Source organism: Mesobacterium hydrothermale (assembly GCF_035818635.1).
In the GTDB taxonomy this organism is placed as follows: Bacteria; Pseudomonadota; Alphaproteobacteria; order Rhodobacterales; family Rhodobacteraceae; genus Mesobacterium_A; species Mesobacterium_A hydrothermale.
On sequence record NZ_JAYLLH010000006.1, the window covers coordinates 1 to 57,671 of the forward strand.

The 57,671-nt window shown below is 62.3% G+C and carries 50 protein-coding genes (1 of these 50 running past the window's edge); 27 read left to right on the top strand and 23 right to left on the bottom strand.

Going from position 1 to position 57,671, the window contains the following annotated elements; translation table 11 throughout:
* The first annotated feature begins 395 nt into the window (after positions 1 to 395).
* The 7 genes from VK792_RS05845 to VK792_RS05875 all read left to right on the top strand — a co-directional run bounded on the left by VK792_RS05845 (position 396) and on the right by VK792_RS05875 (position 8,150).
* Complete coding sequence (locus VK792_RS05845; RefSeq protein ID WP_326296424.1) at positions 396 to 1,499, top strand: ABC transporter ATP-binding protein; 1,104 nt, start codon at positions 396 to 398, stop codon at positions 1,497 to 1,499.
* Between the two features lie 118 nt (positions 1,500 to 1,617).
* On the top strand, positions 1,618 to 2,724 hold the full coding sequence (locus VK792_RS05850; RefSeq protein ID WP_326296426.1) for an extracellular solute-binding protein: 1,107 nt from the start codon (positions 1,618 to 1,620) through the stop codon (positions 2,722 to 2,724).
* A gap of 100 nt (positions 2,725 to 2,824) precedes the next feature.
* The gene (locus VK792_RS05855; RefSeq protein ID WP_326296427.1) at positions 2,825 to 3,112 is read left to right on the top strand and encodes a DUF1330 domain-containing protein; all 288 of its coding nucleotides are present in this window, start codon (positions 2,825 to 2,827) and stop codon (positions 3,110 to 3,112) included.
* Positions 3,113 to 3,116: 4 nt separating this feature from the next.
* Positions 3,117 to 4,760: an ABC transporter permease gene (locus tag VK792_RS05860; RefSeq protein ID WP_326296428.1), complete on the top strand. Its 1,644-nt coding sequence runs from the start codon at positions 3,117 to 3,119 to the stop codon at positions 4,758 to 4,760.
* A 5-nt stretch (positions 4,761 to 4,765) separates the two neighbouring features.
* Positions 4,766 to 5,956, top strand: coding sequence for an ABC transporter permease (locus VK792_RS05865; protein WP_326296430.1), 1,191 nt, complete (start codon positions 4,766 to 4,768; stop codon positions 5,954 to 5,956).
* A gap of 99 nt (positions 5,957 to 6,055) precedes the next feature.
* Positions 6,056 to 6,967, top strand: a complete 912-nt coding sequence (locus tag VK792_RS05870) for a lipid A-modifier LpxR family protein (RefSeq protein ID WP_326296431.1) — start codon at positions 6,056 to 6,058, stop codon at positions 6,965 to 6,967.
* Between the two features lie 391 nt (positions 6,968 to 7,358).
* Complete coding sequence (locus VK792_RS05875; protein WP_326296433.1) at positions 7,359 to 8,150, top strand: Hint domain-containing protein; 792 nt, start codon at positions 7,359 to 7,361, stop codon at positions 8,148 to 8,150.
* Positions 8,151 to 8,166: 16 nt separating this feature from the next.
* Here the strand turns inward: VK792_RS05875 and VK792_RS05880 are convergent, their stop codons facing one another.
* Positions 8,167 to 8,628: an SH3 domain-containing protein gene (locus tag VK792_RS05880; protein ID WP_435404833.1), complete on the bottom strand. Its 462-nt coding sequence runs from the start codon at positions 8,626 to 8,628 to the stop codon at positions 8,167 to 8,169.
* Between the two features lie 260 nt (positions 8,629 to 8,888).
* Here VK792_RS05880 and VK792_RS05885 point away from each other — a divergent pair, with 260 nt between their 5' ends.
* The 3 genes from VK792_RS05885 (at position 8,889) to VK792_RS05895 (ending at position 11,124) form a co-directional block, all read left to right on the top strand.
* Positions 8,889 to 9,875 (top strand): 2-hydroxyacid dehydrogenase, encoded by a 987-nt coding sequence (locus VK792_RS05885; protein WP_326296435.1) that lies wholly within the window; start codon positions 8,889 to 8,891, stop codon positions 9,873 to 9,875.
* 93 nt (positions 9,876 to 9,968) lie between these two features.
* Positions 9,969 to 10,562, top strand: a complete 594-nt coding sequence (locus tag VK792_RS05890) for a rhodanese-like domain-containing protein (protein ID WP_326296436.1) — start codon at positions 9,969 to 9,971, stop codon at positions 10,560 to 10,562.
* Positions 10,563 to 10,674: 112 nt separating this feature from the next.
* The gene (locus VK792_RS05895) at positions 10,675 to 11,124 is read left to right on the top strand and encodes a hypothetical protein (protein WP_326296437.1); all 450 of its coding nucleotides are present in this window, start codon (positions 10,675 to 10,677) and stop codon (positions 11,122 to 11,124) included.
* 4 nt (positions 11,125 to 11,128) lie between these two features.
* Here VK792_RS05895 and uvrB read toward each other — a convergent pair whose 3' ends face one another.
* Positions 11,129 to 13,327 (bottom strand): excinuclease ABC subunit UvrB, encoded by a 2,199-nt coding sequence (uvrB, locus tag VK792_RS05900; RefSeq protein WP_326296438.1) that lies wholly within the window; start codon positions 13,325 to 13,327, stop codon positions 11,129 to 11,131.
* Positions 13,328 to 13,690: 363 nt separating this feature from the next.
* Between uvrB and VK792_RS05905 the strand changes: the two genes are divergently transcribed.
* Positions 13,691 to 14,002 carry an ETC complex I subunit gene (locus VK792_RS05905; protein ID WP_326296439.1) on the top strand — a complete coding sequence of 104 codons (312 nt, stop codon included), beginning with the start codon at positions 13,691 to 13,693 and terminating at the stop codon, positions 14,000 to 14,002.
* Between the two features lie 74 nt (positions 14,003 to 14,076).
* Positions 14,077 to 14,712 (top strand): alpha/beta family hydrolase, encoded by a 636-nt coding sequence (locus tag VK792_RS05910; RefSeq protein WP_326296440.1) that lies wholly within the window; start codon positions 14,077 to 14,079, stop codon positions 14,710 to 14,712.
* 46 nt (positions 14,713 to 14,758) lie between these two features.
* Here VK792_RS05910 and VK792_RS05915 read toward each other — a convergent pair whose 3' ends face one another.
* Genes VK792_RS05915 through VK792_RS05950 form a run of 8 tightly spaced genes read right to left on the bottom strand, consistent with a single transcriptional unit; the run spans position 14,759 to position 23,312 of the window.
* Entirely contained in the window at positions 14,759 to 16,111 is a 1,353-nt protein-coding gene (locus VK792_RS05915; protein WP_326296441.1) for an aspartate aminotransferase family protein, read from the bottom strand.
* Positions 16,112 to 16,121: 10 nt separating this feature from the next.
* A complete protein-coding gene (locus VK792_RS05920) occupies positions 16,122 to 16,922 on the bottom strand; it encodes an IclR family transcriptional regulator (protein WP_326296442.1) in 801 nt (266 codons plus the stop codon).
* A gap of 4 nt (positions 16,923 to 16,926) precedes the next feature.
* Entirely contained in the window at positions 16,927 to 17,652 is a 726-nt protein-coding gene (locus tag VK792_RS05925) for a type 1 glutamine amidotransferase (RefSeq protein ID WP_326296443.1), read from the bottom strand.
* Positions 17,652 to 18,944: a glutamine synthetase family protein gene (locus VK792_RS05930; RefSeq protein ID WP_326296444.1), complete on the bottom strand. Its 1,293-nt coding sequence runs from the start codon at positions 18,942 to 18,944 to the stop codon at positions 17,652 to 17,654. The genes VK792_RS05925 and VK792_RS05930 overlap by 1 nt, the downstream gene beginning before the upstream one ends.
* 8 nt (positions 18,945 to 18,952) lie before the next feature.
* Positions 18,953 to 20,209, bottom strand: a complete 1,257-nt coding sequence (locus tag VK792_RS05935) for a cytochrome P450 (RefSeq protein ID WP_326296445.1) — start codon at positions 20,207 to 20,209, stop codon at positions 18,953 to 18,955.
* Complete coding sequence (locus VK792_RS05940; RefSeq protein ID WP_326296446.1) at positions 20,190 to 21,794, bottom strand: tripartite tricarboxylate transporter permease; 1,605 nt, start codon at positions 21,792 to 21,794, stop codon at positions 20,190 to 20,192. The genes VK792_RS05935 and VK792_RS05940 overlap by 20 nt, the downstream gene beginning before the upstream one ends.
* Entirely contained in the window at positions 21,794 to 22,324 is a 531-nt protein-coding gene (locus VK792_RS05945) for a tripartite tricarboxylate transporter TctB family protein (RefSeq protein WP_326296447.1), read from the bottom strand. The genes VK792_RS05940 and VK792_RS05945 overlap by 1 nt, the downstream gene beginning before the upstream one ends.
* A gap of 55 nt (positions 22,325 to 22,379) precedes the next feature.
* A complete protein-coding gene (locus tag VK792_RS05950; protein ID WP_326296448.1) occupies positions 22,380 to 23,312 on the bottom strand; it encodes a tripartite tricarboxylate transporter substrate-binding protein in 933 nt (310 codons plus the stop codon).
* Positions 23,313 to 23,496: 184 nt separating this feature from the next.
* Between VK792_RS05950 and VK792_RS05955 the strand changes: the two genes are divergently transcribed.
* Together VK792_RS05955 and VK792_RS05960 are read left to right on the top strand one after the other, a co-directional pair.
* Positions 23,497 to 24,981, top strand: coding sequence for an aldehyde dehydrogenase (locus tag VK792_RS05955; protein ID WP_326296450.1), 1,485 nt, complete (start codon positions 23,497 to 23,499; stop codon positions 24,979 to 24,981).
* Positions 24,982 to 25,000: 19 nt separating this feature from the next.
* Positions 25,001 to 26,236: a Tm-1-like ATP-binding domain-containing protein gene (locus tag VK792_RS05960; RefSeq protein ID WP_326296452.1), complete on the top strand. Its 1,236-nt coding sequence runs from the start codon at positions 25,001 to 25,003 to the stop codon at positions 26,234 to 26,236.
* A 2-nt stretch (positions 26,237 to 26,238) separates the two neighbouring features.
* Here VK792_RS05960 and VK792_RS05965 read toward each other — a convergent pair whose 3' ends face one another.
* Positions 26,239 to 27,183, bottom strand: a complete 945-nt coding sequence (locus tag VK792_RS05965) for a heparin lyase I family protein (RefSeq protein ID WP_326296453.1) — start codon at positions 27,181 to 27,183, stop codon at positions 26,239 to 26,241.
* Positions 27,184 to 27,500: 317 nt separating this feature from the next.
* Between VK792_RS05965 and VK792_RS05970 the strand changes: the two genes are divergently transcribed.
* From VK792_RS05970 to choV, 12 genes are all read left to right on the top strand, one after another.
* On the top strand, positions 27,501 to 28,820 hold the full coding sequence (locus VK792_RS05970; protein ID WP_326296454.1) for a nucleotide sugar dehydrogenase: 1,320 nt from the start codon (positions 27,501 to 27,503) through the stop codon (positions 28,818 to 28,820).
* 9 nt (positions 28,821 to 28,829) lie between these two features.
* Positions 28,830 to 30,305, top strand: coding sequence for a glycosyltransferase (locus VK792_RS05975; protein WP_326296455.1), 1,476 nt, complete (start codon positions 28,830 to 28,832; stop codon positions 30,303 to 30,305).
* A gap of 30 nt (positions 30,306 to 30,335) precedes the next feature.
* Positions 30,336 to 31,412: a hypothetical protein gene (locus tag VK792_RS05980; protein WP_326296456.1), complete on the top strand. Its 1,077-nt coding sequence runs from the start codon at positions 30,336 to 30,338 to the stop codon at positions 31,410 to 31,412.
* Positions 31,409 to 32,812, top strand: a complete 1,404-nt coding sequence (locus VK792_RS05985; protein ID WP_326296457.1) for a mannose-1-phosphate guanylyltransferase — start codon at positions 31,409 to 31,411, stop codon at positions 32,810 to 32,812. Before VK792_RS05980 ends, VK792_RS05985 begins: the two co-directional genes overlap by 4 nt.
* A gap of 88 nt (positions 32,813 to 32,900) precedes the next feature.
* Positions 32,901 to 34,337, top strand: coding sequence for a right-handed parallel beta-helix repeat-containing protein (locus tag VK792_RS05990; RefSeq protein WP_326296458.1), 1,437 nt, complete (start codon positions 32,901 to 32,903; stop codon positions 34,335 to 34,337).
* Between the two features lie 9 nt (positions 34,338 to 34,346).
* Positions 34,347 to 35,129, top strand: a complete 783-nt coding sequence (locus VK792_RS05995) for a hypothetical protein (RefSeq protein WP_326296459.1) — start codon at positions 34,347 to 34,349, stop codon at positions 35,127 to 35,129.
* 17 nt (positions 35,130 to 35,146) lie between these two features.
* On the top strand, positions 35,147 to 36,454 hold the full coding sequence (locus VK792_RS06000) for an alginate O-acetyltransferase AlgX-related protein (RefSeq protein WP_326296460.1): 1,308 nt from the start codon (positions 35,147 to 35,149) through the stop codon (positions 36,452 to 36,454).
* 11 nt (positions 36,455 to 36,465) lie between these two features.
* Positions 36,466 to 39,210, top strand: coding sequence for a tetratricopeptide repeat protein (locus VK792_RS06005; protein WP_326296461.1), 2,745 nt, complete (start codon positions 36,466 to 36,468; stop codon positions 39,208 to 39,210).
* The gene (locus VK792_RS06010; RefSeq protein ID WP_326296463.1) at positions 39,207 to 40,256 is read left to right on the top strand and encodes an alginate lyase family protein; all 1,050 of its coding nucleotides are present in this window, start codon (positions 39,207 to 39,209) and stop codon (positions 40,254 to 40,256) included. The genes VK792_RS06005 and VK792_RS06010 overlap by 4 nt, the downstream gene beginning before the upstream one ends.
* 168 nt (positions 40,257 to 40,424) lie before the next feature.
* Positions 40,425 to 41,348 carry a choline ABC transporter substrate-binding protein gene (locus tag VK792_RS06015; protein ID WP_326296464.1) on the top strand — a complete coding sequence of 308 codons (924 nt, stop codon included), beginning with the start codon at positions 40,425 to 40,427 and terminating at the stop codon, positions 41,346 to 41,348.
* A 122-nt stretch (positions 41,349 to 41,470) separates the two neighbouring features.
* Positions 41,471 to 42,301, top strand: a complete 831-nt coding sequence (gene choW / locus VK792_RS06020; protein ID WP_326296598.1) for a choline ABC transporter permease subunit — start codon at positions 41,471 to 41,473, stop codon at positions 42,299 to 42,301.
* The gene (choV, locus tag VK792_RS06025) at positions 42,298 to 43,320 is read left to right on the top strand and encodes a choline ABC transporter ATP-binding protein (protein WP_326296465.1); all 1,023 of its coding nucleotides are present in this window, start codon (positions 42,298 to 42,300) and stop codon (positions 43,318 to 43,320) included. The genes choW and choV overlap by 4 nt, the downstream gene beginning before the upstream one ends.
* Here choV and VK792_RS06030 read toward each other — a convergent pair whose 3' ends face one another.
* From VK792_RS06030 to VK792_RS06050, 5 genes are all read right to left on the bottom strand, one after another.
* Positions 43,321 to 44,622 carry a cytochrome-c peroxidase gene (locus VK792_RS06030; protein WP_326296466.1) on the bottom strand — a complete coding sequence of 434 codons (1,302 nt, stop codon included), beginning with the start codon at positions 44,620 to 44,622 and terminating at the stop codon, positions 43,321 to 43,323.
* A 153-nt stretch (positions 44,623 to 44,775) separates the two neighbouring features.
* Positions 44,776 to 45,501, bottom strand: a complete 726-nt coding sequence (gene pssA / locus VK792_RS06035) for a CDP-diacylglycerol--serine O-phosphatidyltransferase (protein WP_326296467.1) — start codon at positions 45,499 to 45,501, stop codon at positions 44,776 to 44,778.
* Between the two features lie 3 nt (positions 45,502 to 45,504).
* Positions 45,505 to 46,167 carry a phosphatidylserine decarboxylase gene (locus tag VK792_RS06040; RefSeq protein ID WP_326296468.1) on the bottom strand — a complete coding sequence of 221 codons (663 nt, stop codon included), beginning with the start codon at positions 46,165 to 46,167 and terminating at the stop codon, positions 45,505 to 45,507.
* 126 nt (positions 46,168 to 46,293) lie between these two features.
* Positions 46,294 to 46,791 carry a flavin reductase family protein gene (locus tag VK792_RS06045; RefSeq protein WP_326296469.1) on the bottom strand — a complete coding sequence of 166 codons (498 nt, stop codon included), beginning with the start codon at positions 46,789 to 46,791 and terminating at the stop codon, positions 46,294 to 46,296.
* A gap of 221 nt (positions 46,792 to 47,012) precedes the next feature.
* Entirely contained in the window at positions 47,013 to 47,666 is a 654-nt protein-coding gene (locus VK792_RS06050) for a peroxiredoxin (RefSeq protein ID WP_326296470.1), read from the bottom strand.
* Between the two features lie 165 nt (positions 47,667 to 47,831).
* Between VK792_RS06050 and VK792_RS06055 the strand changes: the two genes are divergently transcribed.
* On the top strand, positions 47,832 to 49,277 hold the full coding sequence (locus VK792_RS06055; protein WP_326296471.1) for an aldehyde dehydrogenase family protein: 1,446 nt from the start codon (positions 47,832 to 47,834) through the stop codon (positions 49,275 to 49,277).
* Positions 49,278 to 49,409: 132 nt separating this feature from the next.
* Here VK792_RS06055 and VK792_RS06060 read toward each other — a convergent pair whose 3' ends face one another.
* From VK792_RS06060 to VK792_RS06090, 7 genes are all read right to left on the bottom strand, one after another.
* Entirely contained in the window at positions 49,410 to 49,889 is a 480-nt protein-coding gene (locus VK792_RS06060) for a PaaI family thioesterase (protein ID WP_326296472.1), read from the bottom strand.
* Between the two features lie 67 nt (positions 49,890 to 49,956).
* Positions 49,957 to 50,604: an RluA family pseudouridine synthase gene (locus VK792_RS06065; protein ID WP_326296473.1), complete on the bottom strand. Its 648-nt coding sequence runs from the start codon at positions 50,602 to 50,604 to the stop codon at positions 49,957 to 49,959.
* A 136-nt stretch (positions 50,605 to 50,740) separates the two neighbouring features.
* A complete protein-coding gene (locus VK792_RS06070; RefSeq protein WP_326296474.1) occupies positions 50,741 to 51,193 on the bottom strand; it encodes a GNAT family N-acetyltransferase in 453 nt (150 codons plus the stop codon).
* Positions 51,194 to 51,419: 226 nt separating this feature from the next.
* Positions 51,420 to 53,864, bottom strand: a complete 2,445-nt coding sequence (locus tag VK792_RS06075) for a GcvT family protein (RefSeq protein ID WP_326296475.1) — start codon at positions 53,862 to 53,864, stop codon at positions 51,420 to 51,422.
* Positions 53,865 to 53,982: 118 nt separating this feature from the next.
* Positions 53,983 to 54,870 carry a homocysteine S-methyltransferase family protein gene (locus VK792_RS06080; RefSeq protein ID WP_326296476.1) on the bottom strand — a complete coding sequence of 296 codons (888 nt, stop codon included), beginning with the start codon at positions 54,868 to 54,870 and terminating at the stop codon, positions 53,983 to 53,985.
* Between the two features lie 102 nt (positions 54,871 to 54,972).
* A complete protein-coding gene (locus VK792_RS06085) occupies positions 54,973 to 57,411 on the bottom strand; it encodes a GcvT family protein (protein ID WP_326296477.1) in 2,439 nt (812 codons plus the stop codon).
* Between the two features lie 3 nt (positions 57,412 to 57,414).
* Positions 57,415 to 57,671, bottom strand: partial view of a GFA family protein gene (locus tag VK792_RS06090; RefSeq protein WP_326296478.1) — the 3' portion only. It continues 118 nt past the right edge of the window; only the last 257 of its 375 coding nucleotides appear in the window; its start codon lies beyond the right edge, outside the window; its stop codon occupies positions 57,415 to 57,417.

Here is a 57,671-nt window from a genome sequence, read left to right on the forward strand (position 1 = left end):
CATCAGCATGACTCGCACGGCCAGCACCAAATGGGAATCCCAATTCGGACTCGTTTGTCGCGATCAATCCACTAGGGCGTCAGGTCGGAAAACGACGATTGGCAGACGTTTCGCAGCAACGGCCAGTGCAGGCGTCCCACAAACCGGCCTGGTCGCCGTGCAAATGGGCATTTGTACGAAAAACGGGCGAATCAAGACGATCCGAACCGGTCGCAGGATGACGAATTCTTCGAGATAACGCCGCTTTCGTGGGGTCTGCGCAAGAATCTCTTCATATTCCCGCAGGTTTCGGAGGAAATCTTGGCTATCCGGTTGCAAGCTGGAACGAGCCACGTTTTACAATGGTGTGACAAAAGCGGTGCGCAGATACCGATCAAAGTGACGGGGAGCCTGATTTGGCTGATCAAGACCTAAACGACGCGTTCGTCGAGTTCGAACGTGTGCAGAAAAGTTACGATGGCGAAACGCTGGTCGTGAAGGACCTGAACCTCAAGTTGCCGAAGGGCGAGTTCCTGACGATGCTTGGCCCGTCGGGGTCGGGCAAGACGACCTGCCTGATGATGCTTGCCGGGTTCGAAACAGCGACCCACGGCGAAATCCGTCTGGATGGGCGGCCGATCAACAACATCCCGCCGCACAAGCGTGGGATCGGCATGGTGTTCCAGAACTACGCGCTGTTTCCGCATATGACGGTTGCGGAAAACCTGTCCTTTCCGCTGGAAGTCCGCAAGATGGGCAAGTCCGAGCGCGAGGCAAAGGTCAAGCGCGCGCTGGAAATGGTTCAGATGGGCGCTTTCGGCGGCCGTCGTCCGGCACAGTTGTCGGGCGGTCAGCAACAGCGGATCGCCTTGGCGCGCGCGCTGGTGTTCGAGGCCGATCTGGTGCTGATGGACGAACCGCTGGGCGCGCTCGACAAGCAGTTGCGCGAACATATGCAGTTCGAGATCAAGCGCATCGCGGACAACCTTGGGATCACGGTGGTCTATGTCACCCACGACCAGACCGAAGCGCTGACCATGTCCGATCGGGTTGCCGTGTTCAACGATGGCCGCATTCAGCAGTTGGCGCCGCCGGATCAACTGTATGAAAGCCCGGAAAACAGTTTCGTTGCGCAGTTCATCGGAGAGAACAACACGCTGGAAGGCGTCGTGACCCGGATCAGTGGTGATCGCTGCGAGGTCCGGCTGGACGATGGAGAGATCATCGACGCCAAGCCGGTCAACGTTACCCGCGAAGGCGAACGCACCCGCGTGTCGATCCGCCCCGAGCGGGTCGAGGTCAACAAGGACCGATTGCAGGCAGGGGCGCACACGCTCAAGGCCGAGGTGATGGAATTCATCTACATGGGCGATATCTTCCGCACCCGGCTGAAGGTGGCAGGGAATGATGAATTCATCATCAAGACCCGGAACGCGCCCGACCAGGTGCGGCTGGAACCCGGCACGATGATCGACATCGGCTGGCTGCCGGATGATTGCCGCGCGCTGGATGCGACCTAAGATTTTAAGAATTGCGGTGGACCTCAAGGGGATTGAGGCACCGCGATGACCAACGGGGCCCATCGTTTAGCCCGTAGCGTGGCCTCCTTCCGAAAACGGGCAGTTTAGGGAGACTTTTATGAAACTCACCAAGACGCTTCTCGCAACTTCGGCACTGACCGTGGTAGCTGGTGCGGCAATGGCTGAAGACATGGCCAACAGCATGACCCTGGTCAGCTGGGGCGGCGCCTATCAGGCATCGCAGCAGAAAGCCTATGTCGAGCCGTATCAAGCAATGCATGACGGCGTGTCGGTCAGCTGGGACGAAAGCTCGGCCGAGGCCGTGGCAAAGCTGCGCGCCATGAACGAAGCCGGTAACGTGACCTGGGATCTGGTCGACGTTGTGGCTGCCGACGCCATCCGTCTGTGCGACGAAGGCCTGGCAATGGAAATCGACGCGGACGAAGTTCTGGCAGCGGCACCTGACGGCACCTCGGCCAGCGACGACTTCGGCGATCTGCTGGTGTCGGATTGCTTCATCCCCCAGATCGTATACTCGACCACCTTCGGCTATCGTACCGACCTGGTTGGCGATACGCCGCCGTCGGACATCTGCGCCGTATTCGACCTGGAAACCTATCCGGGCAAGCGTGCGCTGGAAAAGCGCCCGATCAACAACATGGAATGGGCGCTGCTGTGTGACGGCGTCGCCAAGGCCGACGTTTATGACGTTCTGGAAACCCCGGAAGGTCAGGACAAGGCGCTGGCCAAGCTCGATACCATCAAGGACAGCGTTGTCTGGTGGAACGCAGGCGCGGACACGCCGCAGCTGCTGGCCGATGGCGAAGTCGTGATGGGGTCGACCTACAACGGCCGTCTGTTCGCCGCGATCGAAGAGCAAGGCCAGCCGATCGGCATGCTCTGGGATGCGCAGGTGTTCGACCTTGATGGCTGGATCATCCCGGCCGGCTTGCCGGAAGACCGTCTGGCCCGTGTGATGGACTTCGTCAAGTTCGCCACCGACACCCAGCGTCTGGCAGATCAGGCCAAGTACATCTCGTACGGCCCGGCACGCGCATCGTCCGCTCCGCTTGTTGGCAAGCACGCCGACCTGGGCATCGATATGGCGCCGCACATGCCGACCGATCCGAACAACGCCAAGAACACGTTCCTGTATAACTACGAGTTCTGGGCCGACTATCGCGACGACATCGACGCCAAGTTCCAGGCGTGGCTAGCGCAATAAGTCAGGCGTAGTGCTGGGGTAAACCCCCAACCCTACGGACAAGACACAGGGCAAGGCGGGTTCACCGCCTTGCCCCGCAGGAAAGACGACGGAGGCGGCTGTGCCCAAAGGCTATATCATCGGCCATATCACCGTGAACGACCCAGAGGCGTACCAGGAATACATTGATCGGGACACGCCGATCCTTGATGCGCTCGGGGGCAAGTTCATCGTGCGCGGCGGTCAGTCAGAGGTGGTCGAAGGCAGCACCTACAAGCGCCACGTCGTGATCGAATTCCCAACCTATGAACAGGCGCTGGCCGCGTATCACGACCCAGAGTACCAAGAGGTCGCGAACATTCGCCGTGCCACCGCAGACAGCACCATCATCGTGGTCGAGGGGGCCTGAGCACATGAGCGATGCATCCACAAAAGAAAATTCTGGCCCCATGCTGGCGGCAGATGGCCGCCCGCTGAAAAGCAGTCTGGCGCGTGCCCTGCGGATGCAGAAACTGCGGGCACTGGCGCTGGTCGCGCCGTTGCTGCTGTTCGTGCTGGCGACGTTCATCATGCCGATCGCGGATATGTTGTTCCGTTCGGTCGAAAACCAGATCGTTTCCGAAACCATGCCGCGCACGGTTGTGTCCCTGAAAGATTGGGACCCCGAAAAAAGCGCGCTGCCGTCCGAGGCCGTGTTCGAAGACGCCTATTACGACCTTTTCATCGCATCAGAGCGCAAGACCGTCACCCGGTTGGGATCGCGTCTGAACTATGAAATGACCGGTGCATCGTCGCTCTTCCGCAAGTCGGGCCGCCGGCTCGATGATATTGGCGAAGTCTACCAGAAGCAGTTCAAGAAGATCGACAAGGATTGGGACAAGGCCGAACCCTGGGCCGCGATGATGGGCGACCCTGCCTGGATCAGCGCACAGGAAGCCTGGAGCAAAGGGGACGGCGCGCAACCGGTGTTCAAGCTGCGCGATGGTGTTGCAGCGGCGCTGCCACGTACGGCGGCAGCCTATCGCCAATTCGCGATCTATCAGCAGACCGAAGACAACAAGAGTCCGCTGAAGGAAGAGCCTTGGTCTCTGGTGCATACCGCGCTTTATCAGGACCTCAGTTCGCAAAACGTCGGCAGCTATACCGGCCCCGGCGCGGATCGGCTACAAGTTCTGGCCGATGCAGTGAAATCCCCCGATTTCAAGACGATCTCATTCGTCGATGGCTTTGCCGATGTCGACGAGGATTGGGTCAAGCCCGACATCTGGCAAACGATCAAGGCGTTCAGCCCGACCTATACTTCCGGGTATTTCCTGAACGCGGTTGATATGAAGATGACGCCCGAAGGCGCCGAATTGCGGGACGAGAAAGAGCGGCTGTATATCTTCTTGTTCAAGCGCACGATCTTCATGTCGATGGTGATCACGATCAGCTGTATCCTGCTGGCGTATCCGATTGCCTATCTGCTGTCGAACCTGCCTGCGCGCACCGCCAACCTGCTGATGATCCTAGTGCTTTTGCCGTTCTGGACATCGCTTCTGGTGCGGACCTCTGCGTGGAAGGTGATGCTGCAACAGCAAGGCGTCATCAATGATGTACTGGTTTGGCTGGGCCTTGTCGCGGATGACGGGCGACTTGTGATGATCAACAACCAGCTGGGGACGATCATCGCCATGACGCACATTCTGCTGCCGTTCATGATCCTGCCGATGTATTCGGTGATGTCGACGATCCCGCCCAGCTATGTCCGCGCGGCCAAGAGCCTGGGCGCCACCAACTGGACGACGTTCTGGAGGGTCTATTTCCCGCAATCGGTGCCCGGCATCGGTGCTGGCTCGATCCTCGTGTTCATCCTGTCCATCGGCTATTACATCACGCCGGAAATCGTGGGCGGCACGACAGGTACGTTCATTTCCAACCGGATCGCGTATCACATCTCGTCCAGCCTGAACTGGGGGCTGGCGGCTGCGCTGGGGACGATCCTGCTGGCGGTTGTTCTGCTCTTGTACTGGGCCTACGACCGGATCGTCGGCATTGACAACGTGAAGCTGGGGTAACCGATATGAGCGAAGCAATCCTCACCCCGAAAATGAAAATGCCGTTGTCCTTCACCGCGCCAGTTGTCGCGGCGGCCGGGGCCTTTGCGGGCATCTTCATTGGCACCGCCAACGGATCGACCCTTCTGGGGTTTGTCATCGGCGCGGCGCTGCTGGCGGGACTGGCATTCCTTGCCATGAACGTGCTGCCGATGACGGCGGAAAAAACCGTCCGCTGGGGCATTCTGATCGGGTTTGTCGTAGTCGGGTTCCTGCTGGGCCGGGTGGCTGGCATCGTGGTTGGCGCGTTGTTCGGCTGGTTCTTTGGATGGTTCATCTATTGGATCGGGGAACGCCGCTATCGCACCCATCTTGTCCCCTACCTGACCTCTGGGCAGGTTCTGTGGCACTACAGCTTCCGGGTGTTGTGCGGGGCGATCTTCGTTTTCCTGATCACGCCGATCCTTGTCGTCATGCCGCTGAGCTTCAATGCCGAGGACTTCTTCACCTTCACGCCGGAAATGCTTCGCTTCGATCCGGCGGGCTACAGCCTGAAGCACTATCGCGACTTCCTGACCAACCCGGAATGGACGGGCGCGGTATGGAATTCGCTGCGCATCGCGCCGGTTGCGACTTTCCTGTCGGTCAGCCTGGGCACGCTGGCAGCCATCGGCCTGAGCCAAAGTCACGTGCCGGGCAAACGTGCGATCATGGCGATCCTGATCTCGCCGATGATCGTGCCGCTGATCATCTCGGCCACCGGCATGTATTTCTTCTACTCGAAGGTCGGCCTGGTCGGCACTTACTGGGGCGTGGTCCTGGCCCATGCCGTGCTGGGCATTCCGTTTGTCATCATTACCGTGACGGCCACGCTGGTCGGTTTTGACCGGTCGCTGACGCGGGCGGCGGCCAACATGGGCGCGGGGCCGGTGACAACGTTCTTCCGCATCCAGATGCCGCTGATCCTGCCGGGGGTGATCTCTGGCGCGCTGTTCGCCTTCATCACGTCCTTCGACGAAGTCGTTGTGGTGTTGTTCATCGGCTCGGCCGAATTGCAAACCCTGCCGTGGCAGATGTTCACCGGTCTGCGCGAACAGATCTCGCCCACGATCCTTGCTGCGGCAACGATCCTTGTGGCGATCTCGATCCTGCTGCTGGCCTCGGTGGAAATGCTGCGCCGCCGGTCGGAACGGTTGCGGGGCATGTCGCCGGGCTGAGGGACGCGTTGCAACAGATCGACTTTATTCCGGCGCAGACCTGTCTGCGCCGGTTTTTTTGTGGCTAGCTGAGGCAAAAAACCCAAAGAGGTCGCGCAGATGTACCGCTGGATTGCCGTTGTCTTTGCCCTGGCTGTGTGGCTGGGCGCCCCCGTGCTGGCGGGCGAGCGTGTGAAGCTTGGCTATGGACGCCTGATCAGCAACGACTCGCTTCTCGCTTCTCGCGATCGCTGGCAGACCGGCAGCATGCAGTCCAGCCGGATCCGTGGTTTGAGCTGGTCTGGCGCGGTGCCGCAGGCACTGGGCGAACTGCTGGAATACCGGTTCGAGGCGGCGCTGGTTTCCCCGCAAAGCATCCGCTGGCAGCGCCCGACGGATCGACCCTTTGCCGGGGCACTGTCGATTGGGCTGCACACCCATTTTCAGCGTCGGGGCATCGAATATGCCTTGGGCGGTGACGTGGTGTTCACCGGCCCGCAGACCGGGTTGACGGATTTTCAAACCTTCTGGCACGACGCACTCGGGTTGGCGACGCCCAAGCCGTCGGTCACCGCGCAGCAGGTTGGCGACGGGATTTATCCGACGGCCGTGTTCGAAATCGGCCAGACCTACCGGACCGGAAAACTGGCGATGCGGCCTTTTGCCGAACTGCGCGCCGGCGCGGAAACACTGGTGCGGTCGGGGGTCGACGTGACGTTCGGCACCGTTGGCCAATCCGAATTGCTGGTGCGTGACCGGATCACCGGGCAGCGCTATCGCACGGTCTGGAACGACCTTCGGGGTGTCAGTCTGACCGCCGGTGCCGACCTGGCCCATGTCACTCACAGCGTTTTCCTGCCCGAATCACCCGGCTATGACATCGAGGAAACCCGCGGCCGCGTCCGGGCTGGGGTGCATTGGCAGGGTCGAAAACTGTCTGCCTTTTATGGCTGGACGTGGCTGAGCAAGGAATTTTCAACGCAACCAGAAGGCCAGTTGGTCAAGTCGATCCGGATCAAATACGACTTCTGATTGTTGAGAATTGGCGTCACTCAACGGGTGATGGATAGAAGCCTTTATTATTCAAGGATAAAACAACTAACCTCTTTTCTCAAAAATTTCGGTGTTGTATTGTTATTTGTAATAAAAACATAATGAGCAGACAAAACAGGATATGGCAACGGGCTACCGCGGCACGTTCGTTCTTCCTTGGTCGCAGACACTGATCGATGGTCTTGACGCAGCGCCGACGGCGATGCTCCGCGTCGGGGCCACTTGGGAATGGCAGGGGACGCCCCTGCGCGTTGACGGGCCCGACGGGATCCTGACGCTGTGCGGCGCGGAAGGCGAAACGGAACTGAGGCAAAGCGCATCTCGCGCTGTGTCTCGCTTGTTGCGGCTTGGCAAAACGAATTTGGATACGATGAACTCCGATGAGGTGGAGGTCCAGCGTCAGCTGACCCAAGGCGGGTTTATCGTGACCAACGGCGCGCAAGTTTTCAGGGTAATGCTCCTTGAGCACGTCAATGGTAGCGCGCCGTTGGTCGTTTTTCACGGCCCTCTGCCCCCCAAGGCGCAAGAGCTTTGGGTGGCAGAGGTCAGCCGGCCCCAGCCCCGCGAAACATCGCCGGGCGTCATCTGCTTTGCATCCGGTACGTCGATCACCACACCGCGTGGCCCCCGCCAGGTGCAAGACCTGCGCCCGGGCGATTGGGTTCAGACCCGCGACAACGGTCCGCAACAGGTGCTGTGGACAGGTCAGCGCCGGTTTTCCACCACCCGCCTGCGCAGTTTTCCAGGTCTTGCGCCGGTTCGGATCCGTGCAGCGGCTTTTGGTACCGGTGTGCCAGATCGCGATCTGCTGGTATCGCCGCGGCACCGCATCCTTGTACGCAGCCCGCAGGCGCAGTCGATCTATGGCCAGTCAGAGGTTCTGGTCGCCGCGCAGGATTTGATCGACGACAGCCGCATTTTCCGTGAAACCCCACGCTGCGACATAACTTATGTCCACATCCTGCTGAACCGTCATGAGGTGATCGTCGCCAATGGCGTGGAGTGCGAAAGCTTCCACCCCGATGACGCCGATCCGGCGATGCTGGACCAGTCGGACCGCGAGCGACTGGAGCAGACCCTGGGGCAGGCCCCCTATGGCGGCCATGCGCGGCGCGTCCTGACACGGCCAGAGGCCGCGATCCTGTTGCACCGGGCCGCCTGAGACAGCCCGCCCGGCGTCAGTTCCGAATCTCGTCCGCTTCGACGCCCCACAACCCGGCTTTCAGCGTCCAGCCATCATAGCCGCCAGCTTCAACCTCGCACCAAGCCAGGGTGCAGTCGCCCAGTCGTGCAATGACGCCGGTTTCCAGCCGTGCTGCGATCGGGGCGCGTTCGTCGGGGCGAGTCCGCAAATCGGCCATTTCGTCCTGCACGATGACGGTGCGCACCCCGGACAACAGCGAATAATGCACCCAGCCGCCGGCACCGTCGCGGTCTTGCACGCGCCGCCAATGGCCATATTCGGCCGTGATCATCAACGGCATGTCGCGGCGCTTGTAGACCCAGTCGATCCGGTGGGTCAGCGACGGACCCCGCCGCACGTTGCCCATGCTCGCCTTCATTGACACGAAACGGGGGATCGGCAGGTTGGTTTCGGGGCCGCGTTTTTTCTGCCGGTGCGGCAGGCCGGCAAGGTGCAGGTCCTTGCCTTCGGCGCGCGGCCCTTCGCCACCGCCGCTCTGGTGCGACTGGCCACCGCCGCCGCCGTTCCCCTGGCCCGCATTGACCGTTACAGATGACAAACCAAAAATCAGCGTGGCAACCACGCCAGCCTTGACCAGAGTCCAGCTCATTCTCTTGATCCTGCCCGATGTTTTTTCGGCGGGGTTCTTGTGCCCCGACCTGACTTCGGACACTCTGGCAGAGAGGCCGGATCGGGAAAAGAGCGGGGAGGCGTTACATGCCATCAAATCGTCTGAGTGTTGTCGTGACGCGACGCTTGCCAGAGGTGGTTGAAACGCGATTGACCGAACTTTTCGATGTCAAGTTGCGCGACGAAGACGTGCCGATGACGCGCGGAGAGCTGATCGACGCAATGCAAAGCGCCGATGTGCTTGTCTCTACCATCACCGATCGGATCGACGCGGGGCTGATCGGACAGGCGGGCGACCGGTTGAAGCTGATCGCGAACTATGGCGCCGGTTTTGACCACATTGACGTGAACACCGCCCGGCAACGCGGCATTCTGGTGTCGAACACGCCCGGCGTCGTGACCGACGACACCGCTGACATGGTCATGGCCCTGATGCTGGCTGTCACCCGCCGCCTGCAAGAAGGGCTGGCCGTCATGCAGAACGGCGACTGGCAGGGCTGGGCGCCCACGGCGTTCCTGGGCAGCCGGATCGGCGGCAAGCGGCTGGGGATCCTCGGCATGGGCCGGATCGGTCAGGCCGTCGCCAAGCGCGCGCAGGCCTTCGGGATGCAGATCCATTATCACAACCGCCGCCGGCTGCGCCCCGAGGTCGAACAGGGGCTGGAGGCGACCTGGTGGGAAAGCCTTGACCAGATGGTCGCGCGGATGGACGTAATCTCGGTCAACTGTCCGCACACGCCGTCCACCTTTCACCTGCTGAATGCCCGGCGGCTGAAGCTGCTGAAACCTTCGGCGGTGATCGTCAACACTTCGCGCGGCGAGGTAATCGACGAAAATGCCTTGACCCGAATGCTCAGGGCCGGGGAACTGGCGGGGGCCGGGCTGGATGTGTACCAACACGGATTCGGCGGCAATGCCGAATTGCGGAATATGCCCAACGTGGTGATGCTGCCGCATATGGGATCCGCGACTGCCGAAGGCCGGGTCGAGATGGGGGAAAAGGTCATTATCAACGTCAAGACCTTTGCCGATGGCCATCGGCCGCCCGATATGGTCGTTCCTGCAATGTTGTGATCGGGTGTGATACGGGCCTTCCTGCCTTCGATTGCGATCAGCGCGCGGACGTGCAACCTGAACTATAGCCAAAAACAGGAAGGGAGATCCGAAATGAAAGCGTTCGCAACCGCAATTCTGGGCTTGGCGCTGGCCACGCCTGTCGTCGCGCAAGAGGTCAACATTACCCGCGATGTGGCCTCGGTCACGGTTCAGACACCTGCTGGCCCTGTTGAAATCAAGCGAGAGCAGAATACCGATGCGGTGATCGAAGGGGATTTCGCTCGGATCGCCCGCCCCTGTCCAAGTTTCTGCATCCAGCCGATGACGCCGGCAGAAGGTGTGACTACGATTGGCGAACTGGAGCTTCTGGCCGCGTTGCAAGACCCCGAAACGGTCGTGATCGACAGCCGTGTCCGTCCCGACTGGGCGACCGGAACCATCCCCGGATCGGTCAGCATGCCTTATACCGAAATGGCCGACAGGCTGGACGAACTGGGCTGCGAGGTCGATTTCGACGGTTTCATCTGCGAACCAGAAACGACAAAGACGATCGTCCTGTTCTGTAACGGCCCATGGTGCGGCCAGTCCCCCGCTGCGATCCGCCGGATCATCGAGGCGGGCTATCCCGCCGACAAGATCAGCTATTACCGCTGGGGGATGCAGGGCTGGCGTATGCTGGGCCTGACCGTCGCGGGCGGCGAATAAACGCGGGCGGGGTGCGCCTGCGCACCCCGCTTTTCCCCTGTGACGTTTCAGCACCTTTTCGGGGCCGGATCGGGTTGTAATGAAATAACATAAGAAACTTGCAGGTTGTCCGATGAACGCCCCCCAACTGACCGACCGCCGCGCCCGCCATCAGCGGGATCAATCTGTATTCCACGAATTGTTGCGCCGTCACGCCGACATCCGGCGAGAGGTGACAGAGGTTCCCAACGGTATCCGCGCCCATACCTGGACCGATGCGCCGGATCTTGTACCGCTGCTGCACAACCACGCGCAGGAAATGCACCGTCGGGTGAAAGAGAAATTCGGCCTGCGGTTCTGGGATCCGGCTTTTGCCGAGTTGTTCGCGCAGGCCGACAAAGTTCAGATGACGGTGAACCTGACGGAAAACGGGGTCGAGGTGCTGGAAACCTCGGACGATCCAAACGTGGTAAAGCTGATCCGCGCCCATGGTGCCACGGTCAGTGCTTTCGTCCGCGAAGGCGGGCGCGCCGCTTCCCAGGAAAGTCCGTTGCCGGATGACTACCAACGCGTCCTGGGGTGACGGATCAACGCTTCCGTCGCTTCACGTTCCCGCCCCGCTGCCCCGGACGACCAGCGGTTGACCGGCCTTTGCGGGCGACGGCCTCTTCGGATGCGGCCTCGACCGCGGCCTGCCGGGCAAGCGGGTCGTCGGCGACGGCCAGTTCCACCGCTTCCAGGCGCTTGATTTCGTCCCGCAGGCGGGCGGCCTCTTCGAATTCCAGGTTCTCGGCGGCCTTGCGCATGTCGGTGCGCAGCCCGTCCAGGACGGCCTGCAGGTTGGCGCCTGCCATCGGCTTGTCGATCTTGGCGGTGACGCGGTTCATGTCCACATCGCCCTGATACAGCCCGGCCAGCACGTCATCGACATTCTTGCGCACGGTGGCCGGGGTGATCCCGTGTTCCTCGTTATAGGCGATCTGCTTGCCGCGGCGACGGTCGGTTTCGGCCAGCGCGCGTTCCATCGACCCGGTGATCCGGTCGGCGTACATGATAACCCGGCCATCGGCGTTTCGCGCCGCCCGCCCGATGGTCTGGATCAACGAAGTTTCGGACCGCAGGAACCCTTCCTTGTCGGCATCCAGAATGGCCACCAGCCCACATTCAGGGATGTCCAGACCTTCGCGTAGCAGGTTGATGCCGATCAGCACATCAAAGGCCCCCAGCCGCAGATCGCGCAGGATCTCGATCCGCTCGATCGTGTCGATGTCGGAATGCATGTAGCGCACGCGAATGCCCTGTTCGTGCAGATACTCGGTCAGGTCCTCGGCCATGCGTTTTGTCAGCGTCGTGACCAGCGTGCGATAGCCCGCCGCGCTGACCTTGCGCACCTCGTCCAGCAGGTCGTCCACCTGCATTTCCACGGGGCGGATTTCAACCTGCGGGTCCAACAGACCGGTGGGGCGGATGACCTGTTCGGTGAAAACACCGCCGGTCTGTTCCAGTTCCCAAGACGCCGGGGTGGCAGATACGAAAACGGATTGGGGCCGCATCGCGTCCCATTCCTCGAATTTCAGGGGGCGGTTGTCCATGCAGCTGGGCAGGCGAAACCCGTGTTCGGCCAGCGTGAACTTCCGGCGATAGTCGCCCCGGTACATGCCACCGATCTGCGGAACGGAGACGTGGCTTTCATCGGCAAAGACGATGGCGTTGTCGGGGATGAATTCGAACAGGGTGGGGGGCGGCTCACCCGGCGCACGCCCTGTCAGGTAGCGGGAATAGTTCTCGATCCCGTTGCAGACGCCCGTCGCCTCCAGCATTTCCAGATCGAAATTGGTGCGCTGCTCCAGCCGCTGTGCTTCCAGCAGCTTGCCGTCATTCACCAGTTGGTTCAGCCGTTGCCGCAGCTCTTTCTTGATGTTCACGATGGCCTGGTTCATCGTCGGCTTCGGCGTGACATAGTGCGAATTGGCGTAAATGCGGATGCGGTCGAAACTGCCGGTCTTGGTGCCGGTCAGCGGATCGAATTCGGTGATCGATTCCAGCTCCTCGCCGAAAAAGGACAGTTTCCAGGCCCGGTCCTCAAGGTGGGCGGGCCAGATTTCCAGGCTGTCACCCCGCACCCGGAACGACCCGCGCTGGAACGCCTGATCGTTGCGGCGGTATTGCTGGGCGACCAGATCGGCGATCACCTGACGTTGGTCATACAGTCCACCGGTCTGCAGATCCTGCGTCATCGCCCCGTAGGTTTCAACCGACCCGATACCATAGATGCACGACACCGACGCGACGATGATCACGTCATCGCGTTCCAGAAGCGCCCGGGTGGCCGAGTGGCGCATCCGGTCGATCTGTTCGTTGATCTGGCTTTCCTTCTCGATATAGGTATCGGACCGCGCAACATAGGCTTCGGGCTGGTAATAGTCATAGTAGCTGACGAAATATTCGACCGCGTTGTCGGGGAAAAACCCCTTGAATTCGCCGTAAAGCTGCGCTGCCAGCGTCTTGTTTGGGGCAAGGATGATGGCGGGGCGCTGGGTTGCCTCGATCACCTTGGCCATGGTGAAGGTCTTGCCGGTACCCGTCGCCCCCAACAGCACCTGGTTGCGCTCCCCGTCCATCACGCCTGCGGCCAGTTCCTTGATCGCCATGGGCTGATCGCCCGCCGGTTCGAATTCGGAATGCATGGTGAACCGAATGCCGCCTTCCAGCTTTTCACGGCTGCGCACGTCTTCGGCCGGTGCGTGCAGCGCAACGAGCGACTTGTCTGAATGGGCATAGGGCATGGACGGGCCTCCGGCGGATTCGTTGCTAGACTTGTGCGGCGCGGCCCGTCTTGCAAGGGCGGTTCCCCGGATTTTGCCAGTGGATCCTGCCAGAAACCGGCAGGACAGGCCGGTGCGGCGAAAAAATGTGAAGACGTGCTTCGAGGTGAAAAATTTTGTTTCCCAAAAATGAATTCTCGCATAATTTTAATTCTGCAAGCAGCAGGTTTGGCCGGCGACGAAGGCGCATTATATCCACCCCTCGCTCCCCGTGCTTTCATTGTCGGCCAAGCGCTGCTGTTTGGCGTTGCCCCCCAATGGTCTAGACGCTTGCCCCGCGTGCAAGAATCCCGCATAAAACCTGCGGATCAAAGGAGGGTGCCCATGGGTGCGCGTATCTATCAGCCTGCAAAAACTGCCATGTCGTCGGGAATGGCCAAGACCCATCAATGGGTTCTGGAATACCCGCAGGGCTCCGCCCGCGACATTGACCCGCTGATGGGTTGGACCTCGTCCAGCGACACGCAAAGCCAGGTGAAGCTGCGTTTCGAAAGCAAAGAGGCTGCTCTCGACTACGCCAAGGCACATGGGATCGACGCCGTTGTGGTCGAGCCAAAAAAGCGCAAGCCCAACATCCGCCCGCGCGGCTACGCCGAGAACTTCGCGGTTGATCGGCGCAGTGCCTGGACGCACTGACGTGCTGTCTCAGTCAGCGTTCAGCGCGGCGCAAGGAGCCCAGGCGGGTGCCTTTTCCATATCTGTTGGAAAACATGGTTGATCTTCTTCTGAACGGGGAGGAGCCCGGGCGCCCCACGGTTCTGCTGGCGCACGGGTCTGGCGCGCCGATGGACACCCCGTGGATGACCGCCGTGGCCGAAGGGCTGGCTTTGCGTGGGTTTCGTGTGGCGCGGTTTGAATTTGCCTATATGGCGGCGCGGCGCAATGGCGGTTCCAGGCGCCCGCCGGGCGCGGCCGAAACCATGGTGCCAGAGTATATGACCGCGATCAACGCGCTGGCCTGCGACGGCCCGTTGATCATCGGGGGCAAGTCCATGGGCGGACGTATCGCCAGCATGATCGCCGACGATCTTTATGCCAGCGGCCGAATCCTGGGCCTGATGTGCCTTGGCTTTCCGTTCCACCCACAGAACAAGCCCGATGCTCTGCGGCTGCAACACCTGCCTAGTATGAAATGTCCCACCCTGATCTGTCAGGGCACCCGCGACCCGCTTGGCACCCGCGCCGAGGTTGAAACACTGACCTTGTCGCCCGAGGTGCAGGTGCACTGGCTGGAAGACGGCGATCACGACCTGAAACCGCGCAAACGCGTGACCGGGTGCAGTCTTGAAGACCACCTTGATCAAGCATGCAGTCTTGTCGCGAACTGGGGCCGGGGGCTGATATGAAAAAGGGACGGAGATCCCGCCCCTTTTGAACGCCTTGGCAAGCGGGTCACGCCGCCGAAAGCCCGGTATCCAGTGCCGACAGGATCTTGTCGACATGCGCCGAGGTCAGAACCAGCGGCGGGGACAGGATCAGGTTGGGGCCAGAGACCCGCACCATCACGCCGTCCTCATAGGTGGCCCTGTGGATCCGCGCGATGGCCCCCTTGTCCAGCGGCGTCTTGGCCGTCCGGTCCGACACCAGCTCGATCGCCGACATCAGCCCGTGCCCGCCGCGCACGTCCCCTATGATGTCGTACTTGGCCTGAAGCGCCAGAAGCCCATCATAGACTTGCGTCCCGCGCGCAGCGGCGTTGTCCTTGACCTGCAAGCGTTCGGTTTCCTGAAGGCAGGCGATGGCCGCGGCCGCACCCACCGGATGCCCGGAATAGGTATATCCAGACCCGATCGCGCCCTTGCCGGTCTTGTCGTTCTCGAACACCTCGGCCACCTTTTCCGACACCATGACAGCGCCGAAAGGGAAATATCCGTTGGTGATTGCCTTGGCGGTGCACATCAAGTCGGGCTTCACGCCCCAATGGCGCGACCCGGACCAATCGCCGGTGCGGCCAAAGGCGGTGATCACCTCGTCCGCGATCAGCAGAATTCCGTGCCGGTCGCAGATTTCGCGCACCCCGGGCATGAAGCTTTCGTGTGGCGGAATCACCCCGCCTGCGCCCAGCACCGGTTCCATGATGAAAGCGGCAATGGTTTCCGCCCCCTGAAAGGCGATCTCGTCCTCAAGTGCGGCAAGGCACAGCTGGGCCAGCCGGGCCGGATCGGTTTCATTGAACGGGTTGCGATAGGGGTAGGGGGCCGGGATGTGGAAACACCCCGGCATTAGCGGTTCGTACTGGGTGCGGAAATTGGCATTGCCATTGACCGACGCCCCCAGCGTGTGGGTGCCGTGATAGCCCTTCTTCAGGCTCAGGTATTTCACCCGCCCGCCTTCGCCACGCACCTTGTGGTATTGCCGCGCCAGGCGCAGCGCGATTTCCACGCTGTCCGAACCGCCAGAGGTATAGAACGCCCGGGTCAGCCCGTCTTCGGCAAAGAACTGTTGCAGCATCCAGCCCAGCTCGATCACGTTGTCGTTCGACGTGCCGCGGAAGATCGAATAGTACGGCAGCTTTTCCAGCTGAGCGGAAATCGCCGCCTTCACCGGGGCGCAGGAATAGCCCAGGTTCACGTTCCACAGCCCTCCCACCGCGTCGATCATGCGGTGGCCGTCGACATCGGTGATTTCAACCCCTTCGCCTTCGGTGATGATGTCCGGCGGGTTGGCCTGGCTGTCGGCGGGGTGCGCCATCGGGTGCCAGATCTGGCGGGCGTTGTTTTCCTTGAGGAAGTTGATGTCTTTCATCGTGGGCCTCTTAGTCTGCTGGCAACTTGGAAACGGGGGCGTGGAACAGCGGTGGAAGGTCCTGCACCTCTGCCCCCAGCGAAAGTGATGCCTTGCGCGCCGCCTCGGCCAGGTGGCGGCCAAGAATCGCGTCGCGGTCCGGGCGGGCGCGGACGCGGGGCACCGCGATGGACATGGCGCCGATCACCCGGCCACCTTCTGCAAACAGCGGTGCGCCCTGTGACACGACCTCTTCGTCGAAGGCACCCGACAACTGGCTGATGCCGGTCTGGCGCACGTCGTCGATCATGCGGCGTAGGGTGGCGGCATCGGTGATCGTGTGCCCGGTGTGCATCGACAGGGGCCGCGACAACACCCGTTCGCGCAGCGCGTTATCGGCGAAGGCCAACAGCGCCAGCCCCGATGACGTTGCGTGCAGCGGCAGCACCTCGGCCGGGTCGAAATGAACCTGCGTGCCATGCAGGCGCGGATCGGCGTGAATGACGGGCGACAGCGCGTCGCCCTGCAACAGCGACGCGTGAGCCAGTTCACCCACCTGTTCCGACAGGCCCTCGACCACCGGCCGCAACAGCGCCCGTACGGGAAAACCGGCTTCTCGTACGGCGGCCAGCCGAAGCAGCGCCGGGCCAAGCCGGTAGGCGCGGCTTTCGGGGTGTTGTTCGAGGAACCCGTTCTGTTCCAGTTCGGTCAGATGTCGATGCACGGTCGCCTTGTCGCGACCTGACAGCTTGACGAATTGCGTCAGGCCGATCTGCGACTGGTTTGAGGAAAAAAAGGTCAGCAGTTCCAGCGCCTTTGTGATTGTGCCCATGGCCCTATCCCCCCTGTCCGTCTGCTGTCTGCGCACAGTCAAAGAACCGTGCGATTTCTTCGGCAAATGCGGTGCGATCGGCATGTTGGTGCAGCGAAACGCGGGCGCGGTCTGTCACCGCGGGGCCGACCACGTCGGCATATTCCTCGACAAGGTCAGTGATGAAGCCGTGGGTCATTTCCGGATGGTGCTGGATGGTGAAGACATGGGCGCCCACCGCGAACCCGGCGACAGGAACACCCGGCCCGGCAAACAGACCCGTCGCCCCGTCAGGCAAGCGCGCAACCTGTTCGATATGCGAGCCATACAGTGCAAAGCCTGGCTCATCGCCCGACCACGGCGCGGTGCCGCAGCGCGTCACCTGCAACAGCCCGTGGCCCCAGCCACCCGGGTTGCGGACGATCCGCGCGCCCAGCACCTTTGCAATCAGTTGGTGGCCGAAACAGGCCCCGAACAGTGGCTGCCTGCGGCCGATGACATCTGCCAAAACGGTCTCGAGCCTGGCAATCCAAGACGCATCGTCCGACACCGAAGCCGGGCTACCGGTTACCAGAACGCCGTCAAAACCGGACAGGTCGGCCGGAAAGTCCCCCCGGGACACCCAAAACGGCGTGGCGGTCCAATCCGGGCGCACCTCTGCCAGCAGGGTGGCGAATTTTTCGCCGTCGTCCGGTCGCGCGCGGGCAAAGGCGCTGTCATCGGTATTGGTGATAAGCACCGCAATCCGCATCAGACAAACCATACATAAAAATCAAGCAAGGCGTTTGGCTCCAGATCGCGTGTCTTGCGGAATTCGTGATCCTTCATGAACGCCTGATGTGCGCACAGTTCGGCACCCACCGCCTGTGTCAGTGCAGTGTCGGCTTGCAGGTCACGCATGGCCTTGCGCAGGTTCGGAGCGGTGCCCTGTTTCGCGTCGATCTTGTCGAAGCCGTCACCGGTTTCCATCGGCGGCAGCGCCATCCTGGCTTCGTACCCAAGGCGTGCCGCTTGCAGCACAGCGGCAGCGGCGGTGTAGGGATTGGCAGAGGCATCGGCCATCCGGTGTTCCAGCCGGGCCTTTGCCCCCCCTTCGGTCGACACCCGCGTTGTCACGCCGCGGTGATCGCCGCCCCAGTTCTGCCAATAGCCCGACATCGCGCCCGGTTGTAGCCGCAGGTAAGACCCGGCGGTCGGTGCCAGCAGTCCGGCCAGCCCCTGGTGGTGATGCACCAGTCCGGCCAGGCAGCCGCGCGACAGGTCGTTCAGGTGATCCGGCCCACCCTTGTCGCCGTTGGCCAGGGCATTCTTGCCGTCCTGATCGGTGAACGAGAAGTTGATGTGCATTCCCGACCCACCCAGTTCCGGTACCGGTTTCGGCAAGAAGGTCAGGATGATCCCATGGTTCAGCGCGATTTCCCGCGCCATCAGACGGAACAGAACGATATCGTCCACCGCTTTCAGCGCGTCGTCGAAGGTCAGCGTGTATTCGAACTGCGGGCTGTCGTATTCCGCTGTGATCATGTCGAGCTTGAAGCCAAGCTCTTCGGCCTTGCGCCAGATGATATCGTTCATGTGCATCGGGTCGGCAAACGGACCGGTGCCATAGACCACTCCGCCCGGCGCGTCATAGGGCTGAAGCTTGCCGTTCTCGTTGCCTTGAAGCGCGTAGGCTTCCAACTCGATCCCCAGCTTGGGCGTCAGCCCGTGCGCCTGCCAATCGGCAATCGCCCGTTTCAGCGCGCCGCGCGGGCACAGCGGCAGGGGGGCGCCGTCATTGTCGAAAAGGTCGCCCAACACCACTTTGGTATCGCGTTCCCATCCGGTGCGGATGTCGTCGCCCCGCCAGTGCAGTTCCATGTCGGGCATGCCCTGCCGGACCATCGCGTGCGGCGCATCCAGCAGCAGGTCGCGGTCATAGTGCACGCCAAAGGTGGCGCGGGCAAACCGCGATGACCCGTCGCCAATCTTGGACGGCGGCAGGTATTTGCCGCGGGGGATCGACAGGTGGTCGATGAACAAAGCGCGCAGTCGGTCGGCCATGATGGTCCTCAGTTCAGCGTGACGCGGACAGGCAGCCGCTTGATGCCATTGACAAAGTTGGAACGGACAAAGGCCTCTGGCCCGTCGGGTTCAATGGATTTCAGGCGCGGAACCAGTTCCTGGAACAGCACCCGCACCTCTAGCCTCGCCAGGTGCATACCAAGGCAGACATGCGGTCCGCCCTGCCCCCAGCCCAACTGCCGGTTCGGCTTGCGCGTCAGGTCAAGGCGATAGGGATCGGGGAACATGTCTTCGTCACGGTTGGCCGACAGGAACCAGTACAGCACCTTGTCGCCCTCGCGGATGGTTTTGCCGTGAATTTCCACATCGCGGGTGGCGGTGCGGCGGAAATAGCTCGCGGGGGATGCCCAGCGGACAATCTCATCCGCTGCGGTGCCCCAAACCTCACCCGACTGCATCTGTTCGAACAGACCTGGCTGACGTGCCAGTGCCTGAATACCGGCCGCGATGGAATAGCGAGTCGTGTCGTTGCCCGCCGCAACCAGAAGGCAAAAGAAATTGCGAAACTCGGTTTCGCTGATGGTCTCGCCGTTTTCGTCCGGTTGCAGGATCAGGTGCAGGATGCCTTGGGTATCTCCTGCCGCATTCTTCCGCTCCATCAGGTCGCGGGCGTATTCGTACAGCTCTGCCCCGGCGGGGGAATTGAACGGCATCAGCCGGTACGCATTGGTTTCCAGCTTGTCGGCCACGTGGTCGGTGAAGTCGGGGTCGGTGTTGGCCATCAACGCATCGCCCTTGTCGACCAGCCATGCCAGGTCTTGATCGGGGACCCCAAGGATCTGCCCAAGCATCCGCATCGGCAGTTCGCGAGCAATCGCGGTGGTGGCGTCAAAGCGTTCCTGTTCCAGTGCCCGGTCAAGGATCGGTCCGCACAGGTCGCGGATCTGATCCTCGAACCCCGCGACGACGCCGGGCGAAAAGGCCTTGGCCACTTTCATCCGCACCTTGCGGTGTTCGGCGCCGTCGGTTTCCTGGAAGGTCCGGCGCGCCATGTATTCCTCGTGGGTCTGGTCCTCCATCCGGATCCCTTGGGCGGATGTGAAGGTTTCCACGTCACGGATCATGTCGACCACGTCGGCATGGCGTGTGATCGACCAGTAGCCCTTGCCATGTTCGAAGTCAGACCAGTGGCAAGGGTCCTCGCGACGCAAGCGGGCAAAGGTGTTGTAGGGTGCGCCGTTGGCAAAGGCGTCATGGCTGCCAAGATCGGCAAAGCCGTCGTCATCAGGAACCCAGATGGTCATAGCGCCGTGTCCTTCTTTGAATTTTCAGACGATCGTCGAAATGGCGGGTGTGCCGTCCAGCCAGTCGCTTGGCGAACCGGGCCGAGGCTTTCTTGCCGGGCTTGCGGCGGTCCACCGGCGTCCATTCACGCCAGACCCGCCACAGGGTGCTGACGCAGATCACCACGATGATGCAGAACAGCAAAAAGGCGATAGGCCGGTCGATAAAGTCGATCGGTGTCTTCACCCGGTTCATCGCCGCGCGCAGCTTGACCTCCATGATGCCGCCCAGAACCATGCCCAGCACGATCGGCACGATCGGCAGGTTCAGCCGTTTCAGCACGTAGCCGATCAGGCCAAAAACCGCGGCAATGGCGCAATCCACGCCCGAATTGCGGATAGAATAGACTCCCACAAAGCTCAGCAACAGGATGCAGACACCCAGGAACCGGTTTGGGATCTTGGTCAGGTAGACCAGCCAACCGGTCGAGATCAGCAGGAACACCACGACCAGAACGTTCAGGATCAGCAGCGCCAGGTACAGCGCCACGATGAAATCCATCTGGAACGCAAACAGCCCCGGCCCCGGCACCACGTTGTGCACATAGAAGACCGACAGCATCATCGCGGTCAGCGCTTCGCCCGGAATCCCCAGCGCCAGAAGCGGGATCATCGCGGCACCCGGTACCGCATTGTTTGCGGTTTCCGACGCGATCAGCCCCTCGGAAGAGCCGTGGCCAAACGCCTCGGGCGTTTTCGACAGTTTGCGCGCCGAGGTATAGGACATGAACTGCGCGGTGAATTCACCGACACCGGGGATCATCCCCATCAACACCCCGAAAGAGGCAGAGATCGCCGCGACACGCGGGTGACGTGCCAGTTCGCGGAACCCCTGGAACAGCGACCCGCGCGACTTGGTGATGCGGATCTTTTCGTCATCCATGGTCAGCAGCAGAAACGCCTGACTCAGCGCGAACAGCCCCAGCACAACAACGATCAGGTCAATGCCCCCCGCCAGCCAGGACTGGTCGAAGGTGAAGCGCCGGGTGTATTTCACCGGCTCCAGCCCGACGGTTCCCAGCAGGATCCCGAACCCCGACAGCGCCCCCGCGATCAGCATCTGGCCCTTGTGCGCCACCACGACCAGCAGGATGCCCAGCAGCGCGGCCAGGAAGATTTCCCGCGATCCGAACATCGGCGCGACCTTGGCCAGCAGCGGTGCCAGCAGGATCAGGCACACAACCGAAAAGATGCCGCCGAAGAAGCTGGCGGAATAGGCCAGCGACAGCGCCCGCCGGCCTTCGCCGCGCAGGGTCATCGGGAACCCGTCATAGGTGGTCAGCGCGTTGACGGCCGTGCCCGGCGTATTGATCAGGATGGCGGGGATCGATCCGCCATACATCGAAGAACCATAGATCCCCAAAAGCACCGTCAGTCCGACGATGGGATCCAGCGAAAAGGTGGCGGGCAGCAGGATGGCAATGGCGACCGCTGGGCCAACCCCCGGGATCGCGCCGATGGCGACACCGCCGATGGACCCGACCAGAAGGGCGATCAGCACGTCCCAGCGTGCCAGCACCAAAAGAGCGTCTGCAAATACGTCCATCAGAGATACAGTATGAAGAAGCTGCGCAAAGCGCCGGGAAGGTATTCATAGATCGCCGCGCCGGGAATCTTGACCCCCAGCAGGCCCTTGAACACCACGACAACGGTCGCCGCGAACACCACCGCAAGGCCGGTCATGAGCCCGCTGCGATAGCCCACGCGCCAGGTCAGCGCGACGGAAAAGGCAATGCTCATCGGCAGAAAACCGACCAGCGGCACCAGCCAGACGAACCCCATGAACCAAAGCGCGTATTCCAGCGGTTCGGCCCATCGCCGCAGTTCGACCCAATCGGTCCGGTTCGGGCGGCGGCGTGTCATGCGCCAGGCGTGCATTCCAAAGCCCAGTACCATGGTGATCAACGCCACCGATGGCCAGAACCGGGGCTGCGCGGTCAGCTTTGTGCCATCGACCCACGCGGTCTGGCTGCGGATTTGCGACAGCAGCAGCAGCGACAGGATCAGGGCGGCAAGGACAAAGACAACTTGCCCCGCGCCGCGTGTCTTCGGCGAAAGATCAGCCTCTTGGCTCATGACAATGCTCCGGAAACGGAAGGGAAGGGGCGCAGGTCGCGCCCCTTCGACGGGCTTATTCCAGCAGGCCCGAGATGGTGCCGAGCGTGGCCTTGTCGGCTTCGATCACCTCGGCGCTTTCGGCGGCGTCCATCCAATAGACCAGCGCACCGGTTTCCGCGGCCACCGCTTGTGCGCGGTCGCTCATCACCGTTTTTTCGGCAACGGCGGCAATCTTGTCGCGCACGTCTTGCGGAGTGTCCTTCAGCACGAACAAGCCGTTCCAAAGCGCAATGTTCAATTCGGGGTCGACTTCGCCGATGGCGGGGGTGTCGGGCACCTTGGAAATGCGTTCGCCGGTGATCGACACCAGCACGTTGACCTGGTCAAGGCAGGGCAGGATCAGCTGCAACGTGGTGTTGATCACGTCCGCGTCACCCGACGCCAGCGTGTTGCAGTCCAGCGCGTCGAACGCCGCATCGGCAGACCATTCGAAGCCCATGTTCTTTGCCAGCGCCTTGGTCACCTGCGTCGGTGTCAGCACGTCACCGAAGTGACCCAGCACCACGTCGTTGTCCTTGGCATAGGCAGCCAGTTCCTGCATCGAGGAATAAGGTGCGTTGCCCATCGCAGCGATGACGAACGGGTAGGTGAGGAAGATACCGATCGGGTCGAACTTCTCGGGGGTCAGTTCGGGAATGTCGATTTCGTGCCCGATCAGCGGAACTGCCGGTACGAAAGACCCGATGGTATAGCCGTCCGCAGGGGCGGTGGCCACGTCAATGGCACCGGGGAACGGGCCACCACCACCACCGGGCTTGTTCACCACTGCTGCCGCGATGCCGTACTCTGCCTGGAAATCCTCGGCGATCATGCGGGTCAGCACGTCTTCCAAATCGCCCGGAGGCCACGGAACGATGAAGCTGACAGGCTTTTCCGGGTATTCGGCCAGCGCCGGACCAGCCAGCGCGATGGCGGCCGTGGCAACTGCCGTCCAAAAGGTTTTCATGGGAAGCTCCCTGTTAGGATGGTTCATTATTTGAACTTAGCGTATCAAATATCTTCAGGTAGATTCGGCCCACCTGTCAAGCATCCATGTTTGCCAGAGAACAAATAGATGCGTTGACAGGTTATGATTTGGGCTGAATATTAATTGATACTAATGGTTTGCATATTGAACCAAGGGAAGCCCGATGGATACAGACAAGATTGCCGCGCTTGCGTCAATGCCGGTTCCGCCCGCCCAACACCTGATCGACGGCGCAGCGCGGCCCGCGTCCGACGGTGGCCGGATGCCTACGTTGTCGCCCATCGACGGGACGACGCTGACAACGCTTGCCAAGGGCACCCGAGACGATGCCGCCGCGGCCGTGGCCGCTGCACGCAAGGCGTTCAACGACGGGCGCTGGTCTGCCATGGCACCCGCCGCGCGCAAGGCGGTGATGCTGAAATGGGCCGCGTTGATCGAAGAGAATGCCCTGTCGCTTGCGGTGCTTGGCGTACGCGACAACGGCACCGAAATCGGAATGGCGCTGAAGGCAGAACCGCTGTCCGCTGCGGCGTCCATCCGCTATTACGCCGAAGCGATCGACAAGCTGGCTGGGGAAATTGCCCCGACCGCACCAGATGTCCTGGGCCTTGTTCACCGCGAGCCGGCGGGCGTTGTGGCTGCCATCGTTCCCTGGAACTTCCCGCTGATGATCGGCGCGTGGAAACTGGCGCCGGCCTTGGCGGCGGGGTGTTCGGTGGTTCTGAAACCCGCCGAAACCGCTTCGCTGACCCTGCTCAGGCTGGCGGAGCTTGGACATGATGCGGGCTTGCCGCCCGGCGTGCTGAATGTCGTGACCGGTGAAGGGCCGGTTGTCGGGGCGGCGCTGGCGGAATCCATGGATGTGGACGTTCTGGTGTTCACCGGCTCCGGCGGGACGGGGCGCAAACTGCTCGAGGCAGCGGCGCGGTCGAACCTCAAGCGCGTCTACCTCGAACTTGGCGGCAAGTCCCCGAACATCGTTTTCGCCGATGCGCCCGACCTGGACATCGCGGCCAAAACCGCCGCCGCAGGTATTTTTCGCAATTCCGGCCAGGTCTGTATCGCCGGCTCGCGTCTTTTGGTGCAGCACGACATTCACGACGAGTTTGTCGAAAAACTGCGCCAACAGGCCGAGGCGATGACGGTTGGCAACCCGCTTGATCCGAAAACGCAAGCCGGGGCCGTCAATTCCCAGGGTCAATTGTCCCGCGTTCTGCGTTTCATAGAAGAAGCCCGCGCAGCCGGGCGGCCCATCGTCACCGGCGGGGGCCAGATCCTTCAGGAAACCGGCGGTTACTACATCGCCCCCACCATCGTGACAGAGGTGCGCCCCGATGACCGGCTGGCCACTGACGAAGTGTTCGGCCCGGTCCTTGCGGTGACCCCGTTCCAGACCGAGCAAGAGGCGATCCAGATCGCCAACGGCACCGACTATGGTCTGGCGGCTGCAGTCTGGACCAGTGACCTGTCGCGGGCGCACCGGATGGTGCGGGCGTTGCGCGCGGGTCTGGTGCATGTGAACACCTATGGCGGGTCCGATCTGACAGTGCCGCTTGGCGGGGTCAAGCAATCCGGCAACGGGCACGACAAATCGCTGCACGCCCTCGACAAGTATCTCGATCTGAAGTCCGCTTGGATCAAGCTCTGACAGACACAAGGATGCCGTCATGACAGACAGAACGATTCTGGTCGTCGGGACCTACGACACGAAAGACGACGAACTGAACTTTATCGCCGAGGTGCTGAAAGGGCAGGGGGGTGGCGTTCTGACGATGGATGTCAGCGTTCTGGGCGATCCAAGCGCCCCCACCGACTATTCCAAGCATGACGTTGCGGCCGAAGGCGGCCACAGCATTGCCGAAGCGATTGCCGGCGAGGATGAAAACCTTGCCATGCAGATCATGGCCAAAGGCGCCAGCGCGCTTGTCGCCCGCCTGCACCGCGAGGGCCGCTTTGACGGCGTCTTGGTGCTGGGCGGCACCATGGGCACCGATCTTGCGCTGGACGTCTGCGCCGCGCTGCCGCTGGGCGTGCCGAAATATATCGTGTCAACGGTATCGTTCTCGCCGCTGATCCCGCCGGAACGGCTGCCGGGAGACGTGCAGATGATCCTGTGGGCCGGGGGGCTCTATGGTCTGAACTCGGTTTGCAAGGCGTCGCTGTCGCAGGCGGCCGGGGCCGTGCTGGGCGCGGCCCGCGCGGTCGAACCACCGCGCCGCGACAGGCCGTTGATCGGCATGACCTCGTTTGGCAAGACCGTGTTGCGCTACATGGTGGCGCTGAAGCCAGCGCTCGAGGCGCGCGGTTTCGAAGTCGCAGTGTTTCACGCCACGGGAATGGGGGGGCGTGCCTTCGAAAGCCTGGCCCGCGAAGGGGCCTTTGCGGCGGTGATGGACTTCGCCCCGCAGGAGGTCGGAAACCACATGATGGGATCGTCGATCAGCGCCGGAAACGACCGGATGACCAACGCCGGGGCCGCCGGAGTGCCACAAATCATCGCCCCCGGGTGCTATGATCTGGTCGATTTTGTCGGCTGGCAGGCGGTTCCGCCCAAATTGGAAGGGCAAGATATTCACGCACACAACCGACTGTTGTCTTCGGTCCTTATGACGCCGGACCAGCGCAGGCAGATGGCCCGCGCCATGTGTGACAAGCTTTCGGGCGCCAGGGGGCCGGTGGTTTTCCTGCTGCCGCTTCTGGGCGGCAACGAATGGGATCGCCCCGGCGGGCCATTGCACGACGCGGAAGGGCTGGCGGCGTTCATTGACGAAATGCGCGCCTCTTGCCCGGCCAACGTCACGCTGCTGGAACTGGACGCGCATATCAACGACGCGGCCTTTGCAGAGGCAGTATTGTCGGTGTTCGACGGTTGGATCGACGCAGGGACGGTCGCGCGCGCCTAGGATCAGTCCTTGGCGCCAAATCCCATGGCCGCGCGCATCCGTGTATCGACCTCTTCACGGCTTTTGCCGGACAGGAATTCATCATAGTAGACGATCATCGTCGGCTTCGGCTTGGATTTCTGCACGTTGTCCCAGCGCGTGGTATAGCTGACGAAGATGCCGCGCCGGTGGTTTGGACGGGCACGGAATGCGCGGTCGGTGGTCGCCACGACCCGGCCCTTGTAATCGCAGGCCAGTTCGCCATTCACCCAGGCGCGCAGATACCCGTCAGACGTGTTCGAGAAATTTGTGTTAAGGACGATGTCGGTCCATTCTCCCTTGGAGGCATCCATGCTGAACAACCGGCAGATGTAGCCTTCGTTCTGTGCCGTGCCCCAGCCCATCGCCTGTTGCATGTCGTCCAGTTGCAGCACCACATCCTTCGATCCGTCTGACGCTGGGGTGCAGACCCGCGGGTCGCACTTGGCCCAATCGCCTTCATCGCGGCCGATCTGAACGATCCGGATTGCGGGCGGCACATCGCCATCCACTTTCCATTGCCCAAACACCGTCTTCAGCGCAACGTCACGCGGATAGGACGACACGTTTGCATTGTAGAAGCTCCAGCCATACCAGCTGTCCTGCCCCAGTCGGGCGCGGTTGGCGTCATTCTCCATCCGGATTTCGCTGCGATAGCGGGGATTGCCACAATCGCTGCCGCTGCATTCGTCGCTGCGCAACTCGAACCGTTCGCTGACAAGTCCGCGCCGGACCGGTTCGCCATCCACCGAATAGCGGAACCCATATGGCGTGGTATTCAGAAGCCGGGCATAGCCCGCTGGCGCGGTCGCATCGGCGGAAATCGCTGCGGGTGCGCGGGCCGGGCTGGCAAGGTTGCCCAGTGAAACCACCTGGCAGGCCGCCAAAACCACGGCGCTGCACGCCAAAACCAAGCTGAACTTAACCATCTGCTCTCCTTATGCGGGTGTTTTTGCCGTGCATTGCCTGTGAACGATAGGGGCGTTTTTCGCCCATTGTTTCGCCTTTTGTCCCGCTTTTGACATTTTTGGTCAAGCGAAGCCGGCTTTGCAAACACTAGATGTAACCGGCAACATCCTGCTTAGACGCTAGTTTTTGTGGTTTGGTGCAGAATTGTCACGAGTGAGCGTCAATCCAATGAAGCAAGGGTTTTCTTCTTTGTTAAGGACGATTTGAACCGTAATTTAGCCGCAAAACATAATGAAAAACGGGCTCACCATTGAAGTGAACCTGAGAGGCAGAGAAAATGGCAAAGATCAGTGTCTTCGGCATTGGCTACGTAGGTGTTGTGTCGGCAGCATGCTTGGCACGCGACGGTCATCAAGTGATCGCGGTCGACGTAGATCCGGGCAAAATCAAATCCATTAACGCGGGCCTGACCCCGATCGTCGAAAACGGTCTGGACGAGCTCATCGAAAATGCCGTCAAGGCTGGCAAACTGGAAGCCACCAGCGACGTGCAATACGCGATCGACAACACCGAAGTGTCGTTTATCGCCGTTGGTACCCCGTCGGCTCCCGATGGTTCGGTCGGTCTGGTCTATGTGACCGACGTTTGCGAAAACATCGGCAAGGCGCTGGCCAACAAGGATGCGTTCCATTCGGTCGTCATCCGCTCGACCATCGTGCCGGGATCGTGCGAAACCGCCTGTATCCCCACCCTTGAAGAATTCTCGGGCAAAAAGGCCGGCGTCGATTTCGGCATGGGCTACTATCCGGAATTCCTGCGTGAATCGACCGCGATCGAAGACTATTACGATCCGGGCCTGATCGTGTTCGGCGCCATGGACGAGGGCACCGCCCGCATCCTGACCGACATCAACAAGGACCTGCCCTGCGATATCAACGTGGTCGACCTGCGCACCGCGGAAATGGTCAAGTATTGCTCGAACACCTGGCGCGCGGTGAAAGTCACCTACGCCAACGAGATCGGCAACATCGCCAAGGCCTGCGGCCTGGACGGCCAGAAGGTCATGGAAATCCTGACCTCGGACACCAAGGCGATCGTTTCGAAATACTTCATGCGTCCCGGCTTTGCCTTCGGTGGCTCCTGCCTGCCGAAAGATGTCCGCGCTCTGCGTCACCTGGCGCGTGAGAAAGGCATCAAGGCCCACCTGCTGGAAGCGACCCTGGAAGCCAACGAGGCGCAGATTCAGCGTGCCGAGCAGATGGTCATGGAAAGCGGCGCCAACAAGGTTGGCTTCGTCGGCGTGGCCTTCAAGGCCGGCACCGACGACCTGCGCGAAAGCCCGCTGGCAACCCTGGCTGGCCGCCTGATCGAAAAGGGCATCGAGGTGTCGATCTACGACCCCTACGTGCAGGAAGCCTATGACAGCCACACCCCCGGCGCTGGCCGCGGCAACGACGTGATTCCCAACCTGCAAGGCCGCATCGTGGCTGACCTGGACGGTATGATCAACGACGCGGGCGCGCTGGTTGTCGGCAACGTTTATGAAAACACGGTCGAGCGTCTTTCCGAGGCCGCAAAGACCCGTAAGGTCGTCGATCTGACCCGGTTCTCCAAAGAGCTGACGTCGGACGGCACTTACGAAGGTATCTGCTGGTAAAGGTAGGCTATGCTCCGAGCCCTGTCGCATGTCGCTTATTTCGCGGTCATCATCCTCCTCGTGACATCCATCCCAGCTGAAACGCTGGGATCGCTGGAGAATGCGCGGAATACGATCTTCATCCTCGGGTTTCTCGGAGCATGGCGCTACTCTTGGGCCGCCATAAACTTCACCCGCGCCATCATTTTCCGCTGGATCGTGTATCCGGTCAGAAAGGCGCGGGCGTTCAAACGCTTCCGTGACAACGACGTCAAATCGCACGCGTTCTTCATGGTCACCTCCTACATGATGGAGGTGAAGGTGACGATCACGGTCTACAAATCCATCTTCAACGCGGCAGCAAACGCCAAGGACGGGGCCACCATCGTGGCCTCGGTTGTGCATGGCGCCGACGAACGCCTGATCCGCCAGGTTTTTGAAACCATGCCGCGCGACATGTCGGGCATCCGGCTGGTGATTGACCGCATCGAATCCAAAGGCAAACGCGACGCAATCGCCAAAGCGCTTCGGATTCTGGCCAAGTTCAGCCCGACCCACCGCGACATCTGCGTGTTTGTCGATGGCGACACCGTTGTGCCGCACGACATCGTCGCGCAGTCCGCACCGTTTTTCACCAATCCCAAGGTTGGCGCCCTGACCACCGACGAAGGCGCGCTGATCGAGAAAAAGAACCTCTACAAGGATTGGTTCAACCTGCGCTTCAACCAGCGGCAAGTGATGATGTGCTCGATGGGGCTGGCCAACCACGTTCTGACCCTGACGGGCCGGATGTCGGTGTTCCGCGCCGATCTGGCGACGCACCCGGAATTCATCGAAGGCGTCGATCACGACTATATCGACCACTGGCGACTGGGCCGCGTGGTCTTCCTGACTGGCGATGACAAGTCGACTTGGTACTGGCTGCTGAAGAATGGCTACGAAATGGCCTATCTTCCCGACGTGCGGTCCTGGTCCTTTGAAAGCCAACCCCGCGATACGTTCATTGAGAGTGCCCAGACCCTTATGGTCCGGTGGTTCGGTAACATGATGCGCACCAACGGGCGTGCGCTGAAGCTCAGACCCAGCCTCATCGGGTGGTTTACATGGTGGTCAATCATGGACCAACGCGTATCGGCCTGGACAACGCTGGTTGGGCCCATTTCGGTCGCGATGGCGGCCATTCTGCATACGATGACGGTTGTTCCGCTTTATATCGCCTGGGTTCTGGCGACGCGGTACATCTTCTGCATCATCATCAACCTGTTCCGGGGAACCTGGTTCCCGGTGACCCACCCGCCGATCCTGTATTTTGGTCAGGTCGTCGGCGCGGCGATCAAAACCTACGTGCTGTTCCGTCTGAACAAACAGCGGTGGACCCGCCAGACCGCAGCCGAGGCAAAAGCAGTGCCGCTCTCCGAGCGGCAGAAGGCTCAGGAATCCTTCATCCATCATGTGCTGGCCATCGTCTGGCTGACGCTTGGGGTTTTCTTCCTGTCGCAGGTATGAGTAGCGAAAGCCATTGAAAGAGATAAAAAAATGACCGAGCAGACCAACATCGCAGCCGAAGCCCACACGTCGATCCCCGTTGATTTCGTCTACGATACGGAACACCCGGTTCTGCCGGTTCCGTTCAAGGTGACGATCGGGGACCAGTCTTTCGACGGAACCGGGCTTTCGGTGACCGCCGCCTTCATCAAGGTGCCCGGCCCCTTCGATCCCAGCCTGATGGGCACGAAATTCGTGACCAAGCTGCAATTCGATTTCGAAGGGTTCACTGTCGCGCTCTATCCCGAAGCCATGGTCGCAGGCACCCGCGAAGACGGCGAGATCGCGCTTCAGTTCATGGACCCGACCGGGCCGCACCTGCCGCAGCTGCGTTATATCCTGAACAGCTTCATCGCTGGCGACTTCGTGTCGATGGGCGCGATGCTGTCCTACACCGGCCCGACCAAGCCCAAGGCCCCCAAGGACAAGATCTCCGACGACCCCAAGCGCCGGATGAAAAGTCTTGGCGCTGCGGCCCTGTCGGTGATTCTGATCCTGACGGCAGCCAACGTGCTGATCACCCGTTACACCCAGTCTTTCGAACCGCGCCCCGTCTTCGTCGAGCGGGCCGGCACCGAAATGCGCGCCACCGCCGCAGGCCAGATTTCGTATCTGAACCCCACCGCGGGCGAGGGTGAAGTGGTCTTTTCGATCAATTCGAACAGCGGCGATGTCCTCAACTTCCAGTTGCCCTGTGACTGTCAGATCACACTTGCCGAGGGTGTGGTCGAAGGCGCAACTGTCCTTCCTATCGACCCAATTTTGACGTTTTTCGACAATAGCGTAGGCATCAGAGTGAAGACTCAAATGAGTGTCGAAGGACTGGCAAAAGCGATGGATGGCGAGCGCGTTTACCTGGATATGGCCGATGGCCGTTCCATTCCGGTACAGGTGGTCGTTTCGTCCGCAACCAATGCGTCGGCCCTTCGTGGAGAGCTGTATGTACCAGTTGACCTAGTGGCTGAAGAGGGCAGCCTTGGTCCGGCAGATATTGGGCAATCGGCGCGTTTGCGGTTGGCCAAGCCAATTTTAGGTGGTGCACTCCTCGATCTGAAGGAAATGCTATGACCAAGATCTATCCGCTGATCATCTGCGGTGGAAATGGGACTCGCCTCTGGCCGATCTCGCGGACGCAAAGTCCGAAACAATTCCAGAAGGTCGGGGGGCCGGACTCCCTGACATTCTTCCAGACCGCGGTGGAACGCCATCACGAAGACGGTTTTGCCGACCCGGTCATCATCACCTCGGTGCGGCACCGCCGCACGATCCACGAACAGCTGGATGAAATCGGGGTGAAGGCGCAGGTTCTGCTGGAACCGATGGGCCGCAACACCGGTCCGGCCGTTCTGGCCGCGGCGATGATGCTGCAGGAACAGGACCCGGACGGGTTGCTGCTTGTGGTGCCGGCCGACCACGTGATTCGTGGCGACATCAACTCGACCATCAAGGCAATGGTGCCGGCGGCCGAAGACGGGTACGTCATCACCTTCGGCATCAAGCCGCGCTTTGCCGAAACCGGCTTTGGCTACATCGTCGATGATGGCCCGGTCGTGGGCCACAACGGGCTGCGCCAGGTCGAACGCTTCGTCGAAAAGCCCCCGGCGCGGAAGGCGCGCCAGCTGGTCGAAAGCGACATCGCCTATTGGGCGTCCGGCATCAGCATGTTCTCGATCAAGACGATCCTCGAAGAATACTCGCGGTTCGAACCCGAGACCGTCGATGCCGTGCGCAAGGCGTATGACAAGGCCGAAGAGCGCGAGGAAGGCCTTCTGCTGAACGCCATCGCCTTCAGCCAGGCCAAGGATCTGCCGACCGAAAGCGCGGTGTTCGAGCGCACCAGCCGGATCGCGTTGTCGCCGCTTGATGTCGATTGGTCCGACGTGGGCAGCTGGTCGGCAATGTATGGCATCGCCGAAACCGACCACCAGGGCAACGTGCTGCAAGGCGACGTGATCGCGGTTGAAACCCAGAACTCGATGGTGCGTTCCACCGGGCGTCTGGTGACCGTTGTCGGCATGAAGGACGTGATCGTCATCGACACGCCCGACGCGCTTCTGGTCACCCAGGTTGGCCACTGTCAGTCGGTCAAGAAGGTTGCCGAATTCCTGAAAGAGGAAAAGCGGCTCGAAGCCGAACGCCATGTCGGCAAGGAACAGGAAAACGGTCTGCTGCGCATGGTTGCCAGCGACAAGGTTGACCTGAGCCAGGCACGGATGCAACCGGGCCAGAAGCTGGAAATCGCTCCCGTTGCCGGGCGCGAGGTGATCGTGGTGCGGGGTGCCGTGACGCTTGGCGAAGACGACAATGCGCGCCTTCTGAAAGAAGGCGAACGGATCGCTCTGGACGACGCCACGCCCACCAAGCTGCGCAACAAGACCGGTCACCAGGCCGAGCTTCTGTTCCTCAACGTAACCACACCTGCCGTCGTCGAAGACGACAAGGTGCTGACATTGAAGAACTATGCCTAGCGTTTTCGCACATATCCTCGGGCGGGCCCATCGGGCCTGCCTCGCCATCTCGCTGGCCGTGGCAGTCCCTGCTGCGGCCGCACCCGATTTGATCGACAAGACCCTGCGCGAAAAGCTGCGGGCGTTCGACATGACGCTCAGCACGCTGCCGGAACCGGGTATTCAGGCGCGTACGCTGATCGATCAGGCGGGCCTGGGCGAGATCACGCGCCTGCAACAGGGCGCGATCCAGACCGTTGCTGCACAAACCTTTCCCACCGTCGACCGCGACATGGTGGATGCCAAGCCGATGGACGCGCGTCTTGCCCTTGGCCTGATTGCCCAGATCTATGGCGCCAAGGACAACCTTGACGTTCTCAATGCGCAGGCCGATCCTGAATTCAAGGCGCTGGTGATCAACAGCGGCGATGCGACGCTCTCGGACATCTTCCAACTGCTGGAACAGCACCGACTGCAAGTCGACCGTGGCGAAGGCCGCAATCTGCTGAAGGTGCCGGTGATTATCTGGGCCGACGGCGCCTTGCGCATCGGCCCCGGTGAATCGCTCACCTTCCTGCGCGATACCGGCGCGTTTCTGGCCAATTTCGGCCGGCTGGAAATCGACGGCGCCAGCTTTGGTGTTGAAGGTCAGCCCAACCCCAACGCGCCCGATTTCATTCCGTTCATCGTGAATGCCGGCGGCGCGTCGGTGAAGGCGCGCAATTCCAGCTTTACCGATCTTGGGTTCGGCAACGAACTGAAATTCGCCGGTTTTTCCGTTGCACGCAACCCGTTGCTGGTGCGCAAGGACGAAATCGTGATCGAGAACAACACGTTCTCGAACCTGTCCACGGTTGGCGCCTCGATGGCCGACAACGTGGTGCTGCGCAACAACCGCATCCATGGCAGCCGCGGCGCGTCGCTGGTGGTGACCCACTCACTGGATGCGCGGATCATTGGCAACCTGATCACCGGCGATGCACCCACCAACGGCATCCGGCTGTTGCAGGGCTCGTCCCGCGGGGTGATCGCAGGCAATGTGATCCTGCGTGGCAATCGAACCGGCATCGTCGTGCAGAATGACAGCCAGCGCGTGTCGGTCCGCAACAACGTGGTCTGGCAACGCGACGGCGGCGGTATCACCGTCAGCAAATCGTCCTGCGGCGTGATCGAACAGAACCTGATCATGGACAACGACCAGAAGGGGATCGAAATCCGCACCGGTCGCAACATGATCGTGCGTGACAACACCGTGATCGGAAACAACAGCATCGGCATCTGGGTCTCAGCCCAAGAACCGGGCGCGTTGACACTGGTCGATCACAACCTGCTTCTTGGCAATGACGCCGGGCTGGCCACGGCGACTGGCGAAACCGTGGTGATGACCGACAATGACTTCACCCGTCAGTTCCCGCGCTTCGTGTCTGGCGACCTGTCCAGCCAGGGTCGGGTGATTGCCACCAATCTCAAGGGGGAAACCCCGATGATCCTGACAGCTGGGGGGCTCCAGGATGGACCGCTGCCTGATGTGAGCTGTGTGGAATAAGAGGTAGCGATGCGTAAGACAGCACAAACCGGACTTGCAGTGATCCTGGCCCTCGGGCTGGGGCTGCCCTGCTTTGCGCAGTCGGAAACGCTGCCCCTGCCGTTCCCGATCGACCGCGCATCGCGCGAGATCAGCGTGGTGGTCGACAAGGGCCTGAAAAGCACCAACCGCCTGCCCACCCGGGCCCTGCGCGAAGCGCGGCTGGCGCTGCTGGACAAGCAGCCGGTCGAAGCAGACATGCTCAAGGCGCTGGCCGACCGTGGGGAAACCCTGGCCGCGCTGCGCTATGTCGACGTGCTGATGGCCCGCGGGATCGAGGAAAACGCCTCGGACGTGGCCTATTACGGCGCGATTGCCGTTGGCGGCGGCCGGGTCTGGGCGCTGCCGGAAATGGTTGAGGCGCTGCAATACCTGGATCCCGCAACCGAACCCAAGGCACGCATCAACAAGTATATCCAGGTGCTTTATGCACACGCCTGGGCGGGCAACGAACTCGCCCTCGACGCAGTGATCGACTACAACGGCGAAGGCCGCCTGTTCGGTCCGCTGTCAGCAGCGACCAAGGCCAAGATCGACGAACAGATCAACACGCTTGGCGGTGGCCGAAGCGACCTGAAAATGGCGATTTCGATCCTGCGCAAGGATACCCTGACAAACCAAGACCTCGCGGATGCCCGTTCCTATCTGGACCGGGCCCAGCAGGCGGAAAACCTTGCGGTCGCAACGACGGCCGCAAATCTGATCGAGCAGTTGGCCGCGGGCAAATACACGTCCGCAGCCGCAACCAATTGAGGACACGGGGCAAAGACATGAAGCGACTGGTCAAGGCGGTGGCAGCTTCGGCTGTCGCCCTGAGTATTGCGCATGGGGCGTCGGCCCAATCGACCTACGGTTGCGAGGACCTTGACGGGTTCCACAGCCTTCCCAGCGTCGAAGGCACCGAAGGTGTGTTCTACCGCGTCAATCCCGAACTGAGGAATTTCCACCCGTTCTCGGACGAAACCGTCGAAGACGTGGCCCGGCTGGCCAGCGAACTGCAACAGTTCGGCACCACGCTGGTCTATGTTCCGGTGCCGCCCAAGGCGATGGTGATGACGGAAAACCTGCCAAGGCGGGCCTATGACTACGGGTTCAACCCCGATCTGGCCGCAACGGTTTATGACGACATGATCAAGCGCCTGCGCGACGCGGGCGTGGTGGTGGCGGATGCGCGCAAGGCCCTGAACCAGGGCAGCCGCGGCGTCGGCGCGCCCTATTTCAAGGCGGACTATCGCATCAACGCGCTGGGGGCGCAGCTGATCGCGCAATCGGTGGCCGAAGCGCTGGCCGGCACCACCCAGATGGCGGCGCCGATGGCCCGCGCGCCGATGCCCGTCATGGGCGGGGGCGAGGTCGAGCTTGACTCGGACATGCGCAACGTGTTGCAGCGCCATTGCCTGATCGACCTGCCCAAGGACATGGTCGCCACCTTCCAGACCCCGCAGATGCAGACGGCCAATGCGCCCGCCAGCGGCTTTGGCGGCTCTCTGGGGCCGCGCATCGCGCTGGTCGGTACGGAATATTCCGCCACCCCCGGTGTGAATTTCGCGGGGGCCTTGCAACAGGCCACCGGGATGAACGTCAGCCAATTGTCGATCCCCGGCGGCGGGGCCTATGGCGCGTTTACCGCCTATGTGACCAGCACCGAATTCCAGCAAAGTCGCCCGACGGTGATCGTCTGGGAAAACCCGGTCTACAATAACCTTGCGCAGTTCGGCGATCAGCCGATGCGGGAAATCATCGCCGCCTCGGGCAGCGGGTGCCGCATCCCGTTGATGATTCAGGCCGGGCTCCAGGACAACACCGCCCGCGCCGAACTGGCCGGGCTTGATCCCAACGTGGCCTACACGCTTTACCTTGATACCGACGGCACCGCCGCGGGCGAAGCGCGCTTTACCTTCCATTCGGCGCAGGGATTCAAGCGGACCAAGACGGTAACCCGCGCCGACACGGCGGGGCGCACGGGTCGGTTCTTCATGCCGCTGTCGGGTCTCTGGGCCGATGGCGCGCGCTTCGTCGATATCGAACTTGACCAACCCTTCAACGGCACCCCGCGTCTTGCCGCGTGTTTCTACTGAGGAGTGGACAGATGAAACGGACCCTTGCTTCACTGATCGCCACCTCGCTGCTGGCAACGCTGGGCACTGTCACGACGGCCCCGGCAAAGACGCTGGACCTTGCGTTCATGCCACCTGCCATCGAGGCTCGGAACATCTGTTCCCCGACCCGCGACCCGAAAGAAGACGACCTGACCATCGGCCAAAGCACCGATGAACTGACCAACACACAGCGGATTCGCTTCCTGCGTCGCGACATCACCCGCCTGCAAGCGCAGGATCCGGTGAAATGGTTCGACTTCATCAACGCGCTGATCACCCGCCGCGCCCAGTTCGATGCCGAATTCGCCGGGATCGAGGAACTGATCGCCCGGATCACCCTGCACATCGACGCCCACAAGTTCGAAGAGCTGAAATCGACCGGCCTGATCCAGCGCCTGCGTCAGCGCGAGGTCGAGATGAGCTCGAACCAGCGCCTGATCCTTGCGCAGTACTACCTGAACGGCATCGGTACTGCGCCCGACATCGACTATGCCAAGCAACTGATCACCGACGCGGCCTATGCGGGCAATCCCAACGCACTGCTGTCGATTGCCCGGTTCGAACTGGACGGCAGCCCGGTCACTGGCTGGGATGCGCCGCTGGATCTGACCGTGACCATGGCCTTTGGCGGCCTGCTGGGCCGGATGAACGAAAATGTCTGCGGCCGCGCCGAACGCATCGCGCGGGAATACCTGAACGGCGACGTGGTCAGCCGCAACTATGACGTGGCCTATGCCTGGTACAAGTTCTCGGCCGATCTGGGCGGCGCCGAAGGTGCGTGGCGGCTGGTGGAATTCCACCTGAACGCCAACGCGGCGGTCAAGGACAACAAGGAAATGCTGCACTACCTGCAGTTGGCCGTCGAACGCGGGATCACCGTCGACGACACGCAGATGGCGCAGATCAAGACCGCCGGCAACGTGTCCGAGGAAGAACTGCGCAAGATCCTTGGCTACAACTATTCCGAAGACACAGGCCGCAATCGTCCGTCGATTTCGCCGCTGCTGGAACTGTCGGTCAACATCGACGGCGATCAGGCAACCGCCTTCAGCCCCTATATCGAATACCTCAAGGAACTGTCGCTGCTGCCCGAAGCGCCGGGCTGGATCTTCACCACCCTGGGCAAAGAGGTTCTGACCCGTCGCGGTCGCTGGGCCGGCGAGGCAGAGGCGATCCAATACCTTGAAATCGCGGCCGAGCGTCAGGACGCCGAGGGCATGCAGTTGCTTGCAAAGCTTCTGACCCGCTATCGCGACGATCCTGCACAGGTCGACCGCGTCATCGCTCTGCTGACCGAGGCGGTTGAACGCCACGGGCTGATGGACGCGATGAACGATCTCGACGGGCTCTATCGCTGCAAGGTGAACGATGCCCCGCGCCTGCGCGAAGCCAACGCCTGGCGCCGCGCCTATCGCGCGACAGAGGACGAGATCTTCGTGGTTTCGGCCACCGACCTGCTGGTTCTGGACGAATTCAAGGAGCCGCGCCATATCGCCAAGGTCCAAAGCCAGGCGCTGGAAAACCGCACCCAGTCGATTGCCGATTTCGCCGAACTGGTGCAGGTCGACCCGATGGCCCCCGACAGCATGAAACGGCTGTGGGCGTCCCGGCTCGACCGGTCTGACCAGGCGCTTGAATCCTTTGCCGAACTGGAATTCGAACTGGCCACCAACCCGACCGAACGCAAGCTGGCTGTGGAACTGTTCCGTCGCATTTACCTCAACAACGGGGTGACCACGGCGCTTGACCTGGCGATTGCTCTGGTGGAACACAATGCCCGCGACCAGCAGACCGCCGATGAGGTCATCGAGCTTCTGACCAAGGCGTCGAACCGGGGGGAAGGGGCCGCGATCCGCCTGCTCTCGCGCGTGCGCGCACAGGAAGGCCGCGACCCGATCGAAACCTTCCAGGAATTCGAACAGGAAATCGAAGAGCGTGGTGACTTCCTCGCCATGATGTTCGCGGTGCCCTACCTGACCCACGACCGGCTGGATGACTACATCGACCGCGCGGTGTCGGAAATGGTCTGCGGCACCAAGGACGTGGATGAAATCGGGGATGCCTACGCCATCTGGCAAGATGCCCAGATGAGCTATCATTGGCGCAACATCGGCCTGAACTTCCTGCATGGCCACGTGCTGTCCAAGCTGCGGATTTCCGATCCGCAGATGGAACAGTGGCGCAAGGACAAGGCGCCCGACGAACGCCAGGTGATGGAACGCGTGCTGGCCGAAGGCAAGACCGACGCCCACCGCCAGCTGTTCATGCTGACCGCCAACCCCGATCTGGAAACCTATGACCCCGACGCCGCCGCAGGCCACCTGTTTGCGCTGCTGGGCCGGGGCACCCCGGGTGACGAGATGTGGGCGCTGGCCAGCTATCGCACCGCCGATGACGATCTGAAGAAAGCCATCGAATCCCGGTTCGACGTCGGCAGCCTTTATGTCCGCGCCATCGAGAACGGCAGCGTCGAAGCAAAGTACGAGTACGGCATGGTTCTGCGGGATGCCGCGCGTGAACCCCGTGATCTGGCGAATTCGGCCCGCTGGCTGAAAGAGGCGGCCGAAAACGGCTACGTCAAGGCGATGACCGAATACGGCTATGCCCTGGCCTACGGGATCGGCGTGCCCCGCAACATTCGCGAAGCAACGTCCTGGCTCGACCAGGCGTCGCGCGGCGGCGATGACCGGGCGGCGAACCTGGCCAACCTGATCCGGATTGGAGCTGGTCAATGACCCTGAAAACCCTGCGCAGCGCCGCCCTTGCGGCGTTCGTATCCATAACCCCTTTCGTTCTGCCGACCACGGCCGCAGCCTTTGGCGCGGCCGCCTGCGATGCCGCGCCGCCGCCGGTGATGACTCTGGCCTATGGCAGCCGCTATGCCACCGACAGCGCCAACCGCTCGCAGATCGACAAGCAAAGCAACGAAGAGGTCAACGCCGCACTTCAGCCGGTGGATGATTTTCTGCGCGACCTGACATCACTGGCAAACGAAGTCGCCAAGCCCGGCGTCGATGCCGCGGCGATTTCCGAATGCGCCCTGTCGCAGATCGCGGTCTGGGCCGATGCCAACGCGCTGGCCAATCTTGAATCGCGCAACGCGCGGCTGACGATCGGCTCGCGTCTTGCGGGCTTTGGCTTCGTGCTGCTGCAAACCACCCCGCACGTCAAGGACGCCCGCTACATGCAGCGGATCGCGCCCTGGCTGGAAGGGCTGATGCTGGACCAGATGGTTTTCTGGGAAGAAGAGGCCCCAGACGGTGCGCGCCGTGGCAACCTGCGCGCCTGGGCGGCGCTGGCCGGGGCCACCATCGGCACCGTGATCGACGATCCCGTGGTGCGCGGCTGGTCGGCGTGGTCGTCGTCCTATGTGATCTGTACCGCAAACCCCGATGGGTCCCTGCCGCAGGAAATGACCCGCGGGAAATACGCGCTGCACTACCAGTTGCACGCGATTGCGCCGCTGACCGTGTCCGCCGCGCTGCTGTCGCGGCGCGGGATCGACCTGACCGCGCGTTGCGATCACGCGCTCAGCCGGATCGTGAATTTCGCGGTGAACGACCTCAAGGACGGCATGGCCACCCAGGCCATCACCGGCCAGCGTCAAAGCCTGTTCGACGGCACCGACCAACTGGAAAGCTTCCAACTGGCCTGGCTCGAAGCCTATCTTTCGATCCATTACGACCCGTCGCTGATCGGCCTTGCCGACAGCTATCGCCCGCTGAACTATTCCAAGCTGGGCGGCGACCAGACCGCGATCTGGCAGCAGATGCAGTGGTGACTCCGCTTGAAACCCGGTCCCGGGGCTGACCCGGACGCCCGCCATCAAAGACCCCGGACCACCCGTCCGGGGTCTTTTTAGGTTTTTCATCCGGTCATCCCCGTGTTTAACTGCGCCATCCGACGAGGGCGGCGGTACGACCGCCCGTCGAAAACAGGGAGCCACCCAATGAACCTCAAGCAAACCCTATCCGTTCTGGCCCTGACCGCTGTTGCGGCCCCGGCCTTCGCGAATTGCGACAGTGTCACCTTCTCTGATGTCGGCTGGACCGACATCACCGCCACCACCGCGGCCACGACCACCGTTCTGAACGCGCTCGGCTATGAAACCGACGTCAAGGTGCTGTCGGTGCCGGTCACCTATGTCTCGCTCGCCAAGGGCGATGTGGACGTGTTCCTGGGCAACTGGATGCCGACGATGGAAGGCGACATCGCCCCCTACCGCGAGGCTGGCACCGTCGACACCGTCCGCGCCAACCTTTACGGTGCGAAATACACGCTGGCCACCAACGCCGCGGGCGCCGCGCTGGGCATCACCGATTTTGCCAACATCGCCGCGCAGTCCGATGCGCTGGATGGCAAGATCTACGGGATCGAGCCCGGCAACGACGGCAACCGCCTGATCCAGGACATGATCGACAGCGACGCCTTCGACCTGAAGGGCTTCGAAGTGGTCGAAAGCTCCGAACAGGGGATGCTGGCCCAGGTCGACCGCGCCAGCCGTCGCGACGAACCCGTCGTGTTCCTGGGCTGGGAACCGCACCCGATGAACGCCAATTTCGACCTGACCTACCTGACCGGCGGCGACGATTACTTTGGCCCCGATCTGGGTGGCGCCACGGTCTATACCAACACCAGCGCCGGCTATGTCGAGGCCTGCCCGAACGTGGGCAAGCTGCTGACCAATCTTGAATTCACGCTGGCCATGGAAAACGAGATCATGGGCGCCATCCTGAACGACGGCGAAGACCCGAACGATGCCGCCGCCGCCTGGCTCAAGGCCAACATGTCGGTGCTGGACGGCTGGCTGGACGGTGTGACCACCAAGGACGGTGGCGATGCGATGGCCGCCGTCAAGGCTGCCCTGAACTAAGCGAACCAAGGCCCCGGGCGTGTCCCGGGGCCGTTTCCTGTCCGCATCGCGTATGCATGGAATGTGCATAGGATGTGCATGGACTGTGCCCCGGCGTTTTCGCCGGGAAAAGGGGCATGACGATGGACTGGCTGACCGACAGCAAGATCCCCGTGGGCAAGACCGCGCGGCTGGTTTTCGACTGGCTGCAAGACCACGGGCGGTGGTTTTTCGACGGGCTTGCCGTCTTCATGGAAAACCTGATCGACGCGATCCTCTGGGTTCTGGAATATCCGCATCCCCTTGTGATGACAGCAATTTTTGTTGCAATCGCCTGGGTTTTGCAGCGCAGCTGGAAAACCGCCGCGCTGACCGCGGCCGGGTTTTTGTTCATCATCAACCAAGGCTATTGGGAAGAAACGCTGGAAAGCCTGACGCTGGTGCTGGCGTCTTGCGTGGTCTGTATGGGCGTGGGTGTCCCCATCGGGATCGCCGCCGCCCACCGCCCCCGGCTCTTCTCGGCCATGCGTCCGGTTCTGGACCTGATGCAGACGCTGCCTGCCTTCGTCTATCTTATTCCCGCTATTGTGTTTTTTGGCATTGGCATGGTGCCCGGCCTGCTTGCCACCGTGATCTTCGTGATCCCCGCGCCGATCCGCCTGACCCATCTTGGGGTCAGCTCTACCCCCCTGCCATTGCTGGAAGCGGCGCGGGCCTTTGGCGCCACGCCACAGCAGACCTTGTGGAAGGTTGAACTGCCCTACGCCATGCCGCAGATCATGGCCGGGCTGAACCAGACGATCATGCTGTCGCTGTCGATGGTGGTGATTGCCGCGCTGGTCGGGGCCGATGGCCTTGGCGTACCGGTCGTTCGGGCCCTTAACCAGGTGAACACCGCTTTGGGGTTTGAATCCGGTTTCGTGATCGTTGTCCTTGCGATCATCCTGGACCGCATGTTGAGGGTCGGCAAATGAGCATCGCGGTCGAGATCGACAACGTCAGCATCGTCTTCGGCGATCACCCTGATAAAGCCTTGCCGCTGATGGATGCCGGGCAGGACCGGGCGGACATCCAGCGCGAAACCGATCAGGTTCTGGGCGTGCACGATTGTTCGCTGACCGTGGAAACCGGTGAAATCGTCGTGCTGATGGGCTTGTCCGGGTCCGGCAAATCGACCCTGTTGCGGGCCGTCAACGGGCTTAATCCGGTGACGCGCGGCGCGGTGCGGGTCAACGACGGGGCTGCAATGGTCGATATCAGCAAGGCCAGAGGGGCCGAGCTGCGCCGTATGCGGCAAAGCCGCGTGTCCATGGTGTTCCAGCAATTCGGCCTGCTGCCTTGGCGCACGGTGCGTGACAACGTTGGCCTTGGGCTGGAACTGGGCGGACTGTCGGCCAAGGCGCGTCGCGAACAGGTGGATCGCCAGCTGGCGCTTGTGGGTCTGTCTGATTGGGCCGAGCGCAAGGTGGGTGAACTGTCGGGCGGTATGCAACAGCGCGTCGGCCTTGCCCGCGCCTTTGCGACAGAGGCGCCGCTGCTGCTGATGGATGAACCGTTCTCGGCGCTTGATCCGCTGATCCGCACCCGGTTGCAGGACGAACTTCTGCACCTTCAGGAAACCTTGAAACGGACGATCCTGTTTGTCAGCCACGATCTGGACGAGGCATTCAAGATCGGTCAGCGCATCGCCATCATGGAAGGCGGCCGGATCGTGCAATGCGGCACGCCGAGAGAGATCTTCAAGGCGCCTGCAAACGACTATGTATCTGATTTTGTTGCAAATATGAACCCTTTGGGCGTCTTGCGTGCGCATGACGTCATGGACCCCGCCGGGGGCGAAACCCCGATCCGCGTCGGGGCAGAAGACGATATTCGCAGCGTCATGGCCCGACTGGACGAAACCCCCGTCGTGGGTGTTGTGCGCGATGGCGCCGTGGTTGGCCAGATCACTCGCGACGCCGTTCTGCGCCGGTTGCTGGACCCGCGCGGCTGATCAGTCGACCGGCAACCCGCTGGGCACCCGATCGGGGCGTCCCATCGGCCGCTGCAACGCGGTTTTGCCCGTCAGGCTGCGCAGGAACGCCTCTAGGTCCGCCACGTCGGTATCGGTCAGCATCACTGGCTCGATCTCGACGTACATTTCCTGCCGCGCCATTTCCAACTGGTCGTCCAGCACGGTGAAATCCTCTTGGTTCAACCAGGCGACGATGGGCAGGTGCGCCATGTCGGGCCGCCATGCGGCGCGCATCGCCAGCGGGTTCGCCATGTGCCGGATCATCGCCGACAGCGTCGGATAGGCGCCGTTGTGGCCATAGGGCCCGGTCAGTTCGACGTTGCGCAGGCTGGGCGTCCGGAACTTGTAGGCATCCGCGATATCGTCGGTTTCCGCCATCCGCCCCACATCGCGCTGGATCGGATCGAACGGCCGGGTCCGGCCCGGGCCAAAGGACGGCAGGCCCGTGGCGTGGAACTGCTGGTCGCTGAACAGCGGCCCGTTGTGACACGATGCACAGCCCGCCTCGCCAAAAAACAACTGCCGACCGCGTTCGGCATCTTCGGGCAGGGGGGTGCCATTGCGCATCAGGTCGTCATAGGGGCTGTCGTAGCTTTGCCATTCGCTGCCGATAAAGGCGCCGATGGCATTCGCGATCTCGACGATCGTCACGTCCTCGGGCGTATCCACGCTGTCGAACGCGGCGCGGAACATCTGGGTGTATTCCGGGACTTCCTGCACCCGCGCCGCGATGACCGGCCAGCCATGTTCCAGCCCGCTGGCCACCGCCTTGGCAACGTCGTTTTCGCCGGGGTTGCCGGCCATTTCCGCGAAGGATGTCATCGGGAACAGCGCTTGCGCCGCGATAATGTTTTCGATTCCCTTGGGAAACCGGTCATCGACCGGCGTGTCAAAGCCGTTGCCATAGGCGTCGCTGATCGACACCCGCCCATCGTGGAACACGTTCTTCACTGAGTTGTGGCCAAGGTTCCAAAGCGCAGGCGCGTTGCGGGGGATGCGTTCCTTGATCGCCGCCAGCCCGGTGCCCGGGGTGCGGTCCGGGCCAAGGCCCGACCCGCCTTCGCCGATCCCAAGGCTTAGCCCGTCGGCCCCGGCCAGCGAATGGTGATGACAGGTGGCGCAGGCGATGTTGCGATTGCCGCTCAGCACCTTGTCATAGAACAGCAGCTGCCCGATCCGTGCCTTGGCCGGGTCAAGCTGAATGTAGTCCTCAGGGTCGATCGGTTCGGCCCGGGCAAGGCCGCCGACCACGATCAAAGGCAGTACCAGACGGTGAAGCATGTGTCCCCCCGGATGCAGCATCATCGGATTTTGCCCCACACAGGGCAGGGCGAAAAAGCGTCTTGAAAACTCTGTCCCGATCATCGCGCAAAGTTGCGCGGCAACCTAGGAAACATTTCGTTTCTCTGACTGAAACAGCGGGAGTCTTGGGGGCTATTCCGCTGCCTTGCGCACCCAGGCGACGATCACCACACCAATATACGTCACGCAAATCAGCACCAGGGATATCCACGCATAGGTCAGCACCGCCGCGCCGACAAAGGCGAATCCCACAAGGAAATACTTGACGTTGACCTTTGGTATCCGGGTCTTCTTGAACGACCATGTCGGGATCCGGCTGATCATCAACAACCCGACCCCCCCCATGTAGATCGCCAACAGCAGGTCCGGCAGGATCGGTTCGGCATCGAAAGCAAAGCTGATGAACATCGGCAACAGCACCAGCATCGCGCCGGCCGGCGATGGGACCCCGGTGAAATAGGCGGATTCGGCGGTGTCGTCTTCAGCTTTGCGGGTCACGTTGAACCGCGCCAGTCGCAGCACGCAACAGGTGGCGAAGAACAACACCGCAATCCAGCCCGCGCTGCGCGTGTCCTGCAAGGCCCAGAAGTACAGCAGCAGGCCGGGTGCGACCCCGAAGTTCAGGAAATCGGCGAGGCTGTCCAGCTCTGCGCCCATCTTGCTGTCAGACCGCAACAGCCTTGCGATCCGCCCGTCCAGCCCGTCCAGCACGGCGGCGATCAGGATCATCCGCACCGCCCATTCATAACTGTCCTGTACGCCAAACCGGATTGCCGTCAGCCCGGCGCAGATCGCCGCGATGGTCATCATGTTCGGGATGAGCTGGACCAGCGTGACTTTCTCGGGCTTTTCGATCATGGCTTACCCGTTCAGATCGGCGATCACCGATTCCCCCGCGATCATGGTTTGACCAATGGCCACCTGCGGCTCCACTCCTTCGGGCAAATAAACGTCAAGCCGTGAGCCGAACCGGATCAGGCCGAACCGTTCGCCGCGGCCCAGTACCTTGCCCGGCTGCACCCAGCAGACGATCCGCCGCGCCACCAGCCCGGCAATCTGCACCACCGCGATCTGACGGCCATCCTCCATCCGGATGGCAAGCGAATTGCGTTCGTTGTCGACGCTGGCCTTGTCAAGCGAGGCGTTCAGGAACTTGCCCGGACGATAGGCGACGGCGGTGATCTCACCCGACACCGGGACTCGGTTCACATGACAGTTGAACACCGACATGAAGACCGACACGCGCGTCAAAGGCACGTCGGGCAGGCCCAGTTCACTGGGCGGAATGGCCGGTTCGATCAGCGATACAACGCCATCGGCGGGGCTGATGACCAGCCCGGGGCGTTGCGGCGTGACGCGTTCGGGATCGCGGAAGAAGTAATAGCACCAGACCGTCAGCCCGACGCCAATCCAGCCCAGCGGCTCCCAGATCAGGAACAGCACAAGGGTGATCGCGGCAAAGATCGCCACGAATTTCCGCCCTTCGGGGTGCATCGGCTTGATGAAAGTGTCGGTCATCCGCATCGGGGATCCTTTCGGGTCTCTGGACTGAAAAGTGCCTACTGCGCGGATGGGGGGCTTGCAAGGGATTCAACCGGCCTTGGGGGCGGTGACGCCGCGGGATGGGCCCGGTGCGCGGGCGGTTCGCGGTCAGCTGAATCCGCCGTAGCACCCGGCATAGAACATCAGCGGCTCGCCCGGATGGGTGGTGACGTGGTGCACCCGCGCGACGAGGATCGCATGATCGCCGCCGTCATGTTCGGCGACTTTTTCACATTCGAACCGCGACAGGCAGCCGTTGATCAGCGGCACGTCGTGCGCGCCGGCTTCCCAGTCGATATGGTCAAAATAATCCCCGCTGCGGGCAAAGCCGCGGCAGATGTCATGCTGGTGTTTGCCCAGCACATGAATGGCGAAATGTTGGGCGGCGGCATAGAACGGATACCGCCCCGAGCGCTTTGCGGGCGACCACAGCACAAGCGGCGGGTCCAGCGATACGCTGGCGAAGCTGTTGGCGGTTATGCCCAGAGGGCCGTCAGCCGTTGCACAGGTGACAACCGTGACCCCGGTTGCGAATTGCCCAAGCGCATCGCGGAACGCGCGATCATCGGACGTGGCTGGGTCGAAACTGAACGTTTGCACGGTCATCGTGTATCCTTGCCCCGGTCCCGGCTCAGCGGCGCAGACCCCGGTTTACCTGTTTGCCTTGGGTGCAGCGTGGCCGATCAATGCGGCAAGGCCATGGCGCTGACAAGGAAGATAGGTAAGTCCGCACTGTCCCCTGCCAAGGGCGGTTCGGTGCCAAATTCCGACCAAAGAAAACCCCCGCCGGTCGGGGCGGGGGTTGGCAATCCGTCCGTTCGGGAAGGTCAGCCCGGGAACTTGGTGGTCCGCAGGTAGGGCAGGACGATGTCGACCTCGCCGAAGGTTTCCTTGGCTTGCTCGTCGTTCAGCGACAGCGCCACGATCACGTCCTGGCCGTATTCCCAGTTCGCACCGGTTGCGATCGGGGTGCCAAAGGTTGCTTGCAGGGCGTCCAGCGCGCGCAGCACTTCGGCAAAGTTGCGGCCGACCGACATCGGATAGGTCATGATCAGCTGGACCTTCTTGTCCGGCGAAATGATGAAGACCGAACGCACCGAGGCGCTGTTGGCGGCGGTACGGCCATCGGGCAGATAGGCTTCGGCCGGCAGCATGTCGAAGGCTTTCGACACGGTCAGGTCCAGGTCGGCGATGATCGGGAAGTTCGCTGGCGCGCCGGCGGTCTTCTCGATGTCGGCTTTCCATTCCTTGTGTTCTTCCACGGCGTCGACCGACAGGCCGATGACCTTGGTGTTGCGCTTTTCCCATTCGGCCGCCAGCTTGGCCACGGCGCCGAATTCGGTGGTGCAGACCGGGGTGAAATCCTTCGGGTGCGAGAACAGGATCGCCCAGCTGTCGCCCTGCCAGTCATGCAGTGCAAAGGTGCCTTGGTCGGTTTCGACGGTCAGGTTCGGAAGAAGGTCATTGATACGCAGGCCCATGGGAGAGATCCTTTCCTGTGCGTTTTGGTCGGAATTTGGGTTGGCTGTTTAGATACATTCTAAATACTGGATGTAAACCCCTCTCTTGCCGCGCTCAACCCAAAGTGACAGAGTGTCGCAAAATCTGCCGGTCAACCTGGCAGAACCCAACGAAGGAGAGGCCAAATGATTGAGAAAAAGCAGTTTTATATCAACGGAGCTTGGGTTGACCCGATTGATGGCCGCGACTGCGAGGTCATCGACCCCTCGACCGAAGAGCCCTGCGCGGTGATCTCGCTCGGGGGCGATGCCGATGCCGATTCCGCCGTCGCCGCAGCCAAGGCGGCGCTGCCCGGTTGGATGGCGACGCCCGTTGCAGACCGCATCGCGCTGGTCGAAAAGCTGCTCGACGTCTATGCCGCCAAGGGCGAGGACATGGCTCAGGCGATGACGCTGGAAATGGGCGCGCCGATCGATATGTCGCGCACGTCGCAGGTGGGTGCCGGGTCCTATCACCTCAAGAATTTCATCCGCGCCGCCAAGGCGTTCGACTTCGAAGCGCCGTTTGGCGACAAATTTCCCAATGACCGCATCCTCTATGAGGCGGTGGGCGTCGCGGCCCTGATCACCCCGTGGAACTGGCCGATGAACCAGGTCACGCTCAAGGTCGGCGCGGCGGCCATCGCGGGTTGCACCATGGTGCTGAAACCGTCCGAGGAATCGCCACTGAACGCGGTCCTCTTTGCCGAGATGATGCACGAGGCCGGGTTCCCGCCGGGCGTCTTCAACCTTGTGAACGGGGACGGCGCCGGCGTCGGCACCCGGCTGTCCAGCCACCCCGACGTCGACATGGTCAGCTTCACCGGCTCGACCCGCGCGGGCAAGCTGATCTCGAAGGCCGCCGCCGACACGCTGAAACGCGTGCACCTGGAACTGGGCGGCAAGGGCGCGAACCTGATCTTTGCAGATGCCGACGAAAAGGCGGTCAAACGCGGCGTGCTGCACATGATGCAGAACTCCGGCCAGTCCTGTAACGCCCCCAGCCGGATGATCGTCGAAGCGTCGGTCTATGACCACGTCGTCGAACAGGCGGCAGAAGTCGCAGCCAAGGTCACCGTCGGACCCGCCTCGCAGGAAGGCCGCCACATCGGCCCGGTGGTCAACGCCGTGCAATGGGGCAAGATCCAGGACCTGATCCAGAAAGGCATCGACGAAGGCGCCCGCCTTGTCGCCGGCGGCCTGGGCCGGCCCGAGGGGCTGAACAAGGGCTTCTACGTCCGCCCGACGGTCTTTGCCGACGTGACCCCCGACATGACCATCGCGCGCGAAGAAATCTTTGGCCCCGTCCTTTCGATCATGAAATTCGAAGACGAGGCTCAGGCCATCGCCATGGCCAATGATACGCCTTACGGCCTGACCAACTACGCCCAGACGGCGGATGGTGCCCGCCGCAACCGGCTGGCGCGGCAGCTGCGCTCGGGCATGGTCGAAATGAACGGCCTGTCCCGCGCGCCGGGCTCACCCTTCGGCGGCATGAAACAGTCCGGCAACGGCCGCGAGGGCGGGATCTTCGGCATCCATGATTTCCTTGAAATCAAGGCGGTGGCAGGCTGGGATCCGGACGCCGAATAACCCGCAAGTCGCCGGGCGCGGTCTTTCGCGCCCGGCCCCCTGACAGGCCAGCCTGCATTTCTTCTGGCCCGATACATCCCGGAGAGTATGAGAGGCAGCGCCTCTCATATGCGCCGCAGGCGTATTGCCCCCTCAGATGTCGAACACCAGGCAGGTCGATGTGCCAAAGGCCAGAACCCGGCCCCGCGCATCGGTCAGCTTCGCCTCCGATGTCGCCACCCGGCCCCCCAGCGTTACCAGCCAGCCCTCGGCCCGCAGCACTGTTCCATCCATCGGGATCGGCCGGGTCATGTTCACCTTGGCCTCGATTGTCGTATACCCGCGCCCGGCGGGCAACGCGGAATGCACCGCGCACCCCAGCGCGGAATCCAGCACCGTCATGGCATAGCCGCCATGCACCTGCCCCATCGGGTTGACAAACCGCTCCGGCGGCCGCGTGGCCCAGGCCATGCGTCCCTCGTCAACCTCGATGACCTGCATCGGGATCAGGGATGTCAGCGGCGGATGCGGCAGGCGCCCGTCACGCACCGCTTCGAAAAACGCGACACCCGACAACGCCGCCAGGTCGGCTTGCGCGATCACCCCGGTGTGGGTCTGTTCGGTGACTGTCATGGCGGGCCCTCCCTTTGTTCCCCCGGTGATAGCGGGGCGCGTGGGCCTTGCACAAGGAAACGTCCCGTCAGAACGGCGCAGGGGCCCGGAATTTCAGCCCCTCACCGCTCTCGGGATGACCCAGTCGCAACTCTTCGGAATGCAGCATCAGGCGCGGAAATTCCCGCGCTGCCCCGGTGGCGTAGAGCGGATCGCCCAGGATCGGGTGCCCCAGCGCCAGCATATGCACCCGCAACTGGTGGCTGCGCCCGGTCTTCGGCAGCAGCCGCACCCGGGTCTCGTCGTCCGACGCCTTCAGCACATGCCAGTCGGTCACCGCCGGCTTGCCGTGCGCGTGGTCCACCATCTGCCGGGGCCGGTTTGGCCAGTCGACGATCAACGGCAGATCCACGGTTCCCGATTTCGGTGTCAAACGCCCGGCGACGCGGGCGATATAGACCTTCTTGGTCGCGCGTTTTTCGAACTGCATCGAAATTTCGCGCTGGGCATGCGGCGTCAGGGCAAAGACCATCACCCCCGATGTGTCACGATCCAGCCGATGCACCAGCAGAACCTGCGGAAAGGCCAGCGCCAGCCGCGAGATCAGGCAATCGGCCAAGTGCGCCCCTCGGCCCGGCACCGACAAAAGGCCCGCGGGCTTTTCCACCGCGATCAGCGCAGGGTCTTCGTAAAGAACCCGGATCGGGTCCGTCGGGGGGGCATAGGGGGTCTCCATGCGCCCCTCTGTGACAAAGCCCGCACCAACAGGCAAGCGCGATTCAAGCCCCTTCTTCTGGCTGAAAATATCCCGGGGGTGAATGCCCCGGCCTGCCGGGGCAGAGGGGGCAGCGCCCCCCCTGCTTCCCCGGACGTCAGGACAGACGCTTGCGGAACCGTGGTCCCGGTGCCGGTCGCGGCTCGAACCCGCGCCGGGCGTAAAACGTCTGTGCAGCGGCGTTGCCGACATGGGTGCCAACACTCAGATATGCCGCTCCAAGCCCTCGGGCGTGGGACAGGGCGGCGTCCATCAGGGCGCTGCCAACGCCTGTTCCGCGTGCCGTATCGGTGGTGAAAAGGTGATGGATCTCCATCCCGCGCAGGCCAAACTGCAACTGGGCCACCGGGGTCAGCGCGACATACCCCGCCGCCTGCCGATCCAAACGTGCAATCAGCACGTGCAGCCAGGGTGGGTCGCAAAACACGTCGCGGTCCAGCACGCGCCGGTCCGCAAGGCTGATGTCGTCGTGAAAGGCGGCGAGACCCGCGATCATGGTCAACAGGTCGTCGGCATCCGCAACCTGCGCGGGGGAAATGGTAAGGGTCATGTCAGTCTCCGGTCTTGGCCCCGTAGGGCAGACCGGACACGCGTTTCGGGCCACCCTTGGGCGGCCATCTGCAAAAGGGATCAGTGCCGCGCCGATATCGGGCGGACGGAATAGGCGATCAAGGCAACTGCGCGTGTCATGGCAGGGGGATGCGCCAGAACCGGGGGGTTGGTCAAGGGCCACAAACGGCGGGCCAACGCCCCGGTCTTTTCGGTGTCGTTCGCTGCTACAGGCGGGCGCGCGCGCCGGTCGGGTCGTACATCGGTTTCAGCGACACCTCTGCTGCGACCCGCGTGCCGGCAACGTCGATTTCATAGCGCGAGGCCAGAATCTGTTCGGCGCTTTCCCCGGCACAGGGCACATAGCCCATGCCAATCGCCCCGCCCAGGTGGTGGCCATAGGCCCCCGAACTGAGGTATCCCACGATCTGCCCGTCGCGCAGGATCGGTTCGTTGTGATAGACCAAAGGTTCGGGATCGGTCAGGCGGAATTGCAGCAGGCGGGTCTTCAGACCCTCGTCGCGTTTCCTCAGCACCGCGTCGCGGCCGATGAAATCTGCCTTCGCGGTCTTGACGGCAAAGCCCAGCCCGGCCTCCAGCACATGGTCTTCGCAGGTGATGTCATGGCCGAAATGGCGGAACGCCTTTTCGATCCGGCAGCAATCCATCACATGCATCCCGCACAGTTTCAGCCCGTGGTCCTGACCTGCCTGCCAAAGGGTGTCGAAGACATGGGTTGCCTGATCAGCCCCGATATAGATCTCCCACCCAAGTTCACCGACATAGGACACCCGGTGCACCCGCGCTGTCCCCAGTCCGATTTCGATCTCTTGCGCGGTGCCGAAGGGGTTGGCGTCATTGCCGAAATCGTCGGGTGACACCGCCTGCATCAGCGCGCGCGCCCTGGGGCCCATCACCGCCAGAACGCCTTCGCCGGCTGTTACATCCGTGACCACCGCGTCGAAATCGCCCAAGTGCCGCGTCAGCCAGGTTTGATCGGCAACGCGCGTGGCGGCGGGGGTGACAACAAGATAGGCGGTTTCCGACAGGCGGGTGACGGTCACGTCGGCCTCGATCCCGCCACGGGAATTGAGGAACTGGGTATAGACGATCCGGCCCACGGGAACGTCCACGTCATTGCCGCAGACATGGTTGAGGAAGGTCGCCGCGTCACGGCCTTCGACCCTGAGCTTGCCGAAGCTGGACATGTCATACATGCCGACACCGGTTCGGATCGCGCGGTGTTCCTCGGCCACGTTGTCGAACCAGTTCTGGCGTTTCCAGCTGTAACGGTATTCCCGCTCCTGTCCGGGCTGCGCGTACCAGTTGGCGCGCTCCCAACCGGCCAGTTCGCCAAAGACCGCGCCATTTGCGTCCAGCCGGTCGTGGAACGGCGTACGCCGTATGCCGCGTGCGCTGGCCTTTTGCCGATAGGGGAAGTGATCGGCGTAAAGCAGCCCCAGCGTTTCACTGGCCCGTTCGGCCAGGTAGCGGCGGTTTTTCTGGAACGGCTGCACACGGGAAATATCCACGTCGCCCAGGTCGAACGGTTTCTGCCCGTCGTCCATCCACTGCGCCAACGCCATGCCCGCGCCACCCGCCGACTGGATCCCGATGGAGTTGAACCCGGCGGCGACCCAGACATTGTCCATCCCCGGCGCAAGGCCCAGGTGATAGGCGTCGTCTGGGGTGAAGCTTTCCGGCCCGTTGAAGAAGGTGTGGATGCCCGCCTCGCCCAGCATCGGCATCCGGTTCACCGCGGCTTCGAGGATCGGTTCGAAATGATCGAAATCCTCGGGCAACTGGTCGAATTCGAAATCCGCCGGGATGCCTGTCATGCCCCAGGGCTTGGCCACGGGTTCAAACGCGCCCAGCATCATCTTGCCGGCGTCTTCCTTGTAATAGGCGCATTCGTCGGGCACGCGCAGGACCGGCAGTGGGCCGAGGTCCTTGATCGGCTCCGAGACGATGTAGAAATGTTCGCAGGCTTGCAGCGGCACGTTGATGCCCAGCATCCGGCCGACCTGGTGCCCCCACATGCCGGCGCAGTTCACCACCGTTTCGCAGGTGATCGTGCCGGGGCCTTCGGGACCTTCGTAGGAAACAGAGGTGATCCGGTCGCCTGCCCGGGTAACACCGGTGACGGCAGTGTATTCCGCGATCACCGCGCCGCGCATCCGGGCGCCCTTGGCCAGCGCCAGAGCGATGTTGCCGGGATCGGCCTGACCGTCGGTCGGCAACCAGACACCACCGGTCACGCCGTCGATGTTGAGATGGGGGTATTTCGCCTTGATCTCGGCCGGCGACATTTCCTCGACCGGGACACCGAAGGCCCGGGCCATGGCGGCGGAGCGGTGCAGTTCTTCCAGCCGTTCACCCGTGAGCGCGGCAGAGATCGACCCCACCACGCGGAAGCCGGTGGCGACGCCGGTTTCCGCCTCGAGCCCGGTATAGAGCTCGGCGGAATAGCGCGCGAGTTTGGTCATGTTGGAACTGGCCCGCAGTTGCCCGATCAGGCCCGCGGCGTGCCAGGTGGTGCCCGACGTCAGGCGTTTGCGTTCCAGCAGGACGACATCGGTCCAGCCGAGTTTTGCCAGGTGATAGGCGACGGAACAGCCGACGACACCGCCGCCGATGATGACGGCGCGGGCGTGGGTGGGCAGAGTGGTCATGAGGTCAGGGCTCCGGGCTGGGGAAGGGGGGGCGGATCGGCTGTGCCGATCTGGCCAAGGCGGCGGGACGCTGTCCCACCGCACCCCCCTGAGGTACTTGTGAAGCAAAAGAGGCAAGTCATGTGATCTGGAATCCCGCCGCCTGCAGCCGACGGGCGATTTCGGCGATGTGGGCGGGTCCGGTTTCGCAGCAACCGCCAACGATCGTGGCGCCCTGATCCACCCAGGCCATGACGTGGTCGGCGTAGGCTGCGGGGCTGAGATCGCGGGCGGTCAGGGCATCGACGGTGGGGGCGTCCTTCAAGAAATCCTTGGTGATCCGGGTGAAGCCATTGGCGTAGGCGCCGAAGGGTTTGCCAGAGGTTTTCAGCACAGTCAGCGCGGCGGGCATGGCTTCGGGCGCAGAGCAGTTGGCGAGGAGAGCTGCAGCGCCGGCGACATGGGGCAGGGCGTCAGCCAGCAGTTCGCCCGAACGCAGCAATGCGCCGTTTTCGTCATCGAGGGTGAAGGCGATCCAGACCGGCAGCGGGCAATCGGCTGCGGCCTGCATTGCCGAGCGGGCGTTCGCGACCGAGGCGACGGTTTCGAAAACGATCAGGTCGACCGTGTTCTGCATCAAGGCGATGCGTTCGGCGTAAAGCGGGATTGCCACCTCGTCCGGCGGGTGTTTGTCAGCGCGATAGCTGGCGCCGAGCGGCCCGATCGAGCCCGCGATACGCCCGCCGCCGTGTGCGGCGCGCGCGGCCGTCGCCTCGGCGAGGGCCGCGCGATTGAGATCCTCAAACCGGGCTTCGATCCCGCCCATCACCAGGCGGTCGCGATGTATCGCGTAGGTGTTGGTCGTGGCGATGGTGGCGCCGGCATTGAAATAGTCGCGGTGGACCTGTTCAACGAGGCCGGGGTGTTCGATCATCACCTGGGTGGACCAGAGCGGTGTCGGTTTGTCGCCTGCGCGATGGACGAGTTCCTGGCCCATGCCGCCGTCGAGAAGGGTGATCTTGTTCATTGTGGTTGTCCTTCTAGCGGGGGCCAGCCGCGCTACCATTGTCCCTTGGAGCAATGGCGCGACACTGGCGACCCCCGCGATATTTCCGGCAAGATGATGGGATCATGTGCGTAGCCGTTCGTTCTTTGGATCCCACAGCGGGCCATCGGGCTGTACCACGGCGCGACAGCGGGTGCCGAAGATGTCGACTTCGACCTCTGTTCCCGGCTGGGTCAGGTCGGGGCGCAGCATGGCCAGGGCGATGGAGGCGTTGACCCGGTGGCCCCATGTGCCCGAGGTGACTTCGCCCACGATCTGATCGCCATGCCAGAGCGTGGCCATGTAGGGCGCGTCGCAGTCGCCAGCGTCAACCTTCAGCGTCACCAGCCGTTTGGTCGGGCCGGTTGAGCGTTCGGTTTCCAGTGCGAGTTTGCCGGGAAAGTCCTTGGACCAGTCGATGAACCTGTCGAGCCCAAGCTGCAGCGCGGTGTAGTCGGTGGACAGGTCGCCTTTCCAGGCCTTGTAGCCCTTTTCAACCCGCAGGCTGTTGAGCGCGAACATGCCAAAGGGTTTGGCCCCGCCGGCAATCAGGGCATCGTAGATGGGGGTGGTGTCATCAATCTTGGAGTGGATTTCCCACCCCAGTTCCCCCGCGAAACTGACCCGGACCAGTTGTGCCCAGCGGCCCGCGATCTGCGCCGATTGATGGGTCAGCCAGGGTTGGGTCAGGTCGGCATCGGTGAGCGTTGACAGCAGCGCGCGGCTTTGCGGGCCGGTGACGATCTGGCAAGAGAAGTCTTGTGTGACGTTCGAGAGGCTGAATTGCGCGCCTGCGGGCAAGGACTTGGTCAGCCATTCCAGATCGTGCCATTCAGCGGCGGCAGCTGTGATCAGGAAGAAGAAATCATCGGCCAGGCGCATGGCGGACATTTCGGTCACAACGCGGCCGCGGGTGTCGGTGAAATAGAGCAGACCCAGCCGCCCGACCGAGGGCAGACGCCCGGTGCAAAGGCTGTTCAGCCAATCCGCAGCCCCCGGTCCTTGCAGCCGATAGCGCGAGAACCCGGGCAGGTCCAAGACGCCGACATGATCGCGGACCGCTTCGCATTCTTCCTTGATCCGGGGCGCCCATGGGCCCGTGCGGGCCCAGGTCTGGGTGGCCGCCTCTGACGTGTCGTCGCCGGGCTGCGCGAACCAGTTGGCGCGTTCCCAGCCGCCGTAGACGCCAAAGACCGCGCCCAGGTCTTTTACCGTGTTATGCACGGCAGACAGCTTTCGGTCGGGGGCGGCGGGCCAGCGGTGCCAGGGGAAGTGCATGGCGTATTCGTGGCCGTAGACCTCTTTAGCCTTTTCGACGCAATAGTCGTGATCGGTGTAGTCGGTATAGCGGCGCGGATCGCAGGACCACATATCCCATTCGGTCTGGCCCTCGGTCACCCACTCGGCCAGAACCTTGCCCGCGCCGCCGCCCTGGGTGATGCCGAAAGTAAAGACACAGGCCTCATAGGCGTTGGGCACACCGGGCATCGGGCCGATCAGGGGCAGGCCATCGGGGGCATAGGGGATCGGGCCGTTGATGTTGCGTGCCACCCCGCCAGTGCCCAGAAGGGGCACGCGGGCCATGGCGTCCTCGATATACCATTCCAGCCGTTCCAGATCGTCGGGATAAAGCTGAAAACTGAAATCCTCGGGCACGGGGTCATCGGGGCGGACCCAATGCACCTTGCAGTTGCGTTCATAGGGGCCAAGGTTGAAGCCGTTCTTTTCCTGCCGCAGGTAATAGCTGGAATCCACATCCCGCAGCAGCGGCAGTTTGCCGTTTTCCTTGGTATAGGTCGCCAGTTCCGGGATTTCCTCGGTCAGGAAATACTGGTGGCTCATCACCGCCATCGGCACGGTGCGCCCGCCATAGGGTTTGAACCACTCACCGACGCGCTGGGCATAGTAGCCTGCCGCGTTCACCACCTTTTCGCAGGTGATGTCGCCCTTGTCGGTGTGCACGATCCATTCCCCGTTCTGGCGACTGACACCTGTGGCGGGGCAGAACCGTTCGATCCGGGCACCGTTCATGCGCGCGCCCTTGGCCAGGGCCTGGGTCAGCTGCGCCGGGTCAATGTCGCCATCCCCCGGATCATAAAGCGCTCCCGCCAGGTCGTGGGTTTCCAGAAACGGATAGCGGTCCTTCAGATCGCTGACCTGCAACATCTCAAGGTCCATGCCCTGATAGCGGCCCATGCCGACGGCGCGTTCAAATTCCATCATCCGTTCGCGGGAATGGCCCAGGCGGATTGACCCGGTGACATGGTAGTTCATCGGATAGTCGACCTCGTCCGCCAGTTGGCGATACAGGTCGAGCGAATAGCGCTGCATGTTCATCACCGCCCAGGAGGTGCTGAAGGACGGGCAGTTGCCCGCCGCGTGCCAGGTGCTGCCTGCGGTCAGTTCGTTCTTTTCCAGCAGCACGCAGTCCCATCCGGCCTTGGCGATGTGATAGGCGCAGGAGGCGCCGACAACACCGCCGCCGATAATGACAACACGGGTCTGGGTTGGGAAATCGGTCATGGGTCAGTTCTCCCTTTGAGGCACGCCGTCGGCGATGTCGTAATAGTCGCCCTTGTCGGCGGTGAAGATGTGGATGCGCAGGTTCAGGCCGGTGGGGCCGTCGATGGACCCTGCGGAAAAGCTGATCGTGTCCTCGGTCTGGGCTTTCCAGAACAGGACCGAACCGCAGGTAGGGCAAAAGCCGCGTTTGGCGGTCGGGCTGGCGTGATACCAGCGCACGTCACCGGTGATGGTCAGATCGGTTTCGGCGCACCAGGCCG

Excerpts from the sequence above, each read along its gene's own strand:
- VK792_RS05850 (WP_326296426.1), top strand. The coding sequence starts at position 1,618 with ATGAAACTCACCAAGACGCTTCTCGCAACTTCGGCACTGACCGTGGTA.
- VK792_RS05860 (WP_326296428.1), top strand. The coding sequence starts at position 3,117 with ATGAGCGATGCATCCACAAAAGAAAATTCTGGCCCCATGCTGGCGGCA.
- VK792_RS05865 (WP_326296430.1), top strand. The coding sequence starts at position 4,766 with ATGAGCGAAGCAATCCTCACCCCGAAAATGAAAATGCCGTTGTCCTTC.
- VK792_RS05870 (WP_326296431.1), top strand. The coding sequence starts at position 6,056 with ATGTACCGCTGGATTGCCGTTGTCTTTGCCCTGGCTGTGTGGCTGGGC.
- VK792_RS05875 (WP_326296433.1), top strand. The coding sequence starts at position 7,359 with ATGAACTCCGATGAGGTGGAGGTCCAGCGTCAGCTGACCCAAGGCGGG.
- VK792_RS05885 (WP_326296435.1), top strand. The coding sequence starts at position 8,889 with ATGCCATCAAATCGTCTGAGTGTTGTCGTGACGCGACGCTTGCCAGAG.
- VK792_RS05890 (WP_326296436.1), top strand. The coding sequence starts at position 9,969 with ATGAAAGCGTTCGCAACCGCAATTCTGGGCTTGGCGCTGGCCACGCCT.
- VK792_RS05895 (WP_326296437.1), top strand. The coding sequence starts at position 10,675 with ATGAACGCCCCCCAACTGACCGACCGCCGCGCCCGCCATCAGCGGGAT.
- uvrB (WP_326296438.1), bottom strand. The coding sequence starts at position 13,327 with ATGCCCTATGCCCATTCAGACAAGTCGCTCGTTGCGCTGCACGCACCG.
- VK792_RS05905 (WP_326296439.1), top strand. The coding sequence starts at position 13,691 with ATGGGTGCGCGTATCTATCAGCCTGCAAAAACTGCCATGTCGTCGGGA.
- VK792_RS05910 (WP_326296440.1), top strand. The coding sequence starts at position 14,077 with ATGGTTGATCTTCTTCTGAACGGGGAGGAGCCCGGGCGCCCCACGGTT.
- VK792_RS05915 (WP_326296441.1), bottom strand. The coding sequence starts at position 16,111 with ATGAAAGACATCAACTTCCTCAAGGAAAACAACGCCCGCCAGATCTGG.
- VK792_RS05920 (WP_326296442.1), bottom strand. The coding sequence starts at position 16,922 with ATGGGCACAATCACAAAGGCGCTGGAACTGCTGACCTTTTTTTCCTCA.
- VK792_RS05925 (WP_326296443.1), bottom strand. The coding sequence starts at position 17,652 with ATGCGGATTGCGGTGCTTATCACCAATACCGATGACAGCGCCTTTGCC.
- VK792_RS05930 (WP_326296444.1), bottom strand. The coding sequence starts at position 18,944 with ATGGCCGACCGACTGCGCGCTTTGTTCATCGACCACCTGTCGATCCCC.
- VK792_RS05935 (WP_326296445.1), bottom strand. The coding sequence starts at position 20,209 with ATGACCATCTGGGTTCCTGATGACGACGGCTTTGCCGATCTTGGCAGC.
- VK792_RS05940 (WP_326296446.1), bottom strand. The coding sequence starts at position 21,794 with ATGGACGTATTTGCAGACGCTCTTTTGGTGCTGGCACGCTGGGACGTG.
- VK792_RS05945 (WP_326296447.1), bottom strand. The coding sequence starts at position 22,324 with ATGAGCCAAGAGGCTGATCTTTCGCCGAAGACACGCGGCGCGGGGCAA.
- VK792_RS05950 (WP_326296448.1), bottom strand. The coding sequence starts at position 23,312 with ATGAAAACCTTTTGGACGGCAGTTGCCACGGCCGCCATCGCGCTGGCT.
- VK792_RS05955 (WP_326296450.1), top strand. The coding sequence starts at position 23,497 with ATGGATACAGACAAGATTGCCGCGCTTGCGTCAATGCCGGTTCCGCCC.
- VK792_RS05960 (WP_326296452.1), top strand. The coding sequence starts at position 25,001 with ATGACAGACAGAACGATTCTGGTCGTCGGGACCTACGACACGAAAGAC.
- VK792_RS05965 (WP_326296453.1), bottom strand. The coding sequence starts at position 27,183 with ATGGTTAAGTTCAGCTTGGTTTTGGCGTGCAGCGCCGTGGTTTTGGCG.
- VK792_RS05970 (WP_326296454.1), top strand. The coding sequence starts at position 27,501 with ATGGCAAAGATCAGTGTCTTCGGCATTGGCTACGTAGGTGTTGTGTCG.
- VK792_RS05975 (WP_326296455.1), top strand. The coding sequence starts at position 28,830 with ATGCTCCGAGCCCTGTCGCATGTCGCTTATTTCGCGGTCATCATCCTC.
- VK792_RS05980 (WP_326296456.1), top strand. The coding sequence starts at position 30,336 with ATGACCGAGCAGACCAACATCGCAGCCGAAGCCCACACGTCGATCCCC.
- VK792_RS05985 (WP_326296457.1), top strand. The coding sequence starts at position 31,409 with ATGACCAAGATCTATCCGCTGATCATCTGCGGTGGAAATGGGACTCGC.
- VK792_RS05995 (WP_326296459.1), top strand. The coding sequence starts at position 34,347 with ATGCGTAAGACAGCACAAACCGGACTTGCAGTGATCCTGGCCCTCGGG.
- VK792_RS06000 (WP_326296460.1), top strand. The coding sequence starts at position 35,147 with ATGAAGCGACTGGTCAAGGCGGTGGCAGCTTCGGCTGTCGCCCTGAGT.
- VK792_RS06005 (WP_326296461.1), top strand. The coding sequence starts at position 36,466 with ATGAAACGGACCCTTGCTTCACTGATCGCCACCTCGCTGCTGGCAACG.
- VK792_RS06010 (WP_326296463.1), top strand. The coding sequence starts at position 39,207 with ATGACCCTGAAAACCCTGCGCAGCGCCGCCCTTGCGGCGTTCGTATCC.
- VK792_RS06015 (WP_326296464.1), top strand. The coding sequence starts at position 40,425 with ATGAACCTCAAGCAAACCCTATCCGTTCTGGCCCTGACCGCTGTTGCG.
- choW (WP_326296598.1), top strand. The coding sequence starts at position 41,471 with ATGGACTGGCTGACCGACAGCAAGATCCCCGTGGGCAAGACCGCGCGG.
- choV (WP_326296465.1), top strand. The coding sequence starts at position 42,298 with ATGAGCATCGCGGTCGAGATCGACAACGTCAGCATCGTCTTCGGCGAT.
- VK792_RS06030 (WP_326296466.1), bottom strand. The coding sequence starts at position 44,622 with ATGCTTCACCGTCTGGTACTGCCTTTGATCGTGGTCGGCGGCCTTGCC.
- pssA (WP_326296467.1), bottom strand. The coding sequence starts at position 45,501 with ATGATCGAAAAGCCCGAGAAAGTCACGCTGGTCCAGCTCATCCCGAAC.
- VK792_RS06040 (WP_326296468.1), bottom strand. The coding sequence starts at position 46,167 with ATGCGGATGACCGACACTTTCATCAAGCCGATGCACCCCGAAGGGCGG.
- VK792_RS06045 (WP_326296469.1), bottom strand. The coding sequence starts at position 46,791 with ATGACCGTGCAAACGTTCAGTTTCGACCCAGCCACGTCCGATGATCGC.
- VK792_RS06050 (WP_326296470.1), bottom strand. The coding sequence starts at position 47,666 with ATGGGCCTGCGTATCAATGACCTTCTTCCGAACCTGACCGTCGAAACC.
- VK792_RS06055 (WP_326296471.1), top strand. The coding sequence starts at position 47,832 with ATGATTGAGAAAAAGCAGTTTTATATCAACGGAGCTTGGGTTGACCCG.
- VK792_RS06060 (WP_326296472.1), bottom strand. The coding sequence starts at position 49,889 with ATGACAGTCACCGAACAGACCCACACCGGGGTGATCGCGCAAGCCGAC.
- VK792_RS06065 (WP_326296473.1), bottom strand. The coding sequence starts at position 50,604 with ATGGAGACCCCCTATGCCCCCCCGACGGACCCGATCCGGGTTCTTTAC.
- VK792_RS06070 (WP_326296474.1), bottom strand. The coding sequence starts at position 51,193 with ATGACCCTTACCATTTCCCCCGCGCAGGTTGCGGATGCCGACGACCTG.
- VK792_RS06075 (WP_326296475.1), bottom strand. The coding sequence starts at position 53,864 with ATGACCACTCTGCCCACCCACGCCCGCGCCGTCATCATCGGCGGCGGT.
- VK792_RS06080 (WP_326296476.1), bottom strand. The coding sequence starts at position 54,870 with ATGAACAAGATCACCCTTCTCGACGGCGGCATGGGCCAGGAACTCGTC.
- VK792_RS06085 (WP_326296477.1), bottom strand. The coding sequence starts at position 57,411 with ATGACCGATTTCCCAACCCAGACCCGTGTTGTCATTATCGGCGGCGGT.